45 protein-coding genes and 2 pseudogenes are annotated in these 50391 nt (G+C 40.9%); 27 read left to right on the top strand and 20 right to left on the bottom strand.

What is annotated here, in order from left to right; translation table 11 throughout:
* Positions 1 to 457, top strand: a 457-nt coding sequence (locus V7K21_RS18105; RefSeq protein ID WP_335176528.1) for a HEAT repeat domain-containing protein, incomplete at its 5' end; no start/stop codon positions are given.
* Between the two features lie 805 nt (positions 458 to 1262).
* Positions 1263 to 1838, top strand: a complete 576-nt coding sequence (locus V7K21_RS18100; RefSeq protein WP_335176527.1) for a Uma2 family endonuclease — start codon at positions 1263 to 1265, stop codon at positions 1836 to 1838.
* 256 nt (positions 1839 to 2094) lie between these two features.
* Here the strand turns inward: V7K21_RS18100 and V7K21_RS18095 are convergent, their stop codons facing one another.
* Positions 2095 to 2379, bottom strand: coding sequence for a DUF427 domain-containing protein (locus V7K21_RS18095; protein ID WP_335176525.1), 285 nt, complete (start codon positions 2377 to 2379; stop codon positions 2095 to 2097).
* 1081 nt (positions 2380 to 3460) lie between these two features.
* Here V7K21_RS18095 and V7K21_RS18090 point away from each other — a divergent pair.
* From V7K21_RS18090 to V7K21_RS18060, 7 genes and pseudogenes are all read left to right on the top strand, one after another.
* A complete protein-coding gene (locus V7K21_RS18090; protein ID WP_335176523.1) occupies positions 3461 to 3862 on the top strand; it encodes a hypothetical protein in 402 nt (133 codons plus the stop codon).
* 290 nt (positions 3863 to 4152) lie between these two features.
* Complete coding sequence (locus V7K21_RS18085; RefSeq protein WP_335176521.1) at positions 4153 to 4476, top strand: toxin-antitoxin system HicB family antitoxin; 324 nt, start codon at positions 4153 to 4155, stop codon at positions 4474 to 4476.
* Between the two features lie 56 nt (positions 4477 to 4532).
* Positions 4533 to 5693 carry a KamA family radical SAM protein gene (locus V7K21_RS18080; protein ID WP_335176519.1) on the top strand — a complete coding sequence of 387 codons (1161 nt, stop codon included), beginning with the start codon at positions 4533 to 4535 and terminating at the stop codon, positions 5691 to 5693.
* Between the two features lie 103 nt (positions 5694 to 5796).
* Positions 5797 to 6192 (top strand): SET domain-containing protein, encoded by a 396-nt coding sequence (locus V7K21_RS18075; protein ID WP_335176517.1) that lies wholly within the window; start codon positions 5797 to 5799, stop codon positions 6190 to 6192.
* A gap of 79 nt (positions 6193 to 6271) precedes the next feature.
* Positions 6272 to 7261 carry a D-alanine--D-alanine ligase family protein gene (locus V7K21_RS18070; RefSeq protein WP_335176515.1) on the top strand — a complete coding sequence of 330 codons (990 nt, stop codon included), beginning with the start codon at positions 6272 to 6274 and terminating at the stop codon, positions 7259 to 7261.
* Between the two features lie 237 nt (positions 7262 to 7498).
* Positions 7499 to 8848 (top strand): serine/threonine protein kinase, encoded by a 1350-nt coding sequence (locus tag V7K21_RS18065; RefSeq protein ID WP_335176530.1) that lies wholly within the window; start codon positions 7499 to 7501, stop codon positions 8846 to 8848.
* Positions 8845 to 10179 (top strand): annotated as a pseudogene (locus V7K21_RS18060) (serine/threonine protein kinase). Before V7K21_RS18065 ends, V7K21_RS18060 begins: the two are co-directional and overlap by 4 nt.
* An 81-nt stretch (positions 10180 to 10260) precedes the next feature.
* Here V7K21_RS18060 and V7K21_RS18055 read toward each other — a convergent pair.
* From V7K21_RS18055 to V7K21_RS18035, 5 genes are all read right to left on the bottom strand, one after another.
* The gene (locus V7K21_RS18055) at positions 10261 to 10416 is read right to left on the bottom strand and encodes a hypothetical protein (RefSeq protein WP_335176513.1); all 156 of its coding nucleotides are present in this window, start codon (positions 10414 to 10416) and stop codon (positions 10261 to 10263) included.
* A gap of 157 nt (positions 10417 to 10573) precedes the next feature.
* Positions 10574 to 11959 carry an MATE family efflux transporter gene (locus tag V7K21_RS18050; RefSeq protein WP_335176511.1) on the bottom strand — a complete coding sequence of 462 codons (1386 nt, stop codon included), beginning with the start codon at positions 11957 to 11959 and terminating at the stop codon, positions 10574 to 10576.
* A 402-nt stretch (positions 11960 to 12361) separates the two neighbouring features.
* Entirely contained in the window at positions 12362 to 14557 is a 2196-nt protein-coding gene (locus V7K21_RS18045; RefSeq protein WP_335176509.1) for a lytic transglycosylase domain-containing protein, read from the bottom strand.
* A gap of 510 nt (positions 14558 to 15067) precedes the next feature.
* Positions 15068 to 16462: a carotenoid oxygenase family protein gene (locus V7K21_RS18040; RefSeq protein WP_335176507.1), complete on the bottom strand. Its 1395-nt coding sequence runs from the start codon at positions 16460 to 16462 to the stop codon at positions 15068 to 15070.
* A 466-nt stretch (positions 16463 to 16928) separates the two neighbouring features.
* On the bottom strand, positions 16929 to 18923 hold the full coding sequence (locus tag V7K21_RS18035) for an MASE1 domain-containing protein (RefSeq protein ID WP_335176505.1): 1995 nt from the start codon (positions 18921 to 18923) through the stop codon (positions 16929 to 16931).
* 144 nt (positions 18924 to 19067) lie between these two features.
* Between V7K21_RS18035 and V7K21_RS18030 the strand changes: the two genes are divergently transcribed.
* A complete protein-coding gene (locus V7K21_RS18030; RefSeq protein ID WP_335176503.1) occupies positions 19068 to 19175 on the top strand; it encodes a tyrosine-type recombinase/integrase in 108 nt (35 codons plus the stop codon).
* A 97-nt stretch (positions 19176 to 19272) separates the two neighbouring features.
* Positions 19273 to 19893, top strand: a complete 621-nt coding sequence (locus V7K21_RS18025; protein WP_335176502.1) for a Uma2 family endonuclease — start codon at positions 19273 to 19275, stop codon at positions 19891 to 19893.
* On the opposite strand, the gene V7K21_RS18020 is transcribed toward V7K21_RS18025, so the two are convergent.
* The 4 genes from V7K21_RS18020 to V7K21_RS18005 all read right to left on the bottom strand — a co-directional run bounded on the left by V7K21_RS18020 (position 19875) and on the right by V7K21_RS18005 (position 23705).
* Positions 19875 to 21152, bottom strand: coding sequence for an FAD-dependent hydroxylase (locus tag V7K21_RS18020; RefSeq protein WP_335176500.1), 1278 nt, complete (start codon positions 21150 to 21152; stop codon positions 19875 to 19877). The two genes, V7K21_RS18025 and V7K21_RS18020, sit on opposite strands and share 19 nt — an antisense overlap.
* Before the next feature lie 228 nt (positions 21153 to 21380).
* The gene (locus V7K21_RS18015) at positions 21381 to 21536 is read right to left on the bottom strand and encodes a hypothetical protein (RefSeq protein WP_335176498.1); all 156 of its coding nucleotides are present in this window, start codon (positions 21534 to 21536) and stop codon (positions 21381 to 21383) included.
* Between the two features lie 588 nt (positions 21537 to 22124).
* Positions 22125 to 22406 (bottom strand): hypothetical protein, encoded by a 282-nt coding sequence (locus V7K21_RS18010; RefSeq protein WP_335176496.1) that lies wholly within the window; start codon positions 22404 to 22406, stop codon positions 22125 to 22127.
* 540 nt (positions 22407 to 22946) lie between these two features.
* A complete protein-coding gene (locus tag V7K21_RS18005) occupies positions 22947 to 23705 on the bottom strand; it encodes a YebC/PmpR family DNA-binding transcriptional regulator (protein WP_335176494.1) in 759 nt (252 codons plus the stop codon).
* Between the two features lie 305 nt (positions 23706 to 24010).
* On the opposite strand from V7K21_RS18005, the pseudogene V7K21_RS18000 reads away from it, so the two are divergent.
* Positions 24011 to 24172, top strand: a pseudogene (locus V7K21_RS18000) (ABC transporter substrate-binding protein); the annotation flags it as partial.
* A 40-nt stretch (positions 24173 to 24212) separates the two neighbouring features.
* On the opposite strand, the gene V7K21_RS17995 reads toward V7K21_RS18000, so the two are convergent.
* The 3 genes from V7K21_RS17995 to V7K21_RS17985 all read right to left on the bottom strand — a co-directional run bounded on the left by V7K21_RS17995 (position 24213) and on the right by V7K21_RS17985 (position 27167).
* Positions 24213 to 25784, bottom strand: a complete 1572-nt coding sequence (locus V7K21_RS17995; RefSeq protein ID WP_335176492.1) for a metallophosphoesterase family protein — start codon at positions 25782 to 25784, stop codon at positions 24213 to 24215.
* A gap of 734 nt (positions 25785 to 26518) precedes the next feature.
* Positions 26519 to 26944 carry a type II toxin-antitoxin system VapC family toxin gene (locus tag V7K21_RS17990; RefSeq protein ID WP_298920324.1) on the bottom strand — a complete coding sequence of 142 codons (426 nt, stop codon included), beginning with the start codon at positions 26942 to 26944 and terminating at the stop codon, positions 26519 to 26521.
* 7 nt (positions 26945 to 26951) lie between these two features.
* Positions 26952 to 27167: a hypothetical protein gene (locus tag V7K21_RS17985; RefSeq protein WP_335176490.1), complete on the bottom strand. Its 216-nt coding sequence runs from the start codon at positions 27165 to 27167 to the stop codon at positions 26952 to 26954.
* Positions 27168 to 27675: 508 nt separating this feature from the next.
* Between V7K21_RS17985 and V7K21_RS17980 the strand changes: the two genes are divergently transcribed.
* From V7K21_RS17980 to V7K21_RS17950, 7 genes are all read left to right on the top strand, one after another.
* Positions 27676 to 28833, top strand: coding sequence for a sulfate ABC transporter substrate-binding protein (locus V7K21_RS17980; RefSeq protein WP_335176488.1), 1158 nt, complete (start codon positions 27676 to 27678; stop codon positions 28831 to 28833).
* 84 nt (positions 28834 to 28917) lie between these two features.
* Positions 28918 to 29919: a PstS family phosphate ABC transporter substrate-binding protein gene (locus tag V7K21_RS17975; RefSeq protein WP_335176486.1), complete on the top strand. Its 1002-nt coding sequence runs from the start codon at positions 28918 to 28920 to the stop codon at positions 29917 to 29919.
* 49 nt (positions 29920 to 29968) lie between these two features.
* Positions 29969 to 30910, top strand: coding sequence for a phosphate ABC transporter permease subunit PstC (pstC, locus tag V7K21_RS17970; RefSeq protein ID WP_335176484.1), 942 nt, complete (start codon positions 29969 to 29971; stop codon positions 30908 to 30910).
* A 6-nt stretch (positions 30911 to 30916) separates the two neighbouring features.
* Positions 30917 to 31816, top strand: a complete 900-nt coding sequence (gene pstA, locus V7K21_RS17965) for a phosphate ABC transporter permease PstA (RefSeq protein ID WP_335176482.1) — start codon at positions 30917 to 30919, stop codon at positions 31814 to 31816.
* 51 nt (positions 31817 to 31867) lie between these two features.
* Positions 31868 to 32695, top strand: coding sequence for a phosphate ABC transporter ATP-binding protein PstB (gene pstB / locus V7K21_RS17960; RefSeq protein ID WP_334975570.1), 828 nt, complete (start codon positions 31868 to 31870; stop codon positions 32693 to 32695).
* 93 nt (positions 32696 to 32788) lie between these two features.
* Positions 32789 to 33214: a hypothetical protein gene (locus V7K21_RS17955; protein ID WP_335176480.1), complete on the top strand. Its 426-nt coding sequence runs from the start codon at positions 32789 to 32791 to the stop codon at positions 33212 to 33214.
* Positions 33215 to 33296: 82 nt separating this feature from the next.
* Positions 33297 to 35420 carry a single-stranded-DNA-specific exonuclease RecJ gene (locus V7K21_RS17950; protein WP_335176478.1) on the top strand — a complete coding sequence of 708 codons (2124 nt, stop codon included), beginning with the start codon at positions 33297 to 33299 and terminating at the stop codon, positions 35418 to 35420.
* 78 nt (positions 35421 to 35498) lie between these two features.
* Here V7K21_RS17950 and psb30 read toward each other — a convergent pair whose 3' ends face one another.
* Entirely contained in the window at positions 35499 to 35642 is a 144-nt protein-coding gene (psb30, locus tag V7K21_RS17945) for a photosystem II reaction center protein Ycf12/Psb30 (RefSeq protein ID WP_114086065.1), read from the bottom strand.
* Between the two features lie 241 nt (positions 35643 to 35883).
* Between psb30 and V7K21_RS17940 the strand changes: the two genes are divergently transcribed.
* The 3 genes from V7K21_RS17940 (at position 35884) to V7K21_RS17930 (ending at position 37205) form a co-directional block, all read left to right on the top strand.
* On the top strand, positions 35884 to 36234 hold the full coding sequence (locus V7K21_RS17940) for a YkgJ family cysteine cluster protein (RefSeq protein ID WP_335176476.1): 351 nt from the start codon (positions 35884 to 35886) through the stop codon (positions 36232 to 36234).
* Positions 36235 to 36360: 126 nt separating this feature from the next.
* Entirely contained in the window at positions 36361 to 36789 is a 429-nt protein-coding gene (locus V7K21_RS17935) for a TMEM165/GDT1 family protein (RefSeq protein ID WP_335176474.1), read from the top strand.
* 113 nt (positions 36790 to 36902) lie between these two features.
* Positions 36903 to 37205: a TMEM165/GDT1 family protein gene (locus tag V7K21_RS17930; protein WP_335114391.1), complete on the top strand. Its 303-nt coding sequence runs from the start codon at positions 36903 to 36905 to the stop codon at positions 37203 to 37205.
* A 187-nt stretch (positions 37206 to 37392) separates the two neighbouring features.
* Here the strand turns inward: V7K21_RS17930 and V7K21_RS17925 are convergent, their stop codons facing one another.
* The gene (locus V7K21_RS17925) at positions 37393 to 38319 is read right to left on the bottom strand and encodes a cobalamin-binding protein (RefSeq protein ID WP_335176472.1); all 927 of its coding nucleotides are present in this window, start codon (positions 38317 to 38319) and stop codon (positions 37393 to 37395) included.
* Positions 38320 to 38374: 55 nt separating this feature from the next.
* On the bottom strand, positions 38375 to 38503 hold the full coding sequence (locus tag V7K21_RS17920) for a hypothetical protein (protein ID WP_298920357.1): 129 nt from the start codon (positions 38501 to 38503) through the stop codon (positions 38375 to 38377).
* A gap of 383 nt (positions 38504 to 38886) precedes the next feature.
* Between V7K21_RS17920 and V7K21_RS17915 the strand changes: the two genes are divergently transcribed.
* Together V7K21_RS17915 and V7K21_RS17910 are read left to right on the top strand one after the other, a co-directional pair.
* Positions 38887 to 41085 carry a hybrid sensor histidine kinase/response regulator gene (locus tag V7K21_RS17915; RefSeq protein ID WP_335176469.1) on the top strand — a complete coding sequence of 733 codons (2199 nt, stop codon included), beginning with the start codon at positions 38887 to 38889 and terminating at the stop codon, positions 41083 to 41085.
* Between the two features lie 384 nt (positions 41086 to 41469).
* The gene (locus V7K21_RS17910; protein WP_335176467.1) at positions 41470 to 42915 is read left to right on the top strand and encodes an MFS transporter; all 1446 of its coding nucleotides are present in this window, start codon (positions 41470 to 41472) and stop codon (positions 42913 to 42915) included.
* A 64-nt stretch (positions 42916 to 42979) separates the two neighbouring features.
* On the opposite strand, the gene V7K21_RS17905 is transcribed toward V7K21_RS17910, so the two are convergent.
* From V7K21_RS17905 to V7K21_RS17890, 4 genes are all read right to left on the bottom strand, one after another.
* Entirely contained in the window at positions 42980 to 43435 is a 456-nt protein-coding gene (locus V7K21_RS17905; protein WP_335176465.1) for a GNAT family N-acetyltransferase, read from the bottom strand.
* A gap of 60 nt (positions 43436 to 43495) precedes the next feature.
* Positions 43496 to 46468, bottom strand: a complete 2973-nt coding sequence (pruA, locus tag V7K21_RS17900) for an L-glutamate gamma-semialdehyde dehydrogenase (protein ID WP_335176463.1) — start codon at positions 46466 to 46468, stop codon at positions 43496 to 43498.
* Positions 46469 to 46718: 250 nt separating this feature from the next.
* Positions 46719 to 46922, bottom strand: a complete 204-nt coding sequence (locus tag V7K21_RS17895) for a hypothetical protein (RefSeq protein ID WP_335176461.1) — start codon at positions 46920 to 46922, stop codon at positions 46719 to 46721.
* Between the two features lie 103 nt (positions 46923 to 47025).
* A complete protein-coding gene (locus V7K21_RS17890; RefSeq protein ID WP_335176459.1) occupies positions 47026 to 47283 on the bottom strand; it encodes a site-specific integrase in 258 nt (85 codons plus the stop codon).
* Positions 47284 to 47339: 56 nt separating this feature from the next.
* Here V7K21_RS17890 and V7K21_RS17885 point away from each other — a divergent pair, with 56 nt between their 5' ends.
* From V7K21_RS17885 to V7K21_RS17875, 3 genes are all read left to right on the top strand, one after another.
* Positions 47340 to 47627, top strand: a complete 288-nt coding sequence (locus V7K21_RS17885; protein WP_335176457.1) for a hypothetical protein — start codon at positions 47340 to 47342, stop codon at positions 47625 to 47627.
* Positions 47628 to 47953: 326 nt separating this feature from the next.
* Positions 47954 to 48613 (top strand): HD domain-containing protein, encoded by a 660-nt coding sequence (locus tag V7K21_RS17880; RefSeq protein WP_335176455.1) that lies wholly within the window; start codon positions 47954 to 47956, stop codon positions 48611 to 48613.
* Positions 48614 to 49173: 560 nt separating this feature from the next.
* Entirely contained in the window at positions 49174 to 50139 is a 966-nt protein-coding gene (locus V7K21_RS17875) for a helix-turn-helix transcriptional regulator (RefSeq protein ID WP_335176454.1), read from the top strand.
* The last annotated feature ends 252 nt before the right edge of the window (positions 50140 to 50391 follow it).

The following is a 50391-nucleotide window of genomic DNA, read 5'->3' as shown; positions in this document are numbered from 1 at the left end:
GGATCAGTACACCCGTATGAAGGCAGCAGATAGCTTAGGGGAAATCGGCACTGGCAATAAAGATACGATCGCCGCCTTGGTGCAACTGCTGCAATCAACTACTGTGGATCAGTACACCCGTATGAAGGCAGCAGATAGCTTAGGGGAAATCGGCACTGGCAATAAAGATACGATCGCCGCCTTGGTGCAACTGCTGCAATTAAATAATGTAGATTACGAGACTCGTTGGAGCGCAAAAGATAGCTTAGAAAAAATTTTACAGCATAATAAGCATCGCTTTGCGGTAGTCAAATTTTTAAGTCGTGATTGGTATTTTGATAATGAGTACCACTATTTAGCCTGGAAATGCGCTCAGAATATGCCTTACCCCGATTTCTATCAAGCTTGGCATCAGCGTAATTTTGCTACTCGTACAATGCAAAGCTTAAAGAAAATCCTCTTCACAAGAATAATTTAAGTACTTTTGCCGCAGCAACGTTACAAATAAAGTTGCCGCGATCGCAACAACCTGTCCACTTGTTACGAAGACAGACGCAGACGTTACGAATGTTTATCTGTTAGCAACAACAGCTTAAGCATTAATTATAAATGGATACTCATTTGCTGCGATCGCGAACTCATTTGTAGCTATTGCGTACTCATTCATAACTAATGCTTAAAATTTAAGCTAACAAATTAAGCATCTATTATAAATGGCTACTCATTTATAGCTATTGCGTACTCATTCATAACTAATGCTTAAAATTTAATCGAATAAATTAAGCATCTATTATAAATGGCTACTCATTTGTAGCAATTGCGTACTCATTTATAACAAATGCTGTCGCATTCATAATAAATGCTTAAAATTTAATCGAATAAATTAAGCATCTATTATAAATGGCTACTCATTTATAACAAATGCTGTCGCATTCATAATAAATGCTTAAAATTTAATCGAATAAATTAAGCATTAATTATAAATGGATACTCATTTGTAGCTTAGAGGAACTTCAATTTCTTCAACTCGCCATGCAGCTTATCCGTTAGTAACGAAAACTTGTCCGTTCGTTAACAACACAACTTGTTTGATTCAGAATGCTTATCTATGGCAAAAGTTATGCGGTCATTACTAAATCTTAAGCAAAACTTATCAATACAAGTCTTAACTTACAGCTTACAACTATTTTCAGGTAAGCAACATTAAGGAGAATAGACTCGCTCCCTAAAATCCAAAGATAGAAAATGCTAAGATTCCAATCAAATATGGCATTTGCACAGCTATGACAACCACGCTGCACAAATCAATCTCCTTAGCAGAGTTCCTCAAACTGCCAGAAACCAAGCCTGCTAGTGAATTTATAGACGATCATCGTATCTACCAGAAACCAATGCCACAAGGCAAACATTTCCGGCTACAACTAAAACTTTGTAACGCAATTAGCCAAATTGCTGAAGAACAAAAAATTGCTTTAGCTTTTCCAGAATTACGCTGTACATTTGGCGGACGTTCGATTGTCCCAGACGTGAGTGTATTTGCTTGGGAACGGATTCCTTTTGATGCTAATGGAGAAATTGAAAATACCTTTGGAATTTACCCTGATTGGACAATTGAAATTCTTTCACCAGAACAGAATACAACCAAGGTAATTATAAATATTCTTCACTGTCTAAAACATGGCACTCAATTAGGGTGGTTGATCGATCCAGATGAACGCTTAGTATTAGTATTTTTGCCAGGACAGCAACCTATAGAGATGACTGGGGATGAAGTATTGCCTGTACCTGAATTTTTGCAACTTAATTTAACAGTTACACAGGTTTTTGCATGGCTCCAACCAACAATAATTAGTCAATAAAGATGATTAGTATGTGTAATTACGTCTCAAAATAAAGTTTTACTTGAACTTAGAGTTGATGATGGCGATCGCTTCAGTAGATTACACTCCAAAATTCTTGTCTATAGTCGTCAAACGAGTGATGACAAGAACAGTTAAAATAAATTCGCAAATAGTTTAAATACGAAGCCCGCCTGCGCGGGCTAATTATTTTATAGGCAATTAGCCGGACATAATATCATTCTCCCTGAAAATAAAATACTTCCAGGAACCTTTATTAAGCCTCAACTTTTACACCCTTCCAGAAGGCGACATAACCTTCAATATTCTTAGCCTTCTCTTTGGCGCTGGGATAGTACCAAGCAGCATCTTTGTTGACTTGCCCATCAACGTCAATACTGTAGTAGCTGGCGACACCTTTCCAAGGACAAGTACTGTGGGTGTTACTGTCTGTGAAGTACTGCTTGTTAATGGTGTCAGCAGGGAAATAATGGTTGTTATCCACAACTACGGTATTATCGCTCTCAGCTAAAACTGTTCCATTCCAAATTGCTTTTGCCATAAGTGAGTTTGCAAATAAACTATACATTTAACATTTTGACACGATCAGCTTATTTTATGCTCCTGAACGGCTACCTTACACGAGAGTCCGTGCAAACTCAGATGAATGGTCAGTAAGGTTTATAGAAAGCTTTGCAATGCCAATATTAATTTACATTACTTTTATTTATCAAGTTAAGAAGTAAAAGTATTTGCTTTTATTAGAAATACTTTATAGCATATTGGTATGCAAACTTAATTAGCTAAAATATAGTTAGATTTCAGTTTATAGCCGAAAGCAAAAAATATCTAGAAGAGAAGATCATAATTACATATATGTGAGCGATCGCACCTTATAGAAATGCTTACGAAAAAAATATTTCATATAGCGAACATTTGCCTTTTCTGAGTTATTACTTACTAAACTTATACGAATTTATAATTTCTGATATTTAGGTCAATTTGACTCAGGCGTTTAGATAATTAACAAATCAAGCTATCAAATGAACTGAGTGTAGGAGGTTGAGATTTATCAAACAGTGGACTCTATTACTAAATATCACAGACTGATTTTACTTTGTTCTAATTGAAGATAACTCTATGAAACTTACAAACTTGATAAATTCTGCACATATTGTTGCTTGGATTAATTTTATGCCTAAAATTACTAGCATTCATACAGCCAATAATAACAACAGTGGCGCATCAATAAACACAACCGTCAACTCTAACACTTTATCTAGCTATTCTACGAATGTAAATTACCTCAAACCCTTTGATCAGAGCTTTATTGCATATTACATGATGGGTCTTAGTAATTTTGAATAATCTAAGTTAACTTTGTCTTTCCGAGTTGTAAATTACATCATTTTAGCAATTATAGTTTTGTCTAAGTTTGTCAAATATTTCTGAATTACTCCATTATTACCTTCTAGTTCATCTAGGAGAATTTTAATTAATCTAGCTTTTGTAAAATAATCTTGCCCAAATCAATGAAGAATGAATAAACCGATGTAGTGAGTTAACACCAATAAATTTATATAGCTAAAGAATATTTTTTATTAGCAAACATTAATTAATTTAGTTAAATCGAGAAGAGAATTATGAAATTTATAAACTTGCTCAATTCTGCATTTATCGTTGCTTGTATTACTTTTCTACCTGGAATTTTTGGCGCTAAAACAGCTAATAACAATAATGCTGGACAAATAAACACAGATGTAAGCTCTAATACTTTACGTACTAATTTATTAAATGCCAGCTATCTCAAACCTTTCAATACTACCTTTCTAGCTTATCAAGGTTATTTCAAAGAGCAGGGTATTCCTAGTGGGGGCGCTTTGGTATCTGAATTCCAAATAGGAAAAGTGACTGCAAAAGATGTGGTTCAGGCTGCTGTCAAGGCTAACAAATTACCAGCACAAGTTTTGAATGATAAAAGTTATCTCAATGCGGTCGAGTCGCAGTTAACATCATTGAGCAATATTAATGATTTAAATAACTAACTACAGATGGCTCAAAGTTTGTAGATATGTTATAAAATAAAGCGTTCGCTCCTGCTCTTCATCGCAAAACAAGCGATCGCTGGACTAAAATTTTTGAGTTTGATGTCTGGCGACAAGCCCGGAGTTTCGGAATCTCCGGCTTTGCGCTTTGCGTCTACGCTTTATCTGAAGTTTAGTGGTGAAATAAATAATTAGATTAACAAGCATGAGAACAAAGGGATATTCTGTGTAATACGATACTTATTGTTAAACTTTGGGTATTATTTGTAGAGTAGTTCAACTTTGTTTTCATGCCCTGTATTCAAGTCGGTGTTAGAATTCCACCTCATCTTCACAAAAAGCTAGCTATTCACGCTGCTAAGGCTGAGGCATCTAAATCTGAGGTAATTATTAACGCTTTTCCTCATTATCTAAAGTTTACTGAGGATATACCAAATCCTGACTGGAATCCTCCCATCGAAGTTATCAGAGGCAGAACAAGCCATCATCTCTGGCATCAAACGAGCCAAACTATTTATATTTCTACCTACAACGCTTATCGCCTGTTTGAGGACGAGTTAGCACCAGAAGTGGTGACAGTTGTCAATACTTTTCTCTTTTACCTAAATTTGTAGGTAAAGGAACCAGCCTGTGATTGGTTTATTATTCTCAGCTTAATTTAGTTCTAATCATGATCAAAAACACTATTCTAGAGCCTCTAGTTACCGATGTTCGGTGTGAAGAAATTTGTGAGATTTTGGGAAAGACTTACAACCAGGAATGCTGGAACGATTGGCGCTGGCAAATGCGGCATCGGTTGACTAAGCTGGAACACTTTCAGCAGTTATTAAGGCTTAGTGCTACCGAAGAACAGGGACTTTTAATCGCACCAGAGAAGTTTGCTGTAGCCGTCACACCATACTTTGCATCACTGCTTGATCCAGAAGATCCGCTTTGCCCACTACGGTTACAAGTCATCCCACGGGAAGAAGAACTAGTAGTCAGTGCCGCAGACATGGTAGATCCATGTGGTGAAGATAACGACACTCCAGTGGCAGGACTCGTACACCGCTACCCTGATCGGGTGTTGCTGCTTGCTCTAGACACATGTGCTGCTTATTGTCGTTACTGCACTCGCTCTCGTTTGGTGAACCAAGGTGAGATGTACCCAGTAACGCGGCGGTTGAATGCGATCGTCGCTTACCTGGAAGAACACACCGAGATCCGTGATGTGTTAATTTCCGGTGGCGATCCTCTGTTGATGTCTGATGAACCTTTAGACAATTTACTTGGTCGGCTGCGTGCTATTAGGCATATTGAATTTATCCGAATTGGTTCCCGCGTGCCGAGTTTCTTACCGCAGCGAATTACACCGGAATTGGTTACCTTACTTCGTAAACATCGTGTGTGGCTATCTTTGCACTTTTGTCATGTGCGGGAACTTACACCAGAAGTGGCACAAGCTTGCGATCGCCTAGCTGATGGTGGTATTCCTCTAGGTAGTCAAACCGTGCTATTAAAAGGTGTGAATGACTCTGAAAAAGCCCTCAAAAATCTGTTTCACGGTCTTCTTAAGTTGCGTGTGCGACCCTATTACCTTTACCAATGCGATCCAGTTGTTGGCACTGCACATCTGCGAACCAGTATTCAAACTGGGATTGATCTAATTTCTAAATTGCGTGGTCATACTACTGGCTACGCTGTACCAACTTATGTAATTGATGCCCCTGGCGGTGGTGGCAAAGTCCCAATTCAAGCCGAGACTCTACTTGCTTATGAGAAGGGCACAGCTACAGTGCAAAATTGGGCAGGTAAGACGTACACCTATGTAGATCCAGTGGAACAAGAATGACACTATATATATGTGAGTTGATCGCCATCATTTAAAAGAGCTAGTTGGGATGGTTATTTTGGCTTCCACCAAAAAACTGAGTAATCGCAGGAGAGTAGTTAAAATGTTGATTGTGGGCAATACAAACCTAAAAGGTCGAGGTATCTTCGCACAGAAGCGTTTTTTGAAAGGAGAGATGATTGAGAGATCGCCAGTTCTGGTTATACCAGCAGAACAGGTTGAATTCCTAGATAAAACAGTTTTGGGTAACTATTACTACGATTGGGAAGATAAAGGTGCGGCGATCGCACTTGGTTTAATGTCCCTGTTCAACCATTCTTACGATCCGAATACTTACTATGTGAAAAAATTCGCCGAAGGGGAGGTGGAATTGATTGCTTACCGAGATATAGAAATAGGAGAAGAAATTACTGCCAACTATAACGGTTCACCTGAAGATATATCTCCTATCTGGTTCGATGTTGTTGATGAGATATCTTTGACTCCATTGAAGACTTAGTAATCAAAGTTTCTGCAATTAACCTGAGTTGCATATTACAGCTAACAGCGAAAGCTTTCTCACCAGGAATTATCGGGCTATGGGGTTATTAATTGGTCTATGTTATGACTTGAAGGCAGACTACCTGAAGGCTGGTTTCAGTGCTTCTGAGGTCATGGAGTTCGACGATGAAGAAACTATCATCGGGCTGGAAGATGCACTATTTCAGTTAGGTCATCAGGTTGAACGTGTCGGCAATGGTAGAGAACTCGCTCTGCGCTTGGCCAAGGGCGATCGCTGGGATCTGGTTTTTAATATTGCTGAGGGTTTGAAAGGTCGCTCTCGTGAAGCCCAAGTCCCCGCAGTCTGCGAATTATTCGCTCAACCCTATACCTTTTCCGATCCGCTTACCTGTGCCCTAACGTTAGACAAGGCGCTTGCTAAGAGAGTAGTGCGCGATCGCGGTTTGCCTACAGCCCCCTTTGAGGTGCTGAGTACTACCATAGAAGCAGCAGCCGTGTCACTGCCAATGCCACTTTTCCTCAAGCCTGTAGCGGAGGGCAGTTCTAAAGGGGTAACTGGGCGTTCTCTTGTCAAAGAACAGGAGGAGTTAGTAAATACTTATCAATTGTTACGCGAACTATTTCAGCAGTCCGTACTCGTAGAAACCTTTCTCCCCGGTCGAGAAGTAACGGTGGGCATTATTGGCAACGGCAGCAACTCACGGGTAGTAGGTGTGATGGAAGTAATTTTTACAGGAGAAGCGGAAGCTTTTGCCTATACCACCCTCAACAAGGATGAGTATCTGGAACGGGTATCTTATCGTTTGCTCATAGATATTGAGCCACTGGCAGCACAGGCAAGGCAGCTGGCGCTGGATGTTTATCATACTCTTGGTTGCCGTGACGCTGCCCGAGTGGATCTGCGTTGCGATGCTAGCGGTGCGTTGCAGTTTATGGAGGTTAACCCACTGCCAGGGCTACATTATATCCGCTCAGACCTGGTAATTATGCGACGTTTGGCTGATGTGACATACACAGAAATCATTGCTGAAATAGTCGAATCTGCATGGCAAAGGTACAAATGTTGATTTAGTCATCAGTGGCAACTAGCGTGGTACGGCGCTAGCTGATGGGTAAAATATATTGCAACTTTACGAATAGACGGTATAACAAAAGCATTCTCCTCATCTGCCTCATCCCTAAATTTTTCACAACTCTGTATAAGTCCAATATTTGAAAGAATGCGGAATCTATTATTTTCCCTTTGTAGTTTTTGCTAGATTCAACTGTAACAAGTTGTAAATATGAAAACTCGGAGTGGGCAAATGGCAGGTCAAAGCCTTAATGACTTTCCCAAACAAATCCTTCAAGAACGCTACGAAATTCAGCAACAGTTAGGCAAAAAAGCAGGAAGACGTACTCTCTTAGCCCGTGACATTCAAACTGAGCAATTAGTTATCATCAAGCTGCTAACCTTTAGTAATGATTTTGCTTGGCAAGATTTAAGGCTATTTGAACGAGAAGCCGAAACCCTCAAAGCGGTTGAGCATCCTGCGATTCCTCGTTATATCGACTACTTTGAATTAGATCCCTCTAACGGTAAAGGTTATGCTCTTGTCCAGAGCTTTGTAGAAGGTCAATCTCTAGAAGAATATATGAAAACTGGGCGGATTTTTACAGAAACTGAAGTTAAAGAAATTGCTACAGCACTGTTAAATATCCTGATTTATCTACACGGGCGACAGCCTCCAGTTATTCACCGCGATATCAAACCCAGCAATATCATTTTGGTAGAGGATAGCAATAGTGTTAGACAGATTTACTTAGTAGATTTTGGTTCTGTGCAAACCTTAGCAACCAAAGCAGGTAAGACAGTAACGGTTGTCGGGACTTACGGCTATATGCCCCCAGAACAATTTGGTGGCTATGCAACGCCTGCTTCTGACCTCTACAGTCTTGGTGCTACTCTGATTGCTTTAGCGACAGGTATTCATCCCGCCGATTTGCCTCAGAAAGATTTGCGAATTGCATTTCAAGACTTAGTTGAACTTAGTCCTGGATTGGTAGGTTGGTTGCAATGGCTAACAGAACCCAGTCTAGAGCAACGTTTAATGTCTGCCTCAATTGCCTTAAAAGCCTTGGAAACAGGTCGGTTGCCAATCAATGACCTAGCTACGGTGAATCCTCCCAAACCAGTAAACATCAGGGATTTATTGTGGAATGCTATCTGGCGTAGCACCTTTACTGGAGGCTTAGTTGTAGCAGGTTGTGCTGCTATTTATAGCACAGTTGTAATTCCAGGATACGGCAGCATTGCAGGACTAGAATTTGGTGCATTAATTGGTTTTCCCATAGCGTTTGTTAATGGATTTTTAGTTAGCATTATTACGCGGTTATTCTTCTTCCCGCTAAAAAATGCCCACTTGCATCGGCGCACAATCAGCATTATCAGCACCACATTTGGGATGGCTGTTGCTTTATTCGGATTCAGCCTGCTGTTTCATGGTTCTTTTTCTAATTGGTCAAATGTCACTAGCCTTTTTTCTAATTGGTCAAATGTCACTAGCCTATTTTTCGTGATTGCACCTTCTGTTATCACTGGGCTAAGTATGGGAGCAGCTAGCAAATTTATTGCTCAGTGGTATGAAAAGCAATATAGGTTATTAAATAAATGAACAGTGAAATATTTAATCAGCGTTATCAAGTCCAAAGAGAATTAGGAAGACAAACCGGAAGACGAACTTTTCTAGCCTTGGATTTGCATTCCTCACAACAGGTAGTGATAAAAATATTGTACTTGGGGCAAGATTTCGATTGGCAAGACTTAAAGTTATTTCAACGGGAAGCAGAAACTTTAAAGGCGCTTGATTATCCTGCTATCCCACGCTATTTAGATTACTTTGAACTAGATACGCCCGATGATAAAGGTTTTGGGTTAGTACAAACTTATGTAGGGGCGAAATCTTTAGAGGAACATTTACAAGCAGGACGAACGTTTAGTGAAGCAGAGGTAAAAGAATTAGCGTGATCGCTCCTGACAATTCTCTCCTATTTACACCACCAGCAACCGTCTGTAATTCATCGAGATATTAAACCCAGCAATATTCTACTTACAAATCGTTCTGGTAATAGTGTTGGTCAGATTTACCTTGTAGATTTTGGCTCTGTACAGACTCTAGCTGCTCAAGAAGGCGGTACAATTACTGTAGTCGGTACTTATGGCTATATGCCTCCAGAGCAATTTGGTGGTAGGGTAACTCCCGCCTCCGACCTTTATAGCTTGGGTGCAACTTTAATTTATCTCGTCACAGGATTGCATCCTACAGAATTACCACAGCAGGAGTTACGTATTCAATTCCGACAATCTTGCAATCTCACTCTAGAATTTGCTGATTGGTTGGAATGGATAACTGAGCCAAGTTTAGACCAGAGATTTTCTACAACAGAAGTAGCAATGCAAGCATTAGAAAAACCCCGTTCTAGAAAGCAGGCAACCCTTGCATTAAAAAAACCGTTTGCGAGTAAAATTCACTTAATTAAAACCTCTAAAAGTCTAGAAATTATCTTGCCACCTAAAGGATTTAGCATTGGCTTAATTATGCTTATCTCCTTGGTCACACCTTTGGCATTGGGTTTTAATGTTTTGACGATTGGGCCGCTAGGAAGTTCTTCACCAAGAAACATAACTAGCTTTTGCATCCAAGTGAGTGCGATCGCTTTTCTTTTATTTACCTTTATTTGGGGATTATGCAAACGTACTCGTATGAGAATTGACTCTCATCAGTTAGTAGTGATGCATGATTTTCTAGGAATTAAATGGCTTGTTGCTTTTCCAGCATTACGGAAAAATATATCTGTATCGAAACTCATCAAATCAAATTCAAATCTTTTTAATAATCAGCCTTTATTGCGGATTAATGCTGGTTCTACCATTTATTATCTTAATAAATATACTCATTTTACTGAGATAGAACTGGAGTGGTTAATACAGGAACTAAATGAATAGTTAAATTTATTAATTATCAATAATTCCTGAATTAATGAACTAATACCAATTTTTTATGAAGCTGTGCTAAATAACTGGACTTTAGACTAAAGAAGAGTGATCGCCTTTTTGGATCTGGTCTAAAATTGTTCGCACTTTAGCAATTACTGCATCTGGATTAAAGGGTTTCTGGATAAATCCATCAATCTTTATATCGTCAGCCAATTTAGCATCTTCTTTCTCGAAAGATGTTACCAACAAAATAGAAAGAAATTCAAATCTAGTTCAACTTGAATTGTTGACGGTGCGTTAGCTTATGGCGTAACACACCCTACATTTAAAGTTTGAAATATTAGCGCCAACTTACTTTTAGCAATCCTAAATCCGCATGGTAAAGGTACAAAAGCTGAAGATTTTAGGGCTGTTCAACCAGACTTATATCGGAAGTCAAAAGATAAAAACGCCAAGTTAAAAGCACTGCACCCATGAATAGCCCTAATACTAAACCTAACCATAAACCAATAGCACCCCAACCTAAAGTGAATGCCATCAAATAGCCGCCACCTAAACCAATCACCCAGTAAGCAAACATAGTAATTAACACTGGTACTTTGGTGTCCTTCAACCCGATCAATGCACCAGCAGCAATAGTCTGAATAGAATAAAATATCTGAACTATTGCCCCCACGGTGAGGAAAGAAGTTGCTGTTCTAAGTATCTCGACATTATCCGGATTACTGGTGTCCAAATACATTGCCACAATATAGTTGGGAAACAGCAAAAAAATTAGTGCCACAATGCTCACAATGGGACTAACAAGCGCAATGCAGACAAATCCTGCTCTGCTTGCACCCTTAAGATCATTTTCTCCCCTCAGCTGTCCTACTCTCATCGTGATGGCATAGGAAATACCTATGGATACCGTTTCGACAAAACTTTCTGTCTCGACGGTAATTTCATGGGCTGCTAACGTCTCTGTTCCAAACCACCCCATCAGTAAAGCAGTGGCAGTGAATACTCCAATTTCCGCTCCATACTGCAACCCCAAGAACCATCCAGTTTGGAAGATATCCACAAACATATCTTTATCAAACTGATGTAGAGCGCTATCAAGCTGGTAGTCTTTAAAGTATTTGTCGAAGTAAACCCAGGTAGCGGCGGCGATAAAATTCAGCCAAAAAATGAGTGTGCTTGCCCAACCGATACCAGCTAAACCAAGGGCTGGTAAACCAAATTTACCGAACATTAGTACGTAATTTGCAGCCGCATTCAATAATAGTCCAGCTACCGTAATTACTGTTAGGAACTGGGGGCGATTTAGAGCAGAGCTAACTTCTTTAAAAATACAGAAACCGAGCGCAGCAGGAAAACCCCAAACAATAGACCGCAAATATGTTTGAGCCAATAACACATTGCTTTCTTCTTGACCAGTCAGCAGTAGGATATAGTCAAAGTGCCAAATGATAAACATCACAGGTAAGCACATCGTCACAGCTAACCAAATTCCTTGACCTGTAGCACGGCCAACTTGGTCTATTTTTCCTGCACCAAAAGCATTTGCGACATTCACACCCGCGGCTGAAAGAATAGAACGACAAACGGAAGCTAGAGTAGAAAAGGTAACAGCACCTAAAGCACCCGCAGCTAAAGCTTGGCTGTTAAGTAAGCCCATCATCACCCCATCCAACAAAGGAATGCCCGCTTCTAATATTTGAGTAATTACCAGAGGAACTGCCAATTGCAGGCAGGCTTGGACTTCTAATATCAGTTCTGACTTAAATTCTTTTGAAGTTAACTCCATTGGGGCACAAAAATTAAGAAGGGTGCAAAAAAAGTAAAATTTAATAGATTAAGTTATATTAACGCCAACAGGCGCACTAAACTCAACCTGTTGGCTGTGAAATAGGCGATCGCCTCACCCTCTCAACACAAAAAACAGTGTAGGCGCAGCCCGCCGTAGGCATCGCCCCACCTAACTATCCGTGAGTTCGACAATTCAGCTGGTATCCAGTAATTAGTCGAATTAAAAAGACCTTTAAGAGGTTTCACTACACAAAACCTGTCCCTCTCCGACGGGCGAGAGGGACAGGTTTGAACTTTAATTCAAGGCAGGGAGAGGTTCATGGAACTCACGTAAAATTGTATATGTGCTTTCCCTGCTCCTCTGCTCCCTGCTTGCTCATTTCTACCGAATTGGGTAGAATCACTGCGCCGGCAATTTTGGGTGTGTAGTCGAGTACTTTGCGACAATACCAGAAATCTCAGGGTTGTAAAGTCTCAAATAATTCCAGTAGTTGCCAAATACTTGACGCACATAATTTTTGGTTTCATCAAAGGGAATTTCTTCAACAAACTCATCTGGATCTTTTGTAGTTATAGTTTGTAGCCATTTGGAGACATTGCCGGGGCCAGCATTGTAACTGGCGATCGCCAGCAAGGAGTTATTGTTATATTGCTGATGGGTATGATCCAAATACCATGTACCCAGCATGATATTGTCGTTGGGATTTTCGAGGTTTATTGTTTTGATATCCAACTTAATTTGTGGGGCGATCCATTGAGCTGTACTGGGCAACAACTGCATTAAACCAGTAGCATTAACAACGGATTTGATTTTTGGCTCAAACCGCGACTCTTGACGGATGAGAGCGGTGACTAGCAGAGGATTCAGTTTACGCTCAATAGACCACTTTTCAATCTCTCGCTGATAGGGAAACGGATAACGTGCTTGCCAGTAGGTGATCTGTTTACTCAGAGTCTGATATTGAGCAAGTTCAGCTGGTGTTTCTCGGTCTTCCAATTTAGAAATTTTATCAATTCCGATCAGATTTTCTCCCTTTGCCTGCCGGATCAACCCTTCAGTAAATTGCTCTGCTACCGTTGGCTGAATTTTATTCTGAAATTCTGTTTGCCATTGTAACCAGGCATCGCGGTCTTGACCCAGCAGATATAATTCTTTGAAAGTCTCAGAACCAGCAGGCGGTAATGGACGCTGTTGTGCGATTACTTCCGGGTTCATAACGCGCACGTTGTCAAAGTTGCCAACATTTAGCCCCAGCATCGTCGCTGCTCGCCATGCATAGTAAGAGTAAGGAAACTGGTTAATCACATACTCATAAGCAGTTTGAGATTCCTGCTGTTTGCCTAGTAAAGCTGCCCATTTACCTACCCAAAAGCCTGCTCTTGGAGCCAAAATACTATTGGGATTATTGGTGACAATTGGTTCTGCCCATTGCCAAGCACCGACGTAATCTTTGGTATTGGCTTTATCTTGGGCGATTTTCCAGCGATACTCTGCCGCTTCATCAGAATTTCCGTACTTGGCTATGAGTAATTGCCAAGCCTGGCTAGCTGACTTTTGATCCTTAAGGGTTTGGAGAGTTTTGGCTTTTTGTACCAGTGCAGTAGCAGCTTGTTTCGGAAATTTACTAATTACCTGCTCAAGATAGGGTAAGCCGTCTTTAGGAGTTTTTGCGGTTTCTGCTAACCGCAGTAGTGCAGTCCCAGCTTCCTCAGTATTTGGAAATTGCTGCACTAGTTGCTTATAGGTGGCGATCGCTTTTTCTTTATCTTTGCCTCCTACCTGTAACCCCCGTGCAGTGCGGTAGAGGTTGCGCGATGTTTTGGGTGCTTTGGCATAAGCATTTGCGGCTTTGAGAAATTGACTATTTTCCCAATAGCCTGTACCAATGAGTTCCCATTCTTCGGGTTTGAGGGTAGGCTGTTTTACTAGCTGATCTAAAACGCCCACTATGCCTGGTTGGTCATAGGCATATTTAGCCAAAATTAATTGTAATTGTGGCTGATTGGGATTATCTTGCAAGCGTTTGCGGATAATTTCCCAAGTTAGAGGATTGGAAGGAAATTGAGCGATCGCAGTTTCTTGTTGCTTTGGTTGGGCAATCAGATATAGCGCTTTCACCGTGGCCGCTTCTTTGGGATATTGTTTCAGCACACTTCGCCTCAGATCCGAGGCTTTGCCGTCTTCGCCCAGGATATCCTGTGCCTGAGCTTGTTTCAGCAAAATGTAGGGCGCGAGAAGGGGATAGTCTTTATCTAATCCGTCCAGTAAAACCAGCGCTTTTTTAGCTTGGGTTCTTTCAATGTAATCACTCGCTAAAAGATAACGAGCGCGATTTCGATCTGGCGATCGCGATTGCCCGGCGATCGCTGCTAGTTTTGCCGCCCGTTCTGGCAGGGATTGTGAGATCAGTGGAAAGACGGCTGATTGAGCAATGCTACCCTCTGATGTTTGCCCTGCTTGATTCTGACTCAGTTTGAGCCATTTCCCCAGAGATTTGCCAATCTCAGGTGCTGATACCATTGCCCCAGCTAAAAAGGCAAACAGTGCTGCACCCGCAATTATCGAAATTTGCTTTTTCTGTAGTTTCTTCAGCATGAATACCCGCTGAAAAGTTCCGGTGAATTTCTTGAAACTCTAGCACTCCTAACCATCAGTGTTACCAATTTTTCATTTGAGATTTTTAATTTTATGTAGAAAAATCCTAATTTTCAATCCTACAGTTAGCAGTATTGTGTAGATAGCACATATTAGATATTATTACATCTATCTGATGAGAGAAGCACTACCCTTCGGGTGAGGCTCCAACGCTAAAAGTTTTCCAATAAATGATCCAAAATCTGTCATTGCGTAGGCAAAGCTTTCCCGTAGGGTACGCAACGCAGTGGAGCAAAGCAATCACAAAGACTCAGAGATTGCTACCCTACGGGAACGCTAAAGGCGAACATTCCGCTTCTCTACGAGACGCTACCGCGAAGGCTCCCGCAATGACAATTGGGCATTTTTATTACTTGGATTACTATAATGCTAACGCCAGTCGCTACAACGGGGAGCCACCAAGTGCGCGTTGGCTCATCAACTCACATCAACCACTAACGTTAGTTTTGCTCAAGTTTGGAATTGCGCTTCATCAATCCAAGCAGCATGGAATCCATAGGGGACTCGCTGGGGAATTATTACCTGCGCTATAGGCCCGGACGTGACATCTTGGGCATTTACTACAATTAATTTAGAAGTTTCTGAACCCTCATCATGAACTAAAGTTAGCAGCCAGCCATCATCCTCTGTTGTTGCATGAGGACGTGGTACAAAAACGATATCTCCGCCATAACGCCCAACTCCAAATTCTAATGTTTCGGATTTACCACGATTAAAATCGTACTTGATCAGCGCATCAAACAAGAGAATTGGATTATTAGCGACTCTTGCACTGTAGCCGTATCGTGTTTTTCTCCCTAATAGCTGTTCATTGACACGGGGAAATTCAATGGGTACATTATCTAAGATTGTTTCTTTAACAAAACCAGTCTTGAGATTGAATCGCCACTCGTATAGAGGTCTGTCAACTCCTTCTTGTTCATCAAAGCTTTGGACTGGTTCTAGAAGTCCTGAGTTCTTCATTCGACAACCGCTTAAGACTATCTCTTCTCCTTCTTCGTAAGCGTTGAGAGTATGAAATACGAAACAAGCTGAAGTCTCGAACCAACGGACATCACCATTATTTCCATGACGTGGTAAGATGCCAAAGCGACTGGGGCGATCGCTCTCGAATAATAGCAGAGGTTCTCCTCGTTGTGCCCGTTGTGGATTAAAAGTCAGGGGCAGATCCATAAAAATTGTATAGTTTTCGCTGATTGCAAAATCATGTATCATCACTCCTATTGGCAAGTCAATTGGCTCAGTCCGTAACAACTTGCCTGCTGCTGAAACCACGCCATATTGTAAGTAAGGCGGTGTAAATGGAGAGTAGCCAAAAAACATCATCTCGCCCGTAACTGGGTCTACTTTAGGATGGGCAGTAAAGGCAGAAGCTAGCTTACCATTGTAGGTGTACTCGCCAATTGTCTCTAACTCAGGCAGCTTAATAGCATAAGGCGCTCCTCCTTCCCATAATGCTAATAGTTGACCCGCGTGCCAAACAATAGCTGTATTAGCAGCATTTTTATATGGCCCATAAGGATTATCCATTTGCGGTGGTTCCATCAAACCAGACCAGATGGCCTTACCCTCTGCTTGCTCTATTTTCCATCCTTTGGTTTGAACGTAGCGATTGCAATAAATTGCTTTGCGATTGTGAATTCGCACACCATGCAACATCCCATCTCCATCAAACCAGTGATACTGACCAATTGGCTTCCACTGTGGATTAGCACCATTACGGACAAATATCCCCGATAAATCCGGTGGTAGTTCACCTATTACTTGCAAGGTGTCAGTGGTAATTTCTTGATCGATTGGTGCAAAGTTATCATCAAGATAAGGATTTATTGCTGTTATTACCATTTGTTTTCCTGATGAAAGCGCCTAATTCTCTAGCTTGGTATTTACTTTTTATTGTAGACATCACAAATTGCTAATGTCTTAGCGAATAGCAAATGCGTACGCCGAAATAGCAAATGCGTACGCCGAAATAGCAAATGCGTACGCCGAAATAGCAAATGCGTACGCCGAAATAGCAAATGCGTACGCCGAAATAGCAAATGCGTACGCTGAAATAGCAAATGCGTACGCCGAAATAACAAATGCGTACGCCGAAATAGCAAATGCGTACGCCGAAATAACAAATGCGTACGCCGAAATAACAAATGCGTACGCCGAAATAACAAATGCGTACGCCGAAATAGCAAATGTGTACGCCGAAATAGCAAATGCGTACGCCGAAATAACAAATGCGTACGCCGAAATAACAAATGCGTACGCCGAAATAGCAAATGCGATCGCTTCTGGAAATTCTCTAAATTGTGCTTACTCAAGCAATCCTCTTAGCCTTTAGAGGAATCTCAATCACAAACTTTGTGCCTTGCCCCAGTGTGGAATCACACCAAAGATTACCACCATGCTTCTGGGTCACAATTTGATAGCTCATAAACAAACCCAAACCAGTGCCTTTACCAACGGGCTTAGTGGTGAAGAAAGGATCAAATAGTTTAGAGGAAATCTCTTTTGGAATGCCTATTCCATTGTCAGAAATCATAATCATCACTTGATTTGTATCGATTTGACTAGTCTGAATCCAGATGGCATTGGGGTTAGCTGAAATGTTTTGTAACGAACGTTCCTGATTAGATTCTTCTAATGCATCTATAGCATTACCTAAAATATTCATAAACACTTGATTAAGGGAGCCAGCATCACATTCAATCAGTGGTAACTGACTATACTCTTTAATAACCTGGATCTGGGGGCGATCGGCTGTCGATTGCAATCGATGTTGTAAAATCACCAAGGTACTATCAATCCCTTGATGAATGTCTACCGCTTTCCATCCTGCTTCATCCAAGCGCGAGAAGTTCCGCAGGGATAATACAATAGTAGAGATCCGCTCGGTACCGATTTTCATGGACTGAAGAATCTTGGTAACATCTTCCCGTAAAAAGTCCAGTTCAAGTTTATCTAATTCTGCGTGCAGGGCAAGAGGTGGATTTGGATAGTGCTGTTGGTAAGCTTGCAATGCTCTCAGCAGACCTTGGATATGCTCAGAAAGATAAATTAAGTTGCCATCAATGAAATTAACCGGGTTATTGATTTCATGGGCAACCCCTGCCACCATCTGTCCCAATGCAGACATTTTTTCACTGTGAAGCATCTGTAATTGAGTCTGTTTAAGCGTTTGTAGAGTTTGGTTCAGAGTCGTATTCTTTTCATTCAATTCTTCAGTTCTCTGCTGAACTCGAACTTCCAGAGTTTCATTGGTTCTGGCTAATTCGGCAAAAGCTAAACGCAGCTTGGTTTCTGCTTCTGTTCGTTCTGCGATCGTCGCTGTAAGCACAAGAATGGTGAGTGTAATCACGCCGATAAACGATTGCAGTTGGATCAAAGATTGGTCGAGATCCTTACTCACAAAACTACCTTTGCCATTGACAGTTCCGATCACAGCGATCGCAGCCACAATAAAAGTTAACAGCGTTGCACCCGGTTGCCCCAGTCGAAAGGCAGACCAGATCAACATCGGAATCAACATATACTCCAGGTGATATCCCTCACCAAAAGCAACTTTGCTGATAAGAATGACCAACCCCATCAGGATAACTGGCTCTACTATGATTAACCAGAATTTTAAAGGGCGTGAGTTTGCTCTTGAGTGGCGAATATGAGAGAGATTTTCATAATCCTCTGACGTTGAACTGAGGAATAACCATTGCCAGATTGGACGTTGCTTTTTTTGAGCGAATTGCCCCCAACTAAGCAGAATCGGGGTGACGATAAAAATTCCCGAAACATTAGAAATCCACCAGGTTAACCAAACTGTCCCATACGCTGTCCAGGGAACTTTACCACTCAACGCCAAGCAAGCCACTCCAACAGTTGCATTGATGCTAGGCCCCACCATGCCGGTTAAGAGCAAAAATTTGAACACGTCGGTGACATGTTCTAAAGGATAGCGTTGGTTGATAGTTTTCCGTAGCAGGAAGGCACCCAACAAAGTCCCCAAGGTTGTTCCGATCGCAATGGAAATAACTGGCAGCGTTGAAATCACCAGGGACAATAAACTTGTTGAATCTCGGAACGCCCAGAAGTTGGCGAGAAATGAACCCAGTAAAACACCGTAGCCGATCCAGTTACCAAACAACAGAACAGCCCCAGCAGCAACTCCATCCGGGGGCCAAACTGGAGTCACATTGTTTGGTGTGGAGGCAAGATGACGTGAAATTTCAGCCATTTCATAGTAGGCGATCGCCAAAACAACGATGCCTCCGATTTGCCTTAGCCCATGAGGGAATATAGGGGATTTTTGTTGAATCATCTGTTTAGTGGCTGTTTGATATCAACGTTGCTAATCTTTACATAGAATGCCCTTTTCCTTTAAGGTCGGAACATAAAGCAGCCATGAAAGTAGAAGACAAAAAGTATTAAAACAAGCGCTTCATCAAGCTGGTATTCAAAAAAGGTGGGTTGTCATACATTTCGCCACAGTTTCGCTACCAATTTACTGCAAAGTAGCTATGACATCCACACAATACAGGAATTACTCAGACACAATATATGTGAAAACTAAGATGATTTATACCCTGGCTCTTAACCGTGGTGGAAAAGCTATCCGCAGTCTCCTAGATTAGAGATAATATTTCTATCATCAGTAATTTTCAAAAGTCATGACTCAAGCCATACCCAAGCTAGTAACCTTTGAGGAATTTGTCGATTGGCTACCCGAAAATCGACGAGTCCGCTACGAACTACATAAAGGAGAAATTGTTAAAATAGCACAACCAGTAGGGGAACACGAAGAAGTTAAAGGATTTCTAGGTATCAAAATTTCTGTCGAAATCCAACGTCTAGGATTGCCATACTTCATGCCCAACCAAGTTATAGTTAGACCTCCTGAAAAAGATTCGGGTTACATCCCAGATGTGTTAGTGCTAAACCGTGCAAATCTGGTAAACGAAAAATTATGGAAAAAAGAATCTACCGTTAGTTTAGGTGCATCAATACCTTTGGCAATTGAGGTTGTATCAACCAACTGGCGAGACGATTACTATTTAAAATATGCTGAGTATGAAGAGATGGGTATCCCAGAATACTGGATTGTCGATTATGCTGCCTTGGGTGGACGTAATTTTATCGGTAATCCCAAACAACCGACAATCACCGTTTGTAACTTAGTTGATGGGGAATATCAGATAAGTAAATTTCGAGATAGCGATCTCATTGTTTCCCATACTTTTCCCGAATTGAATCTCACCCCAAACCAGATTTTTCAAGCTGCTGTGGTGTAGCGTTTATCTTTTGCCAATTCTGGAGTTCGCCCCTTCAAGCCAATCATTAACTTCAGCATAAACACCTTTAATATAGGTACTCGCTGCAAAAACCATAAACCCAGACGACGAACCACCACCACAGGTAAGAAGTTATTAGAAAACATCCGATCTAACAAATCGGTAAAACCTAAAATCGTCAAATTTTCCAGCTTACGCCAGCGTTCATAACCTTTAAGAATCTGAATATCGCCAATATCTTTACCCGCTAGGTGCGCTGCTTGGATTACTTGCGCCAAAGCCGCTGCATCCCGAATCCCCAGATTTAAACCTTGTCCGCCGACAGGATGGCAATTGTGCGCCGCATCACCAATTAATGCTAGTCGGGGGAGAACATAGCGATCGCTTTGCATGAGTTGTACCTGAAATACAAAGCGATCGCCCAGTAATTCCAATTTCCCCATCTGATTGCCATAGCGACGGGTGAGTTCTACCAAAAATTGCTGATCATCTAAAGCACATAAAGCTTTTGCTTCTTCATGGGGGGCTGTCCAGACAATGCGGCAACGGTTCCCCGGTAAAGGTAAAATCGCAAAGGGCCCGCTAGACCAAAATCTTTCGTAAGCAGTGTTGTTGTGCGGTTTTTCTGGTTTAACAAATGCAACTATGCAAGATTGCCAATATTTCCACCCCAGAGTTTTGATACCAGCAGCTTGACGAATCGGCGATCGCGCCCCATCTGCTGCTATTAATAATTTGCTCTTGACTGTCTGTAGCTGATCGGCAACTTTAATATCTATCGCTACTATGTCTTTCTGGTACTGCGTATTTACCACTTCAGCCGGACATAGATAAGTCACATTTGGACAATTTTGGACAAACTCCTGCAAAGGCTGCAACAGCGCTTGGTGTTCCGCCACATAACCCAACTCTGGTGTACCTATATCATCTGTAATAAATTCCACCACATTGGCTGAATCGGCATCAGAAAGATGAACTCGGCAATATTTGGCTATTTGAGGCAACATTTTGTCCCAAACTCCAATTCCTTGATAAATTAGCGCCGAAAGCATATGAACTGCATAGGCTTGCCCCTTAGCTACAGCCGCTGATGCCACTTTTGCCTCAATCAGCAAGACACTCAAGCCAGAATCTTTTAAAGCAGAGGCTAGAGTTAACCCAATAATCCCACCGCCGACAATTACCAAATCATATTCATATCCCTGCTCATTTGGCGGTGTTGGTTGAGGGGAAATTTGCTTAAGCTGCGTTAGGGCCATTGTTAAGTTAGGTTACAGCGTCTTAACTCTTATTTTGACGCGATCGCGCCCTTTAGAGCAAGCAAACATTGAAAAACCCCGCTGATGACTTAAGACAACAGCGAGGTAACACAGCTTTACTTATTTTGCAGATAAATAAAGTATAAATTTTATTGCAGAGATACTACCAACTATTACTAGTAAGGGGAACTAATCATTAAATATACTGTCTTTGACAGCAGGAGATTATTACCTATGTTTGTAGATGTGATGTCTTTTGTGATGATGATATCTATGATACTTAACAGCAGCTGAAGCTGGTGTAGCTTGAAACATTGGTGCAGCAATGGCTATGGGAGTAGCAAGTACTAGAGCTAGAACTAAACCTTTCGCAAACTTATTCATGTGATTTACTTGATTCCATTTCTGTAGTGAACCCATGAATTAAATATGACAAAGACACATGTCGTTTTCTTGTTATTCATATGAAGTTTTTATGGAGATTTTTGCCGATATTAGCATCTATGTACATCTGAAAAATTACGAAGGTTTTTAGGCAATTATTAAAAATTAGTTTTTGGACTAAATAAGGGTATTTCTCTTGTTTTAAAGAAATTTATCAATTAAAAAAACCTGCTATGGATCACAGCAGGTCTAAATAATATGGTACGTAGTTAGAAAGTAGTAGAAAATAAATCTTTTATAGAACAACTACCAAATATGAAAGTTAATAGCAACTATATAAGTCATACATGAGGATTTTGATCCTTATGAATGACGGTCTATAGCTTACGTCATTTCATTATTAAATAGATATCACAGAAACGTTTGGCAGCTTTGCAAAAGATGAGTTTAGAAAACACTATTTACTTCCATCAATAATTCTAGGATTTACACATGAGAGATTTCCAAAATCTCTTTTAAAGGATACTTTTAATATCCCCCTTTTTAAAGGGGATAGAGGTTTTAGGTTTTCAATGCGTAAGTCCTGAATTAGTTATTTGGGGTGGTTGGTGTAGCTGCGGATGGCGTAGTTGCACCTGTTGGAGTAACGTGTTTTTTAAGTGCGGATTGTTTAACTAAGGATTTACTTCTAACAGCTTTGCCGTGGTGGTGTTTATGATGCTTCCGTTTTGCAGTCTTGGATTTGGCAACTTTAGCAGTTGCGTAAGTTGTAGTCGGGCTAGAAGTAGTTTTGGCTTGAGCAGTTGCAGAAACAGCTACAGGGGCAACAAACATTAGAGCCAAAAGTAAGGCTTTAGCGAACTTATTCATTTAAACTCCTCATCAAATAACCAATCGCCTAACTATCTACTAGCGATATGTCATTAGTTTGTAATTTGTGTGAATCTTACGTGTGATTTTTAAATTATCTCTATTCCAAGATAGATGACTTTAATTAAATACCTTATTACTAGTGTAATCACGTAGATTAAGATAGTGTTGATTGCTCAAAGGCTTGAAGCAACTGGGTTTATACCCAATACTTTGCTAGATGTGATACTCATTGCCATCTAACTTGGACGGATGAGAAGATTTATGTAACATTTTGCACATCATCAGGGTTTTCTAGGGTGTCGATTAACTTGAGCAGCGATGTCTACGACGGGCTATGACGCTCTCTTACGAAACGCTACGCTTCCCCGTAGGGATACGAATATCTAAGCGTTTGCGTAGCGTCTCGTAGAGAAGCCATGCCGCAGGCTTTACGCAACTTTAGGAGACGCTGCACGTAGCTTGCTTCTACGTAGGGGTACGCTATCGGCGTCGCGTCTGAGTAGCTTGATAGGGGTATGATGGCTGTATTGATTTTAATTAAGAAATGCTAAGAGCTATCAATTCTTCTGATATATCAAAGTTAGCTGTGACATTTTGTACGTCATCCAAGCCTTCTAGAGTATCAATTAACTTGAAAAGCGATCGCGCCTGATCCGGATCAGTAACTTCTACACTATTACTGGGAATCCAGCGCAATTCGGCATCAGTCACCTTAAAGCGTTGATCTTTGAGTATCTGGCTAAGGGTTTCTAAATTTGCAATGTCAGTGAATACTTCAGCCATCTCATCTTCAGTCATCTCATAAGACTCAGCACCGCCTTCGAGAGATGCTTCTAAAAGCTGTTCTTCGTCAACCACGCCCTGCACCACACAAACGCCTTTTTGGTCAAACATCCAGCTAACGCAACCTGTTTCACCAAGATTGCCACCATTTTTACTAAAAGCTACACGCAAGTCAGCAGCAGTGCGATTGCGATTATCTGTGAGGGCTTCGATTAAAATCGCTACACCACCAGGACCATAACCTTCATAGCGAATCGCTTCAAAGGTAGCATTATCCCCGCCAAAAGTGCCTGCACCTTTAGCGATCGCTCGTTCAATATTATCATTGGGGATACTCGCTGCCTTTGCCTTGTCAATTGCTGTGCGAAGTTGAAAATTCAGCGCCGGATCTGGTACGCCGCTTCTAGCAGCAACGATAATCGCCCTGGATAACTGAGTGAAGGTTTTTCCCTTTTTTGCATCTACTACCGCTTTTTGGCGCTTAATATTTGCCCATTTACTGTGTCCTGCCATAATCTGAAATTATCAAAACTTTATTCAAGATTATGATATAAACGCTTGCAAAAAGCATAACTTTAGATAATTGTGCAACTATCCATCAGAGTGGCAAAGTTGTTGTGAGGGAACTAGGAAAATTGACCAATCATTTTAATCAACATTATGCACGATTTTTTTTGTCTTCTCGCCCTGCCAAGCGAAGAAGAAAACGTCACACTATCTTAGGAGGTTACTGCTTCTATTATTGGTGGGTATACTATAGCAGTCCTTGCAGGAGTAGTGAAAAATATAGATAAGGAAACGAACCGCAAGAAATGGTATTAGATCAAGTTAAATCTGGGCGATCGCGTCCGATATTTCCTGGTTACAATCAGATTTATGACAGTTTAGGTCGGGTGATTGAATCTGTATTATTAGGTAAAACTTCCCCAACAGAATCACTCAAAGCAACCCAGCAACGCCTAGATTTGATTTTCAAGTGATTAAGGCGCCTAGTTTACCGCCGTAGGCATCGCATTCTGTTTAAATCACAAAAGGTTCAAGTTCGCAGTTATACCACTGATCTCTAATACGTTCAGTAATCAGCGGTCTGATGATAAACTTGGGTGGACTACCATCCAGAACATCAATCCGCACACATGAGTAAGGCAGGCGGTTCTGGTAATTGTAGTCGTGACGACCCACAAAAAGCATTGAATCAGCAACTTTCCGAGTAGGTTTACCTGCAACTTCGGTAAAAGTCTCCATCAATTCAGTTCCCCTTCGCCGTTGATAGCGAGGACGATGACCACTACCACCAGAGATAATGCAGTTAATGTGGGAGTCAGCAAATCCGGTATCAGTTGTGCAAAGATGCTCCAAACAGTGAGCGTGACCATTTAAAATCAAATCGACTATAGGACGTTCTTTAATTAGAGAACCAAGAGTTTGTGCCACTTGTTCAAATACCCAGCGCAAGCGGTGGCGAACCGCCAAGGTTTGTGCCTGATCCCACTTGGTAGCTTCTGTGACATAGGGCGGATGGTGGAAAAAGATTACACGTCCGCGCACTTCGGAGGTGTTCCAAGATTCAATGAGTCTGCTTCGCAACCATTCAAGTTGTTCAAAGTCGATCGCAGGCATTTCATCAGATGCCAATTGTTTTTCAATATCGATTTTGATCTCGTTTATTTGGTCTAGTTTGGCGTTAAGTTCATCGAGTTGTTCTGCTTCGGTGGGTTTATCTGGGTTGAGGCGATTGCATATTTCCAAAATCTGCAATTCTTCTTGATCTATTTCCTGGCGACGCTTTTGCAATTGGCGGCGGTAAATTTCTCCCTCTTGAGTTGTAGGTAAGGGTGATGGTGTATTAAAGGTGTTAGAATCCAGTGCAAAAAAGTCAATACCGCCGTAACGAAAGGTGTAATAGCGATTGGGTAAACGGGTAAAATTTCCAGGTTCGTAACGCAAACAGCGCCCTGTGTCAGTCTTAGCAGTATAGTGTTGATCTAAATGACGTTCTAACTCTTGTGCGGAAGCGATCGCCTGGGTATAGTCCATAAATGCTCGCGCATAGGCATTCCCTTGATATGATCCATGCCAGCCAATCTCGATATCTTTGTAGCGCAACAGGCGACGTAATGAAGATGTTGTTCCAGTAAATAAACGGTACATTAACGGCACATCGTAATAATCATGATTACCGAGTACTGGCAAAAACGGCAGATTAAACACCATGCGGTCATAGGGAATGCTTTTCGGGTTATCGCCACCAACAAGAAATTCCCGGTAAGGCTCAATAAAGTTTGTTGAATAATACTCTTGGGAACCCACCACATAGATTACATCGCCTGTGTGCAAAACGAAACTGCAATCATCGCGGTGAGTCAGCATCAGTTCGGCAACTTTTCGTTGGGGGTGGTGTTGAGAATGGGATTTGGTGCCAGAATCACCGATAACCATAAAGGAAAATTCTGGACTATCCTGCCTGCGATCGTCAATAACCATGCTGGTTTGGTCAATTCCCCGTTGCACAAAACTTGGATGCATCCACCGCACCCGTTCCTTCATCTTTTGAATTTTTACAGGAATCGGTGGATCGGAAATCAATTTCATGGCTGATAACTTTTGAATGCCTAATGCACATGCCGATTGTAACGAAATAATAAGGGTTTTAATTGGGGACTGGGGAATCCCTGGCCGTCTAATCAGTATTTAAGAGCATGAAACTCAAGTACAGTGCAAAGTTCCTGATGTTGATTGACCAAAGCATCCATCATTTATCCTCATTTTTTAGTTTGTCATTTGTCAAATGTGAAGAGTATGCAAAGATGACTATTTCCGCCATAAACAACTTTGTGGTTTTTTAATCATAATTAGCGCTCTTGTATTACTTGAGGTACGGAATGGGAGGTATATTTTACACACCTCCCATTAAATTTTTCAATAGACATAAAAGTGATAAAGAATGTAGAGACGTAGCACTGCTACATTTTTACAAAGGTTCTGGATAACGCATATTTAATTTCACTCCTATGTCTATTGGTTTCCACCAATTTGTGGCGATAGTAATTCTTGCTCCACGAAATAACAATAGAACTTTCCAAACTACCAGTAGAGATTTTTATGAATGAATATAAGGTATCTCTGCTAAGTCAATCCCTATTAGAAAAGCTAAATTTTGATGAATTACATACCATGCAGTTATCTAACTTTTTCAGTCATTATCCAATAGTCATAAAGTCGCGATCGCAAACTGAGATTTGTAGATTTTTCTGATTTCCGACTTCTTTCCACCTCCAAAATCTTCATTTTCTCAATACTTAATCCCAGTCCCTAATCCCCAATCTTTAAGGTAAATTTTCTCGCAGTAATGCTCGAAAACCTGCTTGTTGAAAATGCTCATCAGCAGTTAGTGCTTCAGTGATTCCGCTATATTGCATCACAATAAAAGATACGCAATCCCCAAATCTCCATTCTTTCTCTGTTCGTTCCCGATATAACTCGAAAGCACGTTCGTAGAGTTCCTGGGAGAGAGGAACAATTTCGACTTTGGAGTCTGCTACTAGAGAATTTAATAATATGATTGCCGCTTGACGATAAGGTCGTTGGGATAAAGCATTGCCAATTTCCAACATCACCGCCTGTGTTGTCACCAAACGTGTTTCTGCCGCTTGTAACATTTTAGCCAGATGTAAGGCTCGGTCATGTAAGCGATCGCTCGGTGCAGATAAGGCAATGGCAAATGATGTATCAAGAAAGACTTCAGAATGCATGGAAAGTTTACTTAGTGTACAAAGATTTATCTATATTGGTAGACCAGTCAGGTGGACCATCTAAGTTGAGCGATCGCGCCGTTTGCAGAAATGATACCGTTTCATGTTCACTTGGCTGTAAAATTTCAATACTGATTCGCACGCGGGTATTGATTGGCAGTGCGATCGGTTCAGCCGGATAAAACACTTTGCCATTAAACACTGCTGTGATTTTTTCTACCATTGTTTGCAAAAAGTGCTTTTAGTCTATCCTAAGCTGGTTGTGACAATACGGGTAGAGTAGACAACGCAATAACTAGTGAAGATACTTATAGCTGTCTTACGAATTATATCGATTTTTCAGAATTGCCTAAGTCACCAACTGAACTAATGTTAGTTAAATCCCTGCTCTGAGCTATTTATCAGAATCCGATATTCTGGGTCTGTGAAGTTGCAGTGGTCTTGGTCTTTTACAAACAAAAGGAGGAAAAATTTTCGCTTTTTCCCAATTCTTAGCAACAAATTATCGTGGCAATTCTATACACAGATAACCTATGTACGCTATAAATAAATCAGCTTTTTAGAGTTGGGCAGAACACAGAGCTTAGACTCTACCTTTGCTACTTTGATGATCAAATCTTGACTTAATAAAAAAAATTGAAGCCAGATGAGAACTAATGTTCTATATATCCTATAATTCTTTTAATTACGGTATCCGTCTAGAAATACCGTAGATTTAGGGGTGTATTCTAATGAGCAAGTCGCAACAACTGACACAATTAAGTAAATTCCTCAGTGAGAAAATGCAGGCTTATGCCATGAAAGCTTTGCAGACTATACAACTCTCGTATAAACACGCAATTAAAAGTTGGTTGAATGGACACACTGTGCAAAGCTTTGTGAGTCTGTTTTTAGTAGGTGCTTTTTTGAGTATAGCAGTTGCCTCCTGCTCTGGAAGCAGTTCAGCTAGCAAAAATGATGTCAAGCTGAAACTGGTTTCTTTCTCTGTCACCAAAGTAGCTCATGATCAGATAATTCCCAAATTTGTAGAAAAATGGAAGCAAGAACACAATCAAAACGTCACATTTGAGCAAAGTTATGGGGGTTCTGGCGCTCAAGCGGGTGCTGTCATTGCTGGTTCGCAAGAAGCAGATATAGTACATTTGGCACTTCCTTTGGATGTCAGCAAAATTGCTCTTGCAGGTTTGATTAAATCAGGTTGGGAAACCAAAGCTCCGAGAAATGCTATTGTTAGTAAATCGGTTGCTGCGATCGTCACCCGCGAAGGCAATCCCAAAGGCATCAATAGTTGGGCAGACTTAGCAAAAGATGGCGTGAAAGTGATTGCGGCTAACCCAAAAACTTCTGGTATTGCTATCTGGGAATTCTTAGCTTTTTGGGGTTCCGTGAGTTTAACCGGAGGTGACGAAGCGACAGCGTTAGATTACGTCACCAAAGTTTATAAAAACACTCCTATTCTGACGAAAGATGCTCGTGAAGCTAGCAATTTATTTTTCCAACAAAATCAGGGTGATGTCTTAATCAACTACGAAAATGAAGTAATTTTAGCAGGAAAAAATGGTATTAAACTACCTTATGTTGTACCCCAAGTCAATATTTCCATTGATAATCCTGTAGCCGTAGTTGATAAAAACGTTGATAAACATGGTACAAGGGAAGTTGCACAAGCATTTGTTGATTTTCTTTACTCGACAGAAGCTCAACGGGAATTCGCTAAATTACAATATCGTCCTGTTAACCCCACTGTTACCCAAGAAGTAGCATCACAATATCAGCCAATCAAAACTTTATTCACATCTCAAGATTTAGGTGGCTGGGATATTATCCAGAAAAAGTTTTTTGGAGATGGGGCTATTTTTGACAAAGTTAAGGCTGCTAGCAAAGCATGATATCTATGCTTTTCGTACAAAATTATCTACTAGCAAATAGCCAAGCATAAGGAATTTTAAGTCACTTTACTCAATTGATAATTTATGAGCTTTCGTAGCAGATTTAAGGATAGCTTTTTCCTCATATTTTTAATTATTATTGCCAGCAGTATCACTTCTTGTAGCAGCAACGAGGAAAAGAAAAGTCAGGTGAGTATTGATGGTGCAGCTGTAGGTTTTCCTATTTCTTTAGCAGTTGCAGAAGAATACGGTAAAGTCAAACCTGAAGCTAAAGTAAGCGTTGCTTCAAGTGGTACTGGTGGCGGTTTCAGTAAATTTTGTAATGCTGATATTGATATAGCTGGTGCTTCTCGCACAATTCGAGATGAAGAAATTAAAAAATGTAAAAGTAAGAATATTGAATTTGTCGAGTTACCTATAGCTTTAGATGGCATTGCCGTGATTGCCAACCGCCAAAATAACTTTGCCAAATGTCTAACTATAAAGGAACTGGGTAAGATTTGGGGCGGCAAATCAGATGGCAAAGTATTGAGATGGAATCAAGTTAATCCCAAGTTTCCTAACGAAAAGCTGAAGCTGTATGCTCCATCTTCTGATACAGGAACATTCGATTATATGACTCAAGCTGTGACTGGTAAAGCCAAGAATGGCCGTACAGATTACACTGCCACTCAGAATCAAAACCTTCTTGTACAAGGAGTGTCAGGTGATGTAACAGCTTTGGGTTATGTAGGGATATCTTACTATATTCAAAATCAAGAAAAACTGAATCTAGTTGCTGTAGAAAGTCTTACAGGAAAGTGTGAAAAACCAGTGCCAGTAGATAATGTGATCAAAAATATCTATACACCTTTGTCTCGTCCTCTGTTCATCTATGTAAGTAAAAAATCCTTAGATACTAAGCCAGCAGTAAAAGAATTTGTAGATTTTTATCTAGAAAATTCTTGGAAGTGGGTTGATAGTGTTGGTTATGTGGCATTACCTGATGAAGCTTACCTCAAAGTCAAACAAAAATTTGCTACTGGTGAAACTGGGACAAAGTTTAAAAAAGCAAAACCAGGTGAACCGATCACAAACTTCATTTAAATAAAGTCCTAGTCATTGTAGTCTGAGTGTAGTTAAAACTTAACTGTTTATGCAAAATACCAATTCTCAAGACGAGCCTTATCTACTATCCAGACAGTCACTGGAAAAAAATGCATCTGAAGATATCTCAGAAAAGATTGTTGCGGCAGTTTTATTTGCTTGTGCTTTAGTTTCAGTTTTAACTACCTTTGGGATTGTCATAATTATCTTTCAGGAGACATTCGGTTTTTTCCAAGAAGTTTCCTTTGCCCAATTTTTTCTTGATACTAAATGGACACCTTTATTTGCCGATAAACATTTTGGCGTTTGGCCATTGATTAATGGCACTTTCTTGACTACAGCTATTGCGATGGCAGTTGCTATTCCTTTGGGTTTATCTTCTGCTATTTATTTGAGTGAATATGCTGAACCTAAAGTAGCAGCAATTTTACGTCCAGCGGTGGAACTTTTGGCAGGAATACCAACGGTAGTATATGGTTACTTTGCGCTGTTGTTCCTTACACCATTGTTACGAAATTTTATCCCTCTGGAAATATTCAACGCTTTGAGTGCGGGGTTAATGATGGGGGTAATGATTACTCCTACTGTTGGTTCTATCAGCTTAGATGCTATCCGAGCAGTTCCCCGTTCTTTGCGAGAAGGAGCCTATGCTTTAGGTATCACGAAACTAGAAAGTATTTTTAAAGTAGTTCTCCCAGCCGCACTTTCTGGAATCATAGCCTCAATTATTTTGGGTATTTCTCGCGCTGTGGGTGAAACAATGACTGTCCTCATCGCCGCCGGACAACAACCAAGACTAACTGTTAATTTTGCGGAATCAATAGAAACAATGACAGCTTACATGGCACAAATTTCTGGTGGAGATAGTCCACGTGGTAGTCTCAATTTCAAGACATTATATGCTGTAGGTGCTGTTCTGTTTCTACTTACCCTTACTTTGAATATTGTTAGTTACTGGATTGCTAATCGCTTTAAAGAAAAATACGACTAAATAAATATGGCTACAAGTTATCAACAAGATGATTCTTTAGAATCGGCGGCAGAATTTACCGATAATGTTGAGAGTAGGGATAAATTAGGGAAAGTATTTGAAGTACTTTTTTTGTTAGGATTGCTAATTGGTTTATTTGTCCTAGCATTGCTACTTTTTGATATTTTGAAAGACGGATTAGGCAGATTTTTATCACCCGGCTTTCTCACAGAAACTCCTTCTCGTTTTCCTGAGCAAGGTGGTATTCGTCCTGCGATTATCAGCAGTATGCTTTTAGGATCTGTTGTGATTTTAGTGACTGTCCCAATTGGTGTTGGAGCAGCTTTATATTTAGAAGAATATGCACCTAAAGCTTGGTGGACAGCGATTATTGAGATTAATATCAGTAATCTGGCGGGTGTGCCTTCTATTGTCTATGGATTGCTGGGTTTAGGGGTTTTCAATTATTTGCTTGGGTTTGGCCCTGCTTTGATTTCCGGTGCATTGACTTTATCTTTGTTGTCTTTACCAGTAATTATTGTGACAGCTAGAGAAGCAATTCGCGCTGTCCCAGATTCCTTGAGAAATGCTTCTTACGGATTAGGTGTCACAAAATGGCGAACTATCAGCAGTCACGTGTTGCCCTATGCTGTTCCTGGTATTTTGACGGGGGTAATTATCTCTATATCCCGCGCTATTGGTGATGCAGCCTCTCTGATTGTTGTAGGTGCTGTGGGTTTTCTCACCTTTAACCCTGGTTTGTTTCAGAGATTTATGGCATTACCAATTCAAATTTATAGTTACATCACTCGTCCTGAACCGGGTTTTGCTAGTGCAGCAGCAGCGACAATTATTGCGTTGTTAATCTTGATTTTAGTTTTAAATGGTGTAGCAATTTATCTTCGACAACGCTTCTCAATAAATTAGGTAATTAAATATCTAATTGGATACATTCACGGATATTAGGAGAACAGCCAAATGACTTACAGCAATAGTAGAAGTCAATCAGATAGTGCCACAATAGACCAAGACAAAGGTGTATTCAATGTTGAAGGTGTGAAGGTCTACTATGGGGGATTTTTGGCACTTTTAGATGTTTATCTAAAGATCCCTGAAAAACAAATTATTGCTTTTATTGGGCCTTCAGGATGTGGTAAAAGTACCTTACTGCGTTGCTTCAACCGGATGAATGATTTAATCCCTGGAGCTAAGGTAGAAGGGAGACTGAATTATCGCGATCGCAACATTTACGATCCTAAGATAAATTCTGTAAAATTACGCCGCCAAGTCGGAATGGTTTTTCAAAGACCGAATCCTTTTCCCAAGTCAATATACGAAAATATTTCCTTTGGGCCGCGTGCTAACGGTTATAAAGGTAACATTGATGAATTGGTGGAAGATTCCCTCAGACGCGCTGCTATCTGGGATGAAGTCAAAGACAAACTCAAAGAGAAAGGAACTGCATTATCTGGCGGACAACAGCAACGGCTTTGCATAGCAAGAGCGATCGCTATGAAGCCAGATGTATTATTGATGGATGAACCATGTTCTGCTCTCGACCCAATTTCTAGCCGCCAAGTAGAAGAACTTTGCTTAGAACTCAAGCAACAATACACCATTATCATGGTGACACACAATATGCAGCAAGCTTCTAGAGTCGCAGATTTCACGGCTTTCTTTAATACAGAAATTGACGAGCATGGTAAACGTCGGGGAAAATTAGTTGAGTTTAATCCTACAGCGCAAATGTTCAGTTCTCCTCAAACTAAAGAAGCTGAGGATTATATCAGTGGACGCTTTGGTTAAAGAGACATCATAGTTCTAATTCTGGAAAATATGCTGAGGCTTAATAGTACTAAATTGAAGTAATATTTCAGTTTAGTATTTATACTGTGTATTATGTTTAAGCCTCTGTCATTTGCTTTAGTTGCAGCTACCCTTTTAGTGACATCAATCAATAATCCCAGCAATACTTTAGCTCGAACTTGTGCTTCTAAATGTAAGTCGCACCCGATTCAGTTTACACCTGGGCAACACATCCGGGTTGAAGTTCTAAATAGCACACCTAACCTGATTAAAATTCAAAAACCCTCTGGGACTGATGCAATATCCTTGAGTCCAGGGCAAAAATTAAATCTAGAACAAGTAGAGGGTACAGAGCCAAATACATCTCTGATATTTTGGAGCGAAAAAGGTTTATCACTACAAGCAATTGTCTCAAAACCTAACTATGGTACATTGCGGCTTGAACTCCGTCCGACTTTGCGCTCTCCGGGCGATCGCTCTTTGTATATTATGGATGATGGTAGGATAAACGTGTTTTAGATAGCAAATTAATGTTATTAGTTATGAGTTAAGCAACAACTTTTAATTCAACACTCATAACTAAAAAATCTTAACTTGCATTGTGCTAGACCGAGCTGTATCTGAACTATCAAAACCTAACAGGCGCTTACCTAATCAGCGCTGGCAAATTTATCCCCAAAAACCAGAATTTGCCCAAAAGCAGGCGTTTTTGACAAATATTTCACCCATTGTCAGTCAACTGCTGATTAATCGGGGTATGGAAACATCAGAACAAGTACAAGCATTTTTAGAGCCAGAGTCTTTAGTCTTACCTTCGCCGTTGGAAGAATTCCCAGATTTGGCGATTAGTTTGGAGTTGTTGCAAAATGCGATCGCCTTTCAAACAAAAATTGCTATTTGCGGTGACTACGACGCTGATGGAATGACTAGCACTGCTCTACTTTTGCGTAGTCTCCGCACTTTAGGCGCACAAGTAGATTATGCTATCCCCAGCCGGATGCACGAAGGTTACGGTATTAATAAACGCATAGTTGAAGAATTCCACAGTGAAGGTGTAGGATTAATTCTCACTGTAGATAATGGCATATCTGCGTTTGAACCAGTTGCTAGAGCTAGAGAACTTGGTCTTGCAGTGATTATCACCGATCACCACGACATCCCCCAAAAATTACCGCCAGCGAACGCTATTCTTAATCCCAAACTAATAGCCGAATCCTCACCTTATCGGGGTGTTGCTGGTGTTGGTGTTGCCTACATTTTGGCAGTGTCTCTAGCACAACAACTAGGGGAGACTAAAGGCTTGATCCAGCCGATGTTAGCACTATTTACACTGGGAACGATCGCAGATTTAGCTCCCTTAACTGGCGTAAATCGCCGCTGGGTAAAACGTGGTTTACAGCATTTACCCAAATCTAACTTGGCTGGGGTGAAGGCGTTAATTCAAGTAGGTGGCGTGCAGGCGAGGGGAGATGAGAGAGCAGGGGAGCAGGGGAGCAGAGGAGCAGAGGAGAAAATCCAAAATCCAAAATCCAAAATCCAAAATCCAAAATCATTAAAGCCTGAAGATATCGGGTTTCGCCTGGGACCACGAATTAATGCTATTGGTCGGATTGGTAATCCCCAGACTGTCATTGAATTGCTGACTACGGATGATATGGGGGTGGCGTTAGAAAGAGCAATGCAGTGCGAACAAATCAACGCTTCTCGCCAGTTAATGTGTGAGCAAATTGAACAAGAAGCGATCACTTATGTAGAGACAGAATTTGTTGCGTCTCTACAAAAAGACCGTGTATTAGTTGTTGTTCAACCCAATTGGCATCACGGTGTTATTGGGATTGTCGCCTCCCGTTTGGTGGAACGGTATGGTGTTCCCGTGTTTATCGGGACTTATGAGGATGAGCAACATATACGCGGTTCTGCACGCTCAATTCCAGAGTTTCATGTATTTGAAGCTTTGGAATATTGTCACGATTTACTAGGGAAATTTGGCGGACACAAAGCAGCCGGGGGATTCTCTCTACCAGCAGAGAATTTACAGGTGTTGCGATCGCGTTTGATTGAGTTTGCTAACCAGTGTCTTGAACCCCAGCATCTCAAGCCTCTACTCAAAATTGATGCCGAAGTCAACCTCAATCAAATCAATCAGCAGCTTTATCAACAGCTTAATACTCTACACCCCTGCGGTATGGACAACCCTGATCCAGTTTTTTGGACACCTAATGTTCAAGTGGTTGAGCAAAAAATCGTTGGTAAGGGTCACATTAAACTGACAATTGCTCAAACTATTGATAATCAGGAGTACAAAATTAAAGCGATCGCTTGGCGTTGGGGCGACTACTTCCGCTTACCACCGCGAGTGGATGTTGCTTACAAACTGCGAGAAAATTACTTTAACGGTAACACCACCATCGAGCTAGAGTTAATAGGTGTTAGACTGCCAATTCACCCTCAACAATTTTTTGCTTCGCCACCTACCCCATCAAGCACAACTTTTGAATACAACAAGCGACATTATACTTGTGGTTTCTATAAAAACGGTATTGAAGCAGAATTAAGAATTAGAAATTCTGAAGGCAAAGTTTTAGCCATGCAGCCAGGACATACAATCGGTTTGCTGGGCACTAATCGTCAAAACGCCAAGGAGGTTGATATTTCTCAACCACAGTATGACAGTATTATTCAAGTTGCCCTTCAGGCGTTATCAATGCTGAGTGCTGAGTTATGAGTTATGAATTATGAATTATGAATTAACTTCTCATTCCTAACTCTTAACTGTCAACTCCTTAGTCAGCACTCAGCACTATTATAGGTTGCCGTTGCGAAATGCCAGCAAAAAGATTACCACTGGCCCAGCAATTACAATTAGCGCCACGGACAGCAATTGGAAGATAACTTCCCAATTGATACTGGTAAAAGCATTAAACAAATCAGACACGGCGTCAAACATTTTTCCTCTTCTCCTCCCAATTGTCTTGAAAAATTCAATAACTTAGTTACAAAACCCGCAATCGATCATATCTGGTCATGACCTGTTAGATTTAATTTACTTAACAAAATTATAAGAAAAGACATAAGAACGTAAAATAGGGTCATTAGTCATTAGTCAAGAGTCATTAGTCAGGAACTCTCGCCCTGCTTCCCCTGCCTCCCCCACTCCCCAGTCCCCAGTCCCCAGTCCCTAATACAAAATGGCAACTTGGCAATGTGTAAAGCAATGTGGAGCCTGCTGTAATCTTGATCCAGCAGAGCGTCCAGATTTGGATGAGTATCTCTCTCCGCCAGAACTAGAACTTTATCTCAGCATGGTAGGCGAAGGGGGATGGTGCGTTAATTTCGACCAGACCACGCGAGAATGCCGCATCTACTCAGATCGTCCTCGTTTCTGCCGTGTGGAATCAGAAGTGTTTCAAGATATGTATGGGGTTGAACCAGAAGAAATCAACGATTTTGCCATTGACTGCTGTCGCCAGCAAATAGAGGGAGTATATGGCGATCGCAGTTTGGAAATAATCCGCTTCAATAAAGCTGTTGGATTGTAAAGAGGATGCAAGGACGCAAACACACCCGATAATTTTTTTGTCTTCATCTGTGGAGTTGCAATTTATTACAACAATCTGAGAATATGATAGAAATATGAAAGCAACCTACCAACAAAACTACTGCTCGTGAAACTTGACTCTGCTCCTTTGGACATTTCTGGCATATCTAAGACTGAGACTGAGCTAGAACTGAAAGACAGCACTGATTTTAACTTAACTCCAGCGATCGCCCAGCCAGTTCAGGCTGTAGTTGCGGATAGTCCTCAAAAGCAGCAATCAGTGGTAGTAGTTTTTGGTACAACTTTTGTAACTATTTTTCTAGCAGAAATTGGAGATAAGACTCAGCTATCCACGCTGTTAATGAGTGCACAATCTCATTCGCCGTGGGTTGTATTTATAGGATCTGCGGCTGCGTTGATAACCACCAGCTTATTAGGTGTGCTTTTAGGTAGTTGGATAGCCAACCGACTCAGCCCGAAAACTATAGAAAAATCAGCAGGCGTAATGTTGTTGGTGATTTCCCTAATGCTGTTTTGGGATATATTCCAAGGTTAGTTAGGAGTCATTCAATTTTGGATTTTAAATTTTAGATTTTGGATTGGTAATTTGTAATTGATCCGCTTCCTGTGCTTCCTGATCTCCTCTGCTCCCCCATCCCCCTTAATCATATGGATTGGCATCTTTTAGGACTGAGCTTTATTACAGTTTTTTTATCAGAATTGGGTGACAAAAGTCAGCTAGCGGCGATCGCACTTTCAGGGCGTTCTAATTCTCCGCGTGCAGTATTTTTTGGCGCAGCAGGCGCACTGCTGTTGACAAGCTTGTTGGGAGCATTAGCAGGGGGAGCAGTAGCAGAATTATTACCTACACGCTTGTTAAAAGCGATCGCTGCTGTGGGCTTTGCCATCCTCGCTGCACGCCTGCTGTTATTTAACAATGAACCATCGACGGATTCTGAACAAACACCATAACCAAACGTGAGTTCGACGGCTCGTGTGGTGTTCGCCTAACTAGCTAAATCAAAATACCAGAGATTTTACTACCCATTACTGTCCCTCTAGGAGTGCCAGAAGGACAGACTTGAACTTTAGTTCAAATCAGGGAAAAGTTTATCTAACTCACCTTAACCAAATCATCAGGGTTGCACATTTAGCTAAATTACAAAGGTTCCCAACCGGTTCCTTTGTAGCCGTATTGAAAAATTTCTGGATGTAAAATTTCAGCCAAAATTTCTAGAGAATCTACCAGTCGCGGTCCTGGACGATTAAAGTAAGAATTGCCATCAGTGATGTACACCCTACCGGATTGGGTAGCGTGCAGTTTTTCCCAGTCTGAACGTTGAGTTAACAAATTGGCTTCTTGACGAGTGCGATTTAAATCAAAGCCACAAAGCATAAAAACAATGATATCTGGGTTACTTGCTAATAGTGTTTCCCACGGCAAGATAGGAGAAGGCTGACTTGTAACGCTAAACAAAGAGTGCCCTCCTGCTAAGTTAACTAATTCCGGAATCCAATTACCAGCGATCATCAAAGGATCAGTCCACTCGATGCAGGCGACAGTAGGCACTTCATTTAAAGAAAGTCCTTGGATTCTTTGCTGACAAATTTTGACACGAGCTTCTAAGTTTTCTAGAACTTTAACCGAGTCTACTTTAAAGGTGTTGCCGACTCGCTCAATATCAGCCCAAACATCTTGGAGAACATTAGGTTGTAAAGAAATTATCTGAGGTTTACTATGAATGAGTGTGGCAACTGCCTTTTCAACCTCGTCTAAGTTAACAGCACAAACATCACACTGGTCTTGCGTGAGAATGTGGGTAGGCTGCAACTGCTCTAAAACATCTGTTTTGATTTCATAGATACTAAGAGCAGATTGTAATAAATTGTTCACATCATCATGAATTTGGCTGCTGGAGGCATTGGAGTTTAAGCGGGCTTGGGTACAAATGGGGCGATTGTGGATTTCTGGAGGATAGTCGCATTCGTGCGATCGCCCCACAATAGCATTAACCAACCCTAGTGTCGCTAAAATCTCTGTTCCACCGGGAATTAGGGAAACTATTCTCACATTACTATCCGTCATCGCTTCACCTCCATAAAAGCTACCGTCATCTTAGATTTTGGCAAAATTTGAGTCATTAGGTATCTTTCTCTAGGAGAATCAAGGTTGTTTTGGTCGTCATACCGATTATCTGTGAGGTTGCTCCTGAAACTTGGGGATTTTGCCCCAAGTTCGTCTCACCAAGCTTGGTTTTGTGCAGTTTCACAAAGAATTGCTATCAGCACTAAGCAACAAATTGACTTACATCGCTTTTCAAGTAATGAAACTACACCACTCCCTACTTCATACTTCCTACAGTTCCCTAGACCCAAATTCAAAATAATACTATACTACTTAATAGTAGAATTACTTGATAGTGAAATTATTTTAAATATTAATTATCCTCTAGTAAAAATCACTGGCATGAAGTAATAGAAGTTATAAATAAAATCTAGTTTGGAATTCCTTATCCAAAATCATCTGATTTAATTAGAAAAAATATACTTTCCGGTTATAAACAACCTTATGAAGTAATTGTAGTTATACAAGGACGGTTCTAATTTTGCCTTAGAACTGCAAGACAAAATTATTTTTTCTTGAGGGCAACTAATGCAGGTGGTATTGACCCACGAGGCTTTACAAATCAAAGAAAATGGTCGGCGAAAACAAAGTCAGACACTGGTGCAACTGGCAAGGAGCAGGACATTTCAGCAAGGTAATCTCAACGCAGTCTTAAGGGAAATCACAGAAACTACTGCTCAGACGCTCTTAGTGCAGCGAGTTGGGGTGTGGTTATATAATCAAGAACGTTCAAAAATTGAATGCATCGATTTATATGATGTGAGTACTAAGGAGCATAGCTTTGGTAACTCGCTTTCACAAAAAGATTATCCAGCTTATTTCCAGGCTTTAGAAGAGGAACGTACCATTGCCGCAAATGATGCCAGAAACGATACAAGAACCAAAGAATTATCTGAGTCTTATCTTTCTGTTTTAGGCATCACATCCTTGCTGGATGCACCAATTTGGCTAGAGGATCGTTTCGTGGGCGTAGTCTGTCACGAACACATAGGCGAAAGTCGCCAATGGACTTTGGAAGAAGAGACTTTTGCTGGCTCGATTGCAGATTTCGTCACCCTGGCTATAGAAGCAAGCGAGCGAAACGTCGTCCAGGAAGCACTGCGACAGAGTGAGGCGCAATTTCGGGCGATTTTTGAGCGTTCTTCTATCGGCATTGGACTTATAGATATGAAAGCGGAAATAGTCGATACTAATCCGGCACTGTGCGAGATTTTAGGATACAGCCGAGAAGAGTTATCCGGCAAGCACTTTATAGATTACATTTCTATACAAAGGGGGGATTTAAAACTTTACAAACAACTGGTGTTAGGAATTCGTACAAACTCAGGAAAAACTTCAAGGTTCGGTTTCCAACACTCCGAACTTCAGGAACAGCTTGTCGATAGACATCGCATTGAAATGGAAAGACGCTGCCTACATCAAGATGGTAGCTTAGTTTGGACTCATATCTCTGTTTCTGTTATACCAGACAGCAATGGTGAACCGGAGTTTTTTATAGCGATGATTGAGGACATTACTGAACGTAAGCAAATAGAGTTGAAACTACGTGCCTCTCAAGAAGCAGCAGAAGCTGCTAGTCGGGCAAAAAGTGAATTTTTAGCAACCATGAGCCATGAGTTGCGGACACCTCTGAATGCAATTATGGGCTTATCACAGTTATTGCAACAAAAAATAGTTGGCTCTCTCAATGAAAAGCAGAACGAATATGTAAGTTGTATATATAGTAGTGGTGAACACCTACTAGAACTGATTAACGATATCCTTGACTTATCTAAGGTGGAAGCAGGCAAAGAGGAACTTTTACTCTCACCTTTGCTAGTGTCAGATTTATGTAATTATGCCATATGGACAGTGTGCGATCGCGCCTTAGAAAAAGGATTGCAACTCACACATGAAATTGACCTAGAAGCGGATATTCTGATTGCTGATGAGCGGCGCATCAAGCAAATGCTACTCAACCTGCTCACTAATGCCATTAAATTCACCCCAGTCGGTCAGGTATCGCTGGTAGTAGAAAAAGTACTGCAAGGGATGACCTTTACAATTTCAGATACTGGAATTGGTATAGACTCAAATCAGTTTCAATTTCTATTTGAACCGTTTAAACAGCTTGACAGTCAGTTAAATCGGCAGTATGAAGGCACAGGTTTGGGTTTAGCTTTAACACGCAAATTAGCGCGTTTGCATGGTGGAGATGTCACTGTGACATCGATTTTGGGAGAAGGGAGTCAGTTTACTTTGTTTTTACCAAACCCGGAGCATCTGGCAGCAGCAGATGAAGCTAAGGAAGATACTCAAGCAACATCTTCCTCATCCTCCCTAGTTCTTCCCAAAAATAAAACTATTTTGATAGTTGAAGAAGAAAACACTGGCATAGTGTTGCAAAATTATCTCCAGACAATTGGTTACCAAGTCAAGTGGATAGACAACAAAAACAAATTTTTGGAAGAGGTGCGAACCCTACAGCCAGATTTAATTTTTTTGGATGTCCAATTAGTAGATGATGTTAGTGGCTGGGATTTGCTAAATATTCTCAAACAAGAACCTTCTTTGCAGCATTTGCAGGTGGTGATGATGGGCTTTAGTGAACCTTCAGAGAAGCTTTCTATTGTGCAAGCTGGTGCTAACGACTATCTTCTCAAACCAATTCAAGTAGTTCAATTAGAGTCAATATTAATCCGATATTTAAATCATAGCGATTTTCGGATGAACGAAACACCAATATAAACACTACGCGATCGCATTCATCTTTTTAGTCCCAATTCGCCAATACAGCACCTATATTCTATATTCTAAATATTTTATCTAATACTTTTACTGGTTTAGCACTTTATCCCCCCTTTCCCACTTCATAGTGTAATACACGAAGATTTCCAATATCTGGCTAATGATGGTTAAATAGCAATCGTAAATCATTAATAATTATTAGTATTAATGCACATAGCGCAGCCTTAACTTTACCAGAGGCTCTGCCAACGAGTCTGCGAACGCGAGAGCGTATGGGGTTTCCCCAAGTGGAGCGACTGGCATGGGCTAAGGGGATCGATAAGTGCCTAAAATCACAGCCAACCACTTTTCAAACAACTTCTTATACTCTTAAATATTAAATTTATGGATTCTTTTCAACCTGAGACAGGTGTGCCTCTAACTCTAGAAATTGCTCAGATTGCTTCGCCATCAACAACACTCACTCCTACCTCAACACCCACCCCGCGAATTTCCAAAGATGCTATTCGCACCAGTATGAAAGCCTCCACTGTCGATGGTATCTTCGCAGCAGTTTTCAATATTGCCACTGGCGGGGTTTTGCTGGGTAATTTCTTGGTCGAGTTGGATGCCAGTCCGGTGGTGTTTAGCATGATATCCTCTATCCCCATGTTAGCGAATCTCTTTCAGCCGATGGGTGCTTACTTGTCTGAACGCAGCACTAGCCGCCTTCAGAATTCCCTTCGCACTCATGGAATTGCTCGGCTACTGTGGCTGATTTTAGTAATTGGCATTGCTAGCTTTAGTTGGGGAGGGCTTAATTCAAACCAATTGGTGATATTGTCGCTCTTGATTCTCGTATGCAGTCATCTTTTAGGAGGACTAGGAACTGCATCGTGGTTAAGTTGGATAGCAATGTTAGTCCCACGGCAATTGCGAGGTAGATATTTCGGGCTACGCAATAGCTTTGCCAACCTCACCGAGTTACTCACCTTGCCAATAGCTGGTCTAGCTGTATCACATTGGTATGGGGGGACTATCCAAGGTTATGGAGTGATTTTGTTCTTTGGCATTATCTTTGGAATAGTGAGCTTGTGGTGTCAGTATTTCCAGGAAGATATTAATCCCCAATTACAAAACACCTATTATGCAAGCTTATCTCAAACAAGTGAGATTCATTTAGACTCAGCACCAAATGAATCTAGTGAAATATCTGAAGCAATCTATCTCCCGCAAATGCCGACCCCTCAAAATCAGATAGATAGCAGCATCTGGAAAAACTCTAATTTTTTGGTCTTTCTGCTTTATTTCGGCTTCTGGGCGTTTGCTGTTAACCTAAGTGCCCCGTTTTTTAACCTCTACTTGCTAGATACGCTGAACCTGGATGTGAGTTGGGTAACTTTCTACAACAGTCTGCGAGCAGGGGCACATATGCTAATGCTCCTCGTGTGGGGTAAATTAGCAGATAGAATAGGCAATCGTCCGATTCTAATTTCTTGTGGAATTCTAACTGCCGTCATCCCCTGGCTGTGGCTGACGATTGGTTCTAGTCCTCTCGATCTCTGGCTGTGGTTTCCGCTATTGCACATTTTCATTGGAGCTAATTGGGGAGCAGTTGACTTATGCAGCAATAATCTCCAGATAGAGATTGCATCAGTAAAAAATCAGTCTATCTATTTTGCGATCGCTGCTGCTATTGCTGGGGCGAGTGGTGCTTTAGGAGCAACTATAGGTGGCTTTATCGCTCAATTTGCTGGGTCTTTTGGCATAGTGGAAGTGTTCGTTGTGTCTGGTATATTACGACTAGCGTCACTTATCCCACTCATTGTTAAAAAGGATCTGGGTAGATAGGGCGAAATTGATTGGTTACAGATGTGAATAAACAATGTCGCACTCAGACTGGGGATTTTTCAACCTACAGCAAGAATTGTCCAATATAAAATTTTTTTCTCATTATCACATGGGCAATACCAGCTTCTTGAAAAATTTTTCCTTCTTCTACAAAATCCAATTTTTGGTATAAAGATTTCACATATTCTTGGGCGTGAATCAGAACTTCTGGAATATTTTTACTAGCTATAACCTGTAATGCCTCAACCATAATTTTCTTACCAATACCCTGTCCTCTAGCTATAGACAAAACGGCAAGTCTTTCTATTTTGGCAGTTTTTTCATCTAAATATCTAATTCTAGTAGTACCTACAGCTTCTCCATCTAAATAAGCAATCAAATGGTCAGATATATCATCTTTCCCATCAAACTCTAAAGCAGGATCTACCCCTTGTTCTTGCTGAAAAACTGATATTCTAATTGCTTGAATTGCTGGAAATTCTTCAGGTAAATCAGCAACTCTTATAACTAAATTACTCATCAAATGTATACAGCTAATAGATAAAAAAAGGTGGGTTTTTTCCCACCCTACTTTTATACTTTAATCTGCACCTTCAATTGGTGCAAAACCTTGGCGCTGAATATTTTCTGTCACCGCGCGTGGTTCCAGGAATTGCAGTAAGTAATCGGGACCGCCTGCTTTAGAACCGACTCCAGAAAGTTTGAATCCGCCAAAGGGTTGCCGGCCAACGATCGCTCCTGTAATATTGCGGTTGATGTACAAATTCCCGACTTCAAACTCTGTCTGCGCCTGCTGAATGTGCGAAGGTGTTCTAGAATAAAGTCCTCCAGTCAAAGCGTAGTTAGTTCCATTGGCGACTGCTAACGCTTCCTGGAAATCTTTCACCCGAATTACCGCCAGCACAGGGCCAAAAATTTCTTCCTGGGAAATTACTGCATTTGGCGATACTTCACTAAAGATGACAGGCCCGACAAAATATCCTTGTTCGGGTGCTGGTAATTCCAACGCCACCTTTGCTTCTGCCTTACCCTTCTCAATATACTCGCGGATGCGATCGCGGGCATTAGCATCAATTACCGGTCCAACTTGTGTACTCGCTAACTCTGCTTCCCCAATATTCAAGGATTTTGTCGCTTCCACCAATCGCTGCACAAAGGTATCATAAATCGGTTCCAGCACAATCACCCTTGAGGCGGCAGAACATTTTTGGCCACTGTAACCAAATGCCGATTGCACTACCCCCACAACAGCTTGGTCTAAATCAGCACTTTCATCTACGATAATGGCATTCTTGCCGCCCATTTCAGCAATCACCCGTTTCATATGCTTTTGTCCGGGTTTTAAAGTTGCCGCATCTGCGTAAATTCTACAACCTACTTCTTGAGAACCCGTAAAAGCAATTATATGAGTATCTGGATGATTTACCAAGTAAGCGCCGACTTGCGAACCTTTACCAGGTACGTATTGAAATACACCTTTGGGAAAACCAGCATCTACCAAGATTTCTGTGAGTTTGGCAGCAATGATAGAAGATGTTTCGGCCGGTTTGAGGAGAGTACAATTGCCTGAAACCAAAGCTGCAACAGTCATCCCACAAGCGATCGCTAGCGGAAAATTCCAGGGAGAAATCACTACAGCAATACCCCGTGGTTGGTAAATATAACGATTTGTTTCACCTGAAATGTCGTAATTAACACCTTTGTCTAACCGTTCTATCTCATCAGCGTAGTACCGACAGAAGTCTATCGCCTCAGAAACCTCTCCATCAGCTTCCTTAACTGGTTTCCCAACTTCCAAAACTATCCAAACTGAAAGTTCAGCGCGGCGGAGTTCCATCAAATCGCCCGCTTTCCGCAAAATATCAGCGCGTTGTTTAGCTGGTGTTTTCCTCCACCCAGGAAACGCCATTTTGGCAGCTTGCATCGCCTGTTCCGCTTGTTCAACACTGATCAATCCAACTTTACCAACTACCTCGCTGAAATTAGAAGGATTGAGAGAATCAACAAATTCCGGCGGATTAACATGCTCCCCATTAATCAACGGTAGATAAGTTTTACCCAATTGTTGACGAACGCTTTGGAAAGCTTGCACCCCTTTCCTTCTCACCTCATCCACCGCATAATCGGTATCTGCCGCCCCAAGGAAATGAGAGTTAGGAGTAAAAGAGTTCTTCTCCTGTTTGACAATCGGCGGCGCTAATAATTCCTCAATCGGTCGATTTTCGAGATTTTGCCGTAAAAAAGAACTATTAGCTGTATTTTCCAACAATCGACGAATTAAATACGCCATCCCAGGCAATAATTCACCGTAGGGACAGTAAACTCTGACCCGATAACCCTTGTCAACCAACGCCTTTGCAACTTTATCCCCCATACCGTAGAGGACTTGCAATTCAAAGCGACGATGAGGGACATTTAAACTTTCAGCTATGGCAATGGCGCGAGAGTGCGATCGCACATTATGGCTACCAATGGCAGAATACACATATTGATGATTTTCTAGCAATAACTGAGTGATAGTTTCAAAGTTAGCATCAGTTGCCGCTTTGTCGTTGTAAACTGGTTGTGGCCAATGCTTTTGTGCTGCCTTTATTGTTTCCTGATCCCAATATGCGCCTTTCACTAAGCGGATTGTTAGGGGATAACCACGTTGTTTCAACCAAGAAATTAGCTCTTTGGTATCTTGTTCACTATCACGCAGATATGCTTGGATTGTCATGCCAATATCTGTGCGTTGCCGAAACTCTTCTTCTAGTAACAGTTTTTTCAGGATGCTGAGAGTTATGTCTTTATAGGCATACTGTTCCATATCAAAATGCACAGCTGCGCCCAACTCTTTAGCACGACGTAAAAGAATCCGAATGCGATCGCTAACTCGCTCCTCACTACCTTTAGCATCTAAAGGGTCAAATTGCGAATAAAACGCCGTTAACTTCACAGAAACCTGAACTTTTGGGATTGGTTCGCCATCAGCCTCATCAATAGCCGGGATAACTGCCCAATTTTTCGATGCTTCTACCAATTGTTGGATTAATTCTAGATAGCGTTCTAGATAAGACTGCGCTTCGGCTTCTGTAATCACCGCCTCACCAAGTAAGTCGATGGTGAAAGCCATTTTTTCTTTTCGCAGTCTTTCAACTGTTTTGATGACTTGTTTAATATTTTCCCCAGAAATATATTTATGAGCGAGAGTTTCAACCGCTGTACCAACGGTTGTAGCAGCAACTTGTCCGGGCATAGAGTCGGGGTTAGCAAAGTTTAGCATCCCCTTTAAAGCTGCCGGTAATTCTACAGATTCATCTCCTAGATACTCTTGTAAATGTGAGGCAATTTCTGATTTACTGTGCAAAGCAGGTAGTGTATCTATAAAACGAAATAGTTGCACCCGCAACCCAGGATTACTCATCGCCCAAGCTAGTAATTTATCATCCCAGCGCATTTGATCCCGCAGGGAAGAAAAAAACGAACGATTTTCCTGGGTTGCTGCTAGAAGTTGTTTAGCAATTTCTTGGGTTTTAGCTTCGTAGGTGCTTGCTTGTACTTGTAATACCACTGATAATAAACTCCGTTAATTAAGGCGAGGCTTTTTGTCGAAAGCCTGTGTCTTCTATTTTGACTCTTTCATTTAGCTGTCACCATGACGCTGAATTCGTAATTCGGAATATTCGCCAAAGGTGAGAAGCAATTTACTTATGCCGTGCTGTTCTAGAGACTTGCAATTGAAAAAATATTCTATCGTAGAGGCGTAAGGCCCCTACCACAGATGTAGATTAAATACATAAAAACTACTGTAAACTCTACCATCACAATGCATTTAACAACGCCCGCTTAAATTCAGCTGCACTCTTAAAGTGGATTTCTGGCTTATCAACCAACGCCAAATTAATCACCTGCGCTAGTGGTTGCATAATTGTCGCATCTTGTTGGCGAATTGGTATAGGTTCATTTTGTAAAACTGCCACAAAGCGATCGCCTGTGAAGTTGCGGATAAGTTCAATAGGGATCACATCATGGTCGGATAGTTACTAGGGTGTCCGCCGAGATACCGAATACTGCGTTAGGCTCGATTGAGTAAAGAGTAGCGCGCAATTGATTCTCAATAATCTCTCATTAGCCATTTTTTTGCCTGTTATACAGTACATTCAGCAAATCAATCGCCCGTTTCTTCGCGGCTTCCCCACGCCTGTCATACTTACTTGTCGTATTTGGCGACGCATGACCTGCAAGTTTGGCTACCGTGACGATATTTGCACCCGCACCCAATAGATTACCGATAAAAGTTCTTCTAAAATCATGAGGTGTAAACGCTTCTACATCAGCTTTTTCCCCGCGTCGCCGCAATGCTGGTAACACCCCCTGCTCACTCATCCGCCAAAGATTTGCGGTGCGTTACGCTCCCGCGTCAAAGCTAAATTGTTGTAATCATGACGAACTCATTTGTTATTTCGGCGAACGCATTTGTTATTTCGGGGAACTCATTTGTTATTTCGGCGAACTCATTTGTTATTTCGGCGAACTCATTTGTTATTTCGGCGAACTCATTTGTTATTTCGGCGAACTCATTTGTTATTTCGGGGAACGCATTTGTTATTTCGGGGAACGCATTTGTTATTTCGGCGAACTCATTTGTTATTTCGGCGAATGCATTTGTTACTTCGGCGAATGCATTTGTTATTTCGGCGAATGCATTTGTTATTTCGGCGTGTTCATAACGCACCCTACGAAACTTCTAGAAGAGTTAAAACTTATGCTGGTCATACTTGTGTGTACACCGTAGCTGCAAGTAAGGGGGGGAAAATTGTCCCCTCTTTCTGTTAACGGAGTTAGAAGGTGAGGTTCTACTTGAAGTCTTCCACTGCAATACAGTTCAGTTAAGCATTTCTCCCTTCTCTCTGTGTTCTCTGCGCCTCTGCGGTTCATTAAAAAAAATTGACTTTGACAAAGAGGTATAGCCTTAACTGAACCGTATTGTCTTCTACTGCTGTTTTAACAGCATGTACCTGTTTTTTCCAATATTAAGAATGGGTATACTCACTCTATGCCTACAGAAAACTTTATGGATATTTTATTTTCTAAGTGGCAACACACACTCCAATCCTTTGGTGTTGGCCAGGTAGCGGCTGAGAAAGCTTTTAATCGCTTGGTTGCAGCTTACTCTACCCCTGGTCGCTACTACCATACACTGAAACACGTTGATTGCGTCCTTAACACAATTCATATTTTGCAAGGCTACACGAACAACTTAGCTACTGTTCAACTAGCTGCCTGGTTTCACGATGTAGTGTATGACACTGAAGCTCAAGATAATGAACAAAAAAGCGCAGACTATGCTTTTGAATTGCTGAGTAATTTGGGTATTCCAGAAAGTACTATAACTACTGTCACGCGTCTGATTCTGAACACTAAAGACCACAAAGCTGCGGTGGATGACTGTGATAGCCAAGTCCTACTTGATGCAGATTTAGCGATTTTGGCTACTAACCCAGTCCAATATCTAGAATACGCCCATGCCATTCGTCAAGAATATAGCTGGGTGGCAGAGGCAGATTATATCACAGGTCGTCAGAAAATTTTAGAACGATTTTTACAGCGATCGCCTATCTACTTTACGCCTTTAATGTCAGAATTCGCCGAACCATTTGCGCGTGGCAATATCCAGGGAGAAATTCAGTCTTTGGCTTCAGGATGTGGTTTTTGATAAAGACTGAGTAATCACCTAGCAAATTGTTCGTCATCTTGTAAGTGCGATCGCAATCCATCTCTTCAATTAAGACTTGCTTTGTCAGTATACCGTAATTGTTGGTAAAAATTGATTAAACTGTTAAATTGATTACATTTCAATACTTGCTTCAGTGATAATTTTAACTATTATTAGTTATTCTGGCAAAGCCATGAGCAGAGAGCTAGCTAAAAACCTTTTGAAACAAAGGATTTTTAGCTAATTTGTGATTGGATAAATTTTATTCAAACAAAATAAAATTTAATTAATCAATATGCTTTTTTCGTTTTTACTTTACTAAGGCAGATAGATCCACCAACATTATCAGATGAACTAAATAAAAAGGATATTTATTTATGGCAACCACTCATTGCTACTAAAAAAGATGTTATCCAGCTAAAAGATAATTATAAATTCTAGTGTAATCGTTATCAAAAAGGTTTATTGAATTATGATATTTAACAATTTAGTATAGCAATCAACCACTCGAAAATATAAATAAAAAGAACCTCCCCAAATTTTCAAAACTTCCTATTCATATGACACTTATTCTTTCACAAGCAGATTACTTAAAACTACTGGACAAAGCAGACATAATTCAGAATAATATTTTAGATAGTTTTGATATTACCAGAAAGTATCAATTTGGGGAAGGGTATTGGCGACACATTCAGCTACGAGAGGGCATATCCTTAGACATTTCCAATTATCAGCAGCCCAAATCATTAATTTTAAAATGTCATGAGCGAAAACATCCATTAGAATTTAGATTCTCAGTTTTGCTAGAGAGCGAATTTAAAGACCTTGAGTTCAAGACTGGAGAATACTTTTTGAGTGGTAGTGGGATGGCATCTGAGTGTGATGTATTTGAGGCTAAATCACAGCGAATAGTAGAAGTAGCTGTTCACATACATCCAAATGCATTTCGCTACTTTACAGAAAATACGTCTGGTAAACTTCCGAGAGAATTAGAACATCTTATTAGACGTTGGGATCAACCGACTTATGAACGCTATGGGACTCAAACTCCTGCAATGCAAATAGCAGTGCAGCAAATTCTTCAATGTCCCTACCAAGGCTTTACTAAACAAATTTATCTTGAAGGTAAGATTTGGGAACTAGTTGCAATGGTAGTTGATCAAGAAGTACAAATTAAGCAAGGTCGCTTGCAGATTAATTCACTCAACCCATCAGATATTGACTGCATCTATGATGTTAAGGAAATTTTGTTGAAACATTTAGACAACCCACCCTCTCTTATCGAACTAGCACGACAAGTTGGTTTAAATGATTGCACAATGAAGCAAGGCTTTAAGCAGGTTTTTGGGACTACGGTATTTGGCTATCTGCACCACCGCCGAATGGAACTAGCCTATAAGCTGCTTATTGAAGGAAATATGAAAGTCACAGAAGTTGCACATGCAGTAGGCTATGCTAGCCTACCTTCATTTAGTAATGCTTTTCGTAAGAAGTTTGGGGTAACTCCTAAGTCCTGCCAGAAATAAAAATTCCGGATGGAATAAAAAAATTCCGGCTCGAATAAGACGCAAATATTTAAAAGTTGTATATTTTTACAATAATTAGGTTGGTATAAACACATTTTTTTCACCAACTTAATTAGTAATAGTAATTGGGAACTAAAGGCTGAGAAGGAAATTATACTTAACGCCTTATGTGAATTAAGCCACAGGATGCTGTTCAAAAGTAAGAACATCAATACCAAAACGCTGGCGCAGAAAAATACGCAGAGTATGACT

The organism is Nostoc sp. (genome assembly GCF_036919595.1).
Taxonomy (GTDB): domain Bacteria; phylum Cyanobacteriota; class Cyanobacteriia; order Cyanobacteriales; family Nostocaceae; genus Nostoc.
This window is presented reverse-complemented; position numbering and strand designations above follow the sequence as displayed.

Coding starts and splice junctions, on each gene's coding strand:
- V7K21_RS17885 (WP_335176457.1), top strand. CDS start 47,340: ATGACGAACTCATTTGTTATTTCGGCGAACGCATTTGTTATTTCGGGG.
- V7K21_RS18010 (WP_335176496.1), bottom strand. CDS start 22,406: ATGAATAAGTTCGCTAAAGCCTTACTTTTGGCTCTAATGTTTGTTGCC.
- V7K21_RS17940 (WP_335176476.1), top strand. CDS start 35,884: ATGGCAACTTGGCAATGTGTAAAGCAATGTGGAGCCTGCTGTAATCTT.
- V7K21_RS17955 (WP_335176480.1), top strand. CDS start 32,789: ATGTTTAAGCCTCTGTCATTTGCTTTAGTTGCAGCTACCCTTTTAGTG.
- pstB (WP_334975570.1), top strand. CDS start 31,868: ATGACTTACAGCAATAGTAGAAGTCAATCAGATAGTGCCACAATAGAC.
- V7K21_RS17990 (WP_298920324.1), bottom strand. CDS start 26,944: ATGCATTCTGAAGTCTTTCTTGATACATCATTTGCCATTGCCTTATCT.
- psb30 (WP_114086065.1), bottom strand. CDS start 35,642: ATGTTTGACGCCGTGTCTGATTTGTTTAATGCTTTTACCAGTATCAAT.
- V7K21_RS17930 (WP_335114391.1), top strand. CDS start 36,903: ATGGATTGGCATCTTTTAGGACTGAGCTTTATTACAGTTTTTTTATCA.
- V7K21_RS17995 (WP_335176492.1), bottom strand. CDS start 25,784: ATGAAATTGATTTCCGATCCACCGATTCCTGTAAAAATTCAAAAGATG.
- V7K21_RS17880 (WP_335176455.1), top strand. CDS start 47,954: ATGCCTACAGAAAACTTTATGGATATTTTATTTTCTAAGTGGCAACAC.
- V7K21_RS18045 (WP_335176509.1), bottom strand. CDS start 14,557: ATGCTGAAGAAACTACAGAAAAAGCAAATTTCGATAATTGCGGGTGCA.
- V7K21_RS18025 (WP_335176502.1), top strand. CDS start 19,273: ATGACTCAAGCCATACCCAAGCTAGTAACCTTTGAGGAATTTGTCGAT.
- V7K21_RS17925 (WP_335176472.1), bottom strand. CDS start 38,319: ATGACGGATAGTAATGTGAGAATAGTTTCCCTAATTCCCGGTGGAACA.
- V7K21_RS18035 (WP_335176505.1), bottom strand. CDS start 18,923: ATGATTCAACAAAAATCCCCTATATTCCCTCATGGGCTAAGGCAAATC.
- V7K21_RS18040 (WP_335176507.1), bottom strand. CDS start 16,462: ATGGTAATAACAGCAATAAATCCTTATCTTGATGATAACTTTGCACCA.
- V7K21_RS17890 (WP_335176459.1), bottom strand. CDS start 47,283: ATGAGTGAGCAGGGGGTGTTACCAGCATTGCGGCGACGCGGGGAAAAA.
- V7K21_RS18005 (WP_335176494.1), bottom strand. CDS start 23,705: ATGGCAGGACACAGTAAATGGGCAAATATTAAGCGCCAAAAAGCGGTA.
- V7K21_RS17905 (WP_335176465.1), bottom strand. CDS start 43,435: ATGAGTAATTTAGTTATAAGAGTTGCTGATTTACCTGAAGAATTTCCA.
- V7K21_RS17975 (WP_335176486.1), top strand. CDS start 28,918: ATGAGCTTTCGTAGCAGATTTAAGGATAGCTTTTTCCTCATATTTTTA.
- V7K21_RS17985 (WP_335176490.1), bottom strand. CDS start 27,167: ATGGTAGAAAAAATCACAGCAGTGTTTAATGGCAAAGTGTTTTATCCG.
- V7K21_RS17875 (WP_335176454.1), top strand. CDS start 49,174: ATGACACTTATTCTTTCACAAGCAGATTACTTAAAACTACTGGACAAA.
- V7K21_RS18080 (WP_335176519.1), top strand. CDS start 4,533: ATGATCAAAAACACTATTCTAGAGCCTCTAGTTACCGATGTTCGGTGT.
- V7K21_RS18015 (WP_335176498.1), bottom strand. CDS start 21,536: ATGAATAAGTTTGCGAAAGGTTTAGTTCTAGCTCTAGTACTTGCTACT.
- V7K21_RS17910 (WP_335176467.1), top strand. CDS start 41,470: ATGGATTCTTTTCAACCTGAGACAGGTGTGCCTCTAACTCTAGAAATT.
- V7K21_RS18020 (WP_335176500.1), bottom strand. CDS start 21,152: ATGGCCCTAACGCAGCTTAAGCAAATTTCCCCTCAACCAACACCGCCA.
- pstC (WP_335176484.1), top strand. CDS start 29,969: ATGCAAAATACCAATTCTCAAGACGAGCCTTATCTACTATCCAGACAG.
- V7K21_RS18085 (WP_335176521.1), top strand. CDS start 4,153: ATGCCCTGTATTCAAGTCGGTGTTAGAATTCCACCTCATCTTCACAAA.
- V7K21_RS18095 (WP_335176525.1), bottom strand. CDS start 2,379: ATGGCAAAAGCAATTTGGAATGGAACAGTTTTAGCTGAGAGCGATAAT.
- V7K21_RS18070 (WP_335176515.1), top strand. CDS start 6,272: ATGGGGTTATTAATTGGTCTATGTTATGACTTGAAGGCAGACTACCTG.
- V7K21_RS18065 (WP_335176530.1), top strand. CDS start 7,499: ATGGCAGGTCAAAGCCTTAATGACTTTCCCAAACAAATCCTTCAAGAA.
- V7K21_RS18050 (WP_335176511.1), bottom strand. CDS start 11,959: ATGGAGTTAACTTCAAAAGAATTTAAGTCAGAACTGATATTAGAAGTC.
- V7K21_RS17980 (WP_335176488.1), top strand. CDS start 27,676: ATGAGCAAGTCGCAACAACTGACACAATTAAGTAAATTCCTCAGTGAG.
- pstA (WP_335176482.1), top strand. CDS start 30,917: ATGGCTACAAGTTATCAACAAGATGATTCTTTAGAATCGGCGGCAGAA.
- V7K21_RS18100 (WP_335176527.1), top strand. CDS start 1,263: ATGACAACCACGCTGCACAAATCAATCTCCTTAGCAGAGTTCCTCAAA.
- V7K21_RS18090 (WP_335176523.1), top strand. CDS start 3,461: ATGAAATTTATAAACTTGCTCAATTCTGCATTTATCGTTGCTTGTATT.
- V7K21_RS17915 (WP_335176469.1), top strand. CDS start 38,887: ATGCAGGTGGTATTGACCCACGAGGCTTTACAAATCAAAGAAAATGGT.
- V7K21_RS18075 (WP_335176517.1), top strand. CDS start 5,797: ATGTTGATTGTGGGCAATACAAACCTAAAAGGTCGAGGTATCTTCGCA.